The sequence below is a fragment of the Pseudomonas sp. S4_EA_1b genome, from assembly GCF_016307435.1.
In the GTDB taxonomy this organism is placed as follows: Bacteria; Pseudomonadota; Gammaproteobacteria; order Pseudomonadales; family Pseudomonadaceae; genus Aquipseudomonas; species Aquipseudomonas rhodesiae.
This window is the reverse complement of the sequence record NZ_JAEILC010000088.1, coordinates 1-42,902: the sequence shown is the minus strand read 5'-3', so window position 1 is coordinate 42,902 and position 42,902 is coordinate 1. Positions and strand designations below refer to the sequence as shown.

Annotated in this window: 38 protein-coding genes and 2 pseudogenes; 20 read left to right on the top strand and 20 right to left on the bottom strand. The window is 60.5% G+C overall.

The features are described 5' to 3' along the window. Window positions 1-87 precede the first annotated feature (87 nt). Window positions 88-255: a hypothetical protein gene (locus YA0848_RS24715; protein WP_158248578.1), complete on the bottom strand. Its 168-nt coding sequence runs from the start codon at window positions 253-255 to the stop codon at window positions 88-90. A gap of 8 nt (window positions 256-263) precedes the next feature. Here YA0848_RS24715 and YA0848_RS24710 point away from each other — a divergent pair, with 8 nt between their 5' ends. Next, entirely contained in the window at window positions 264-1,472 is a 1,209-nt protein-coding gene (locus YA0848_RS24710) for an MFS transporter (protein ID WP_232925179.1), read from the top strand. 114 nt (window positions 1,473-1,586) lie between these two features. Here YA0848_RS24710 and YA0848_RS24705 read toward each other — a convergent pair whose 3' ends face one another. Then, on the bottom strand, window positions 1,587-2,111 hold the full coding sequence (locus YA0848_RS24705; protein ID WP_034097596.1) for a hypothetical protein: 525 nt from the start codon (window positions 2,109-2,111) through the stop codon (window positions 1,587-1,589). A gap of 26 nt (window positions 2,112-2,137) precedes the next feature. Next, the gene (locus tag YA0848_RS24700) at window positions 2,138-3,154 is read right to left on the bottom strand and encodes an AraC family transcriptional regulator (protein ID WP_198712464.1); all 1,017 of its coding nucleotides are present in this window, start codon (window positions 3,152-3,154) and stop codon (window positions 2,138-2,140) included. Between the two features lie 168 nt (window positions 3,155-3,322). On the opposite strand from YA0848_RS24700, the gene efeU reads away from it, so the two are divergent. The 4 genes from efeU to efeO (YA0848_RS24680) are packed head-to-tail and all read left to right on the top strand — an operon-like array spanning window position 3,323 to window position 7,546. Beyond that, window positions 3,323-4,168: an iron uptake transporter permease EfeU gene (gene efeU / locus YA0848_RS24695; RefSeq protein WP_047882426.1), complete on the top strand. Its 846-nt coding sequence runs from the start codon at window positions 3,323-3,325 to the stop codon at window positions 4,166-4,168. A 10-nt stretch (window positions 4,169-4,178) separates the two neighbouring features. Beyond that, window positions 4,179-5,381: an iron uptake system protein EfeO gene (efeO, locus tag YA0848_RS24690; protein ID WP_034097592.1), complete on the top strand. Its 1,203-nt coding sequence runs from the start codon at window positions 4,179-4,181 to the stop codon at window positions 5,379-5,381. 13 nt (window positions 5,382-5,394) lie between these two features. Then, entirely contained in the window at window positions 5,395-6,699 is a 1,305-nt protein-coding gene (gene efeB, locus YA0848_RS24685; RefSeq protein ID WP_047882441.1) for an iron uptake transporter deferrochelatase/peroxidase subunit, read from the top strand. A 28-nt stretch (window positions 6,700-6,727) separates the two neighbouring features. Continuing rightward, window positions 6,728-7,546: an iron uptake system protein EfeO gene (gene efeO, locus YA0848_RS24680; protein WP_169903905.1), complete on the top strand. Its 819-nt coding sequence runs from the start codon at window positions 6,728-6,730 to the stop codon at window positions 7,544-7,546. A 10-nt stretch (window positions 7,547-7,556) separates the two neighbouring features. Here efeO (YA0848_RS24680) and YA0848_RS24675 read toward each other — a convergent pair whose 3' ends face one another. Further along, a complete protein-coding gene (locus YA0848_RS24675; RefSeq protein ID WP_198712463.1) occupies window positions 7,557-11,189 on the bottom strand; it encodes a hypothetical protein in 3,633 nt (1,210 codons plus the stop codon). A gap of 114 nt (window positions 11,190-11,303) precedes the next feature. After that, window positions 11,304-12,647, bottom strand: a complete 1,344-nt coding sequence (pssA, locus tag YA0848_RS24670; protein ID WP_034097586.1) for a CDP-diacylglycerol--serine O-phosphatidyltransferase — start codon at window positions 12,645-12,647, stop codon at window positions 11,304-11,306. Window positions 12,648-12,772: 125 nt separating this feature from the next. On the opposite strand from pssA, the gene YA0848_RS24665 reads away from it, so the two are divergent. Then, entirely contained in the window at window positions 12,773-13,336 is a 564-nt protein-coding gene (locus tag YA0848_RS24665; RefSeq protein ID WP_034097585.1) for a TetR/AcrR family transcriptional regulator, read from the top strand. A gap of 54 nt (window positions 13,337-13,390) precedes the next feature. Further along, window positions 13,391-13,870 (top strand): nuclear transport factor 2 family protein, encoded by a 480-nt coding sequence (locus YA0848_RS24660; RefSeq protein WP_169903903.1) that lies wholly within the window; start codon window positions 13,391-13,393, stop codon window positions 13,868-13,870. Between the two features lie 61 nt (window positions 13,871-13,931). Here the strand turns inward: YA0848_RS24660 and YA0848_RS24655 are convergent, their stop codons facing one another. Further along, window positions 13,932-15,089, bottom strand: a complete 1,158-nt coding sequence (locus YA0848_RS24655; protein ID WP_047882428.1) for a PQQ-dependent sugar dehydrogenase — start codon at window positions 15,087-15,089, stop codon at window positions 13,932-13,934. Between the two features lie 11 nt (window positions 15,090-15,100). After that, window positions 15,101-15,415 carry a hypothetical protein gene (locus YA0848_RS24650; protein WP_034113545.1) on the bottom strand — a complete coding sequence of 105 codons (315 nt, stop codon included), beginning with the start codon at window positions 15,413-15,415 and terminating at the stop codon, window positions 15,101-15,103. A 184-nt stretch (window positions 15,416-15,599) separates the two neighbouring features. On the opposite strand from YA0848_RS24650, the gene ku reads away from it, so the two are divergent. Continuing rightward, window positions 15,600-16,439, top strand: coding sequence for a non-homologous end joining protein Ku (gene ku / locus YA0848_RS24645; protein WP_034097581.1), 840 nt, complete (start codon window positions 15,600-15,602; stop codon window positions 16,437-16,439). Between the two features lie 23 nt (window positions 16,440-16,462). Next, window positions 16,463-18,949 (top strand): DNA ligase D, encoded by a 2,487-nt coding sequence (gene ligD, locus YA0848_RS24640; RefSeq protein ID WP_198712462.1) that lies wholly within the window; start codon window positions 16,463-16,465, stop codon window positions 18,947-18,949. 15 nt (window positions 18,950-18,964) lie between these two features. Here ligD and lpxO read toward each other — a convergent pair whose 3' ends face one another. Together lpxO and YA0848_RS24630 are read right to left on the bottom strand one after the other, a co-directional pair. Further along, window positions 18,965-19,864, bottom strand: a complete 900-nt coding sequence (gene lpxO / locus YA0848_RS24635; RefSeq protein WP_169903901.1) for a lipid A hydroxylase LpxO — start codon at window positions 19,862-19,864, stop codon at window positions 18,965-18,967. Between the two features lie 232 nt (window positions 19,865-20,096). Then, on the bottom strand, window positions 20,097-21,440 hold the full coding sequence (locus YA0848_RS24630) for a Wzz/FepE/Etk N-terminal domain-containing protein (protein ID WP_034097575.1): 1,344 nt from the start codon (window positions 21,438-21,440) through the stop codon (window positions 20,097-20,099). Between the two features lie 347 nt (window positions 21,441-21,787). On the opposite strand from YA0848_RS24630, the gene YA0848_RS24625 reads away from it, so the two are divergent. From YA0848_RS24625 to YA0848_RS24610, 4 genes are all read left to right on the top strand, one after another. After that, complete coding sequence (locus tag YA0848_RS24625) at window positions 21,788-22,177, top strand: TIGR03067 domain-containing protein (RefSeq protein ID WP_034097573.1); 390 nt, start codon at window positions 21,788-21,790, stop codon at window positions 22,175-22,177. A 175-nt stretch (window positions 22,178-22,352) separates the two neighbouring features. Next, entirely contained in the window at window positions 22,353-23,591 is a 1,239-nt protein-coding gene (locus YA0848_RS24620) for an MFS transporter (protein ID WP_034113537.1), read from the top strand. Between the two features lie 142 nt (window positions 23,592-23,733). Next, on the top strand, window positions 23,734-25,320 hold the full coding sequence (locus YA0848_RS24615) for an ABC-F family ATPase (protein WP_080758731.1): 1,587 nt from the start codon (window positions 23,734-23,736) through the stop codon (window positions 25,318-25,320). A 265-nt stretch (window positions 25,321-25,585) separates the two neighbouring features. Continuing rightward, window positions 25,586-26,761 carry an MFS transporter gene (locus tag YA0848_RS24610; protein WP_034097435.1) on the top strand — a complete coding sequence of 392 codons (1,176 nt, stop codon included), beginning with the start codon at window positions 25,586-25,588 and terminating at the stop codon, window positions 26,759-26,761. Here YA0848_RS24610 and YA0848_RS24605 read toward each other — a convergent pair. Together YA0848_RS24605 and YA0848_RS24600 are read right to left on the bottom strand one after the other, a co-directional pair. Continuing rightward, entirely contained in the window at window positions 26,755-27,792 is a 1,038-nt protein-coding gene (locus tag YA0848_RS24605; RefSeq protein WP_034097433.1) for an alpha/beta hydrolase family protein, read from the bottom strand. The two genes, YA0848_RS24610 and YA0848_RS24605, sit on opposite strands and share 7 nt — an antisense overlap. Before the next feature lie 209 nt (window positions 27,793-28,001). Next, complete coding sequence (locus tag YA0848_RS24600; protein ID WP_034097432.1) at window positions 28,002-28,613, bottom strand: FMN-dependent NADH-azoreductase; 612 nt, start codon at window positions 28,611-28,613, stop codon at window positions 28,002-28,004. A gap of 125 nt (window positions 28,614-28,738) precedes the next feature. Between YA0848_RS24600 and YA0848_RS24595 the strand changes: the two genes are divergently transcribed. Together YA0848_RS24595 and YA0848_RS24590 are read left to right on the top strand one after the other, a co-directional pair. Continuing rightward, on the top strand, window positions 28,739-29,647 hold the full coding sequence (locus YA0848_RS24595; RefSeq protein WP_034113533.1) for a LysR substrate-binding domain-containing protein: 909 nt from the start codon (window positions 28,739-28,741) through the stop codon (window positions 29,645-29,647). Further along, on the top strand, window positions 29,644-30,000 hold the full coding sequence (locus tag YA0848_RS24590; RefSeq protein WP_169903900.1) for an MmcQ/YjbR family DNA-binding protein: 357 nt from the start codon (window positions 29,644-29,646) through the stop codon (window positions 29,998-30,000). Before YA0848_RS24595 ends, YA0848_RS24590 begins: the two co-directional genes overlap by 4 nt. Here YA0848_RS24590 and YA0848_RS24585 read toward each other — a convergent pair. Beyond that, the gene (locus YA0848_RS24585) at window positions 29,989-30,372 is read right to left on the bottom strand and encodes a DUF1294 domain-containing protein (RefSeq protein WP_169867872.1); all 384 of its coding nucleotides are present in this window, start codon (window positions 30,370-30,372) and stop codon (window positions 29,989-29,991) included. The two genes, YA0848_RS24590 and YA0848_RS24585, sit on opposite strands and share 12 nt — an antisense overlap. Further along, window positions 30,369-31,199, bottom strand: a complete 831-nt coding sequence (locus tag YA0848_RS24580) for an undecaprenyl-diphosphate phosphatase (protein WP_034097425.1) — start codon at window positions 31,197-31,199, stop codon at window positions 30,369-30,371. The genes YA0848_RS24585 and YA0848_RS24580 overlap by 4 nt, the downstream gene beginning before the upstream one ends. A 229-nt stretch (window positions 31,200-31,428) precedes the next feature. Here YA0848_RS24580 and YA0848_RS36745 point away from each other — a divergent pair. From YA0848_RS36745 to YA0848_RS24565, 4 genes and pseudogenes are all read left to right on the top strand, one after another. After that, window positions 31,429-32,208: pseudogene (locus YA0848_RS36745) on the top strand (cache domain-containing protein); the annotation flags it as partial. 120 nt (window positions 32,209-32,328) lie between these two features. Beyond that, window positions 32,329-33,063 (top strand): methyl-accepting chemotaxis protein, encoded by a 735-nt coding sequence (locus YA0848_RS36740; protein ID WP_371264001.1) that lies wholly within the window; start codon window positions 32,329-32,331, stop codon window positions 33,061-33,063. Window positions 33,064-33,178: 115 nt separating this feature from the next. Further along, entirely contained in the window at window positions 33,179-33,742 is a 564-nt protein-coding gene (pnuC, locus tag YA0848_RS24570; RefSeq protein WP_169903898.1) for a nicotinamide riboside transporter PnuC, read from the top strand. Further along, window positions 33,739-34,269, top strand: a complete 531-nt coding sequence (locus YA0848_RS24565; RefSeq protein WP_034097420.1) for an AAA family ATPase — start codon at window positions 33,739-33,741, stop codon at window positions 34,267-34,269. The genes pnuC and YA0848_RS24565 overlap by 4 nt, the downstream gene beginning before the upstream one ends. 32 nt (window positions 34,270-34,301) lie before the next feature. Here the strand turns inward: YA0848_RS24565 and ggt are convergent, their stop codons facing one another. Beyond that, entirely contained in the window at window positions 34,302-36,026 is a 1,725-nt protein-coding gene (ggt, locus tag YA0848_RS24560; RefSeq protein ID WP_198712461.1) for a gamma-glutamyltransferase, read from the bottom strand. A gap of 205 nt (window positions 36,027-36,231) precedes the next feature. On the opposite strand from ggt, the gene YA0848_RS24555 reads away from it, so the two are divergent. Then, window positions 36,232-37,377, top strand: a complete 1,146-nt coding sequence (locus tag YA0848_RS24555) for a MalY/PatB family protein (protein ID WP_034097416.1) — start codon at window positions 36,232-36,234, stop codon at window positions 37,375-37,377. Between the two features lie 21 nt (window positions 37,378-37,398). On the opposite strand, the gene YA0848_RS24550 is transcribed toward YA0848_RS24555, so the two are convergent. The 6 genes and pseudogenes from YA0848_RS24550 to YA0848_RS24525 all read right to left on the bottom strand — a co-directional run bounded on the left by YA0848_RS24550 (window position 37,399) and on the right by YA0848_RS24525 (window position 42,426). Then, window positions 37,399-38,325 carry a FecR domain-containing protein gene (locus tag YA0848_RS24550; RefSeq protein WP_169867875.1) on the bottom strand — a complete coding sequence of 309 codons (927 nt, stop codon included), beginning with the start codon at window positions 38,323-38,325 and terminating at the stop codon, window positions 37,399-37,401. After that, window positions 38,322-38,840, bottom strand: a complete 519-nt coding sequence (locus tag YA0848_RS24545; RefSeq protein WP_034097412.1) for a sigma-70 family RNA polymerase sigma factor — start codon at window positions 38,838-38,840, stop codon at window positions 38,322-38,324. Before YA0848_RS24545 ends, YA0848_RS24550 begins: the two co-directional genes overlap by 4 nt. A gap of 92 nt (window positions 38,841-38,932) precedes the next feature. Next, window positions 38,933-39,169: pseudogene (locus YA0848_RS36735) on the bottom strand (hypothetical protein); the annotation flags it as partial. A gap of 31 nt (window positions 39,170-39,200) precedes the next feature. Then, window positions 39,201-39,830, bottom strand: coding sequence for a hypothetical protein (locus YA0848_RS24535; protein ID WP_034097409.1), 630 nt, complete (start codon window positions 39,828-39,830; stop codon window positions 39,201-39,203). 86 nt (window positions 39,831-39,916) lie between these two features. Beyond that, window positions 39,917-41,362: a mechanosensitive ion channel family protein gene (locus YA0848_RS24530; RefSeq protein WP_034097406.1), complete on the bottom strand. Its 1,446-nt coding sequence runs from the start codon at window positions 41,360-41,362 to the stop codon at window positions 39,917-39,919. 203 nt (window positions 41,363-41,565) lie between these two features. Further along, complete coding sequence (locus YA0848_RS24525; protein WP_169903896.1) at window positions 41,566-42,426, bottom strand: pirin family protein; 861 nt, start codon at window positions 42,424-42,426, stop codon at window positions 41,566-41,568. Window positions 42,427-42,902: the final 476 nt, after the last annotated feature.

Sequence of the window (42,902 nt, the reverse complement as noted above, 5' to 3'; positions counted from 1 at the left end):
GGAGAAAGATGTTGTGAGTTAATTCCTAGTGCCTGGCCATTACTACATTCCATGCACTATTTCATACAAAATCGTGACTCGCTTTCCTCAAGATTTTGATGCTGACCACTTACTAAACTGCTGCTGGAAAGAGATCGCATCGGTAAACTCCTGCCGCAGGAAGACCTCGTGAACGCTCATCATTCTATCCGGACAGCCAAAGCCGCCTGTTTTTTTAAAATTACGAAACATCAGCATTAAAATAAAAAAGAGCATGGAACGCCTTGAAAAACAACAACCCATATTACACGCTGTCAATATTTATGAATCTGGATGTCCAGAGAGGCTTATTTGTACTCTATCTTTTGCAACTCGGTATAACCCAAGGACAAATAGGCATTCTTCAGTCTTTTTTATTCTTTTCTTGTGTAGCCTTGGAAATACCATCCGGTCTACTTGCAGATCGCTACGGACGTAAACACTCTCTAACACTTGGTTTTTTGGGATTATTTATAAGCGGCATTGGGTTTTTATTGTTCTCCGATTTTATTCCTTTCGCGTTTATCTTTTGCCTCTTCGGCGCCAGTATTGCTATGGGCTCCGGTGCGGACAGAGCGTTGTTATATGACAATCTACTGGCCGAAAATAGAACAGAGGAATACCCGAGGATAATATCCCGCGCCCGTGCTATCGGTGCAGTTTCATTAGGCTTATCCATGCTTCTTGGCGGCGCCTTGCAAGAGGCTATGTCGTGGAACAGCGTTTATATATTTTTTGCGATATCCAAACTTATCGGAGCCATCATGGTTTCATTCATGACCGAAAAAAATCCTCTTTCCACCTCCCTCAATCCCAGTGCAAAAAGTAGGGTGCCCAATAGGGAAGCAGAAGGCGTTTTCAATTCACTGGTATGCTTTTTCCGCTCAAAAAACGGCGCTTTCCTTATACCCTTGTTCATTGGGTTCGCTTTATTTGAGCTTTCAACCGTACCTTTATTTATCTACGGCCAACCTTTTTTCTCGCTGCAAGGCTTAGATGTCACTTTGATTGCTGGAATATATGCTGCAGTAGAAGCCATATCGGCTGTAGTGTTTATAGTTGCGGGTTATGTTTGCTCAAGATTTTCTCTCGGCATTGTTGCATTCACCACAACATTTATTATCACCCTATTTCTTTTAATCTTATCAATGGACATTGGCGTGAATGCCTCAGCAGCAAGTTTCCTCCTGATAATGTCGCTCCCCGCCATCTATGAGACGTCATATGAAACATATATTCACGACAATGTCGATTCCCGCATCCGAGCCTCATGCCTGTCCGCTGCAAATCTAGTCAACTCGGTTATTATCGGCGCCTCCTACACTGTCTTCGGAGGATTAGTTGATAGATACGGCTTTTCGTCGACTTTGGTTCTTGTTGCAGTCTTCTGCCTTATTGGCTTATTGGGTGTTATCACGACGCTACTGTTAGGCGCACAAAAAAGCCGTCAATAAAGCTAGAAGCCTGAGCTTTATATTTCAGAAACTTACCAAACAATATTTAACAGTGATGTAGACCAGCGGGGACATGTAGTTTTAAACGTTTCTCTACCCCCAGCCCCATCTTTGCTACTTGAATGCCCTGATCTGTTGATCTACGTGGGCACGCATCGGAATATTAACCTTCGACGCGGCCCTGTCGGCGATCTCCACGACTGTCCACCCATAGGGTTGCGACACGTAATAGGTCAACTCGCCATCACTGTTGAAGAGTTCATGACGTCCTTGGGTGTCGGGCGCCAGCCGTGCCTCGTGCATAAGCGGTATCAGCGCCTTGATTCGTTCGGGGTCGGTGATATCGAAATTGATGCTCAGTTGCTTGAGCCGGTCAGCCTCGTCGAAATAGGCCGCTACGGTATGGATCGGTACATCCTTTAAAAGATACGGACGGGACGGTTCGCGCGCGCGGTAGTAAGGCATAGGCACCGGATAGGAGAGGTTGTGTTCCAACTCCACCGAGGGGAAGTGGCGATGCAGGATGTCCATGACCTGCTGGCGCGGCATGCCCAGCGTGAAATCACCGATCCCCAACTGCGCCCAACTGTTCAACGGGAAAAGCGCGCAGCAAATCAACCATAACCATGACGTGCGCATTACCTATCTCCTTGTACGCCTGAAGTTCAGCCAATATCGTTAAGAATCAAACTCCGATAATGCCCCGGATTCGACCCAGACCACTTACGAAACGCCTTATAAAAAGAACTCACATCCGCAAAGCCCAGCCGCACGGCGATTTCGGCAAAGCTGATCTGCGGTTCGGCCAGCCAGACAATTGCCAATTCCTTGCGCACGCTGTCTTTGAGGCCCTGGTATGTCTGCCCCTCCTCGGCCAGGCGACGACGCAAGGTGGATGCGGAGATGCACAGACTGGCGGCCAGGGCTTCGGTTTCCGGCCAGGTGTCTGGGGGCAGTTGGCGCAGGTCGTGTTTGATACGGGTGGCCAGGCTCTCGGGGTCGCGGTATTTGACCAGGATGTTCGCGGGAGCGTGGGCGAGGAAGCGCTGAAGCTCCTGGGGGCTGCGTTTGATCGGCAGGTCCAGGCAGTCGGCGGAGAAGATTATGCGCGTGCGTGGCCGATCGAAGCGCAGGTTGTCGGAGAACATCACGCGGTAGTCGTCGCAGAAATCCGGCGGCGGGCAACGCAGTTCGATGGCCAAGATCGGAATGCGGCGCCCGGCCAGCCAACAGGCGACGCCGTGCACGATCATCCAGTAGGTGAAATAGGTGAACGCCCGACGCGGCTCAGCCTCGGGCTCCAGCAGGACAATTTCCGCCAGGCTTTGTTGGCGCACCAGCTGCGCGGGTAGATGCTCCAGCATCAACGAGAGAAACCCCAGGCCGGTTTCCAGGCCGGCAGCCAATGTGGGTTGCGCCATGCAGGCGCGGCACAAAAACGCCAGGCTGCCTGACTTGAGCTTGCGCGGGTCCATACCGAAGAACTCGTCGTCCGAGCGCCTGGCCAGCAGCCGCCACAGCCGTGCATAGGTGGTGGCCGACACCCGTGCATCGGGCTGCGCCAGCAGCGCTGGGTCGATGCCAACCTTGGTCAGCACCTGTGCACTGGCCGCTCCGGGGGGGCAGCTTTGCAGCAGCGCTTCGCGCACAAGGTGCAGGGAGATGGTGTCTTTTTCGGACATGGGGCTTCAGGCGATCCGACAGCTGTTGAGGTGGCCTGCATCATAAGGGTCGCGAGGATTCGTCACCACCGTTCAGCGAGCGTTCAGCTAATGTCAATATTTGCTGTTTAGCAATGAGTATCATTATGTTACAACTTAGCTTCCTATCTAGTTACCTTGTGGTGCCCGATGCTTGTCCCTTTTCTCATCATGCTGCGCGAAGGCATCGAAGCAGCGTTGATCGTTGGCATCATCGCCAGTTACCTGCAGCAGACCGGTCGGGGTCAATGGATGCCGGCGGTGTGGATCGGGGTTTTCCTCGCTGCGGCCCTGGCACTGCTGGTGGGCGGTGGTCTGGAATTGATGAGCGCCGAGTTTCCGCAGAAACAACAGGAGCTGTTTGAAGGCATCGTCGGCCTGGTCGCCGTGGGCATTCTCAGCTCCATGGTGTTCTGGATGCGCAAGGTGGCCCGCTCCATCAAGCATTCGTTGCATGCCTCCCTCGATCAGGCGCTCACCGGCTCGAAACACCAGGTCACCGCGCTGATCCTCATGGTGTTTTTCGCCGTGGCCCGTGAAGGTTTGGAGACGGTGTTTTTCCTGCTGGCGGTGTTCCAGCAGAGCGAAGGCCCTGGCGCGCCGATCGGTGCACTGCTCGGGCTGGTGCTGGCGATCATTGTGGGTTTCCTGATTTACACCGGCAGCATGCGCCTGAACCTGGCAGCGTTTTTCCGCTGGACCGGGCTGTTTATCCTGGTGGTCGCCGCTGGCATCCTCGCCAACTCGGTGCAGGCCCTGCATGAAGCCGGGGTGTGGAATCACCTGCAAACCGTGCTGTTCGATTTCAGCACTGTCTTGCCGATGGACAGCCCGCTGGGCTCGGTGCTCGCCGGCATGTTCGGTTATCAGGAAGCACCCACCGTGAGCACCCTGGGTGCCTATCTGATTTACCTGGTGGTGGCGTTGGTGATGTTCTTCCTGCCCGCCGCCGCGGCCAAACCGGTCGCCGCGCCCTCTTCCGTTTCCAGCCAGTAAGGACCGTCTCTTGACCAACCCAACGCCTCAACCCGCCTCGCCACCCCGAGCCCTGCGCTGGGCGGTGGCCGGCTCGGTGGTCGTGATGATCGCCGCCGGCGGCCTGTTCTACTACGCTTCGCAACTGGCCGCCGCCAAGCGCCAGACCCACAGCAATGAAATTGCGGTGACCATCCATGCCCACGCCTGCGAACCCAATGCGCTGACCGTGCCCGCCGGGCCGGCGAGTTTTCGGATCATCAACCGTTCCGACCGGGCAGTAGAATGGGAAATCCTCGACGGCGTGCTGGTGGTCGAGGAGCGCGAGAACATCGCCCCCGGCTTGAGCCAGGTGATCAATGCCAACCTGCAACCCGGTGACTACGCGATTACCTGCGGCCTGCTGAGCAATCCACGCGGCACTCTGCATGTAACGCCAACCGCCGAATCCGAAGCCCAGGCCAAAGCCAAGCCGTCGATGGTGGCCTTTATCGGCCCGTTGTCGGAGTTCCGGGTGTACTTGAGTAGCCAGGGCAGCGCGCTGATCAAGGCCGTGACCGCACTGCAACAGGCCATCGACGCCGGCGACCTGACGCAGGCACAGGCGTTGTATGCCACCGCTCGCGTGGCCTATCAGGGTTTGGCCCCGGCCGCACAACGCCTGGCTGAACTCGACAACGCAATCAATGCGCGGGCCGATTATTTCGAAAAACGCGAACAAGACCCGGCCTTCAGCGGCTTCCACCGCATTGAGTACAGCCTGTTCCAGCAACGCAGCCTCGACGGCCTGGCGCCGGTCGCGCAGCGCCTGCTCAGTGACGTCACAACCCTCAAGCAGCAATTGCTGGCCCAGTCGCTGCCGCCCGAGCAATTGGTCGGCATCGTGGTGCGCAACCTCAACAGCCTGGCGGATGTACGTGCGCTCAGTGGTGAGGAGGAACGCTACAGCCATCTGGACCTGAATGGCTTCGCCGCCAACCTGGCCGCCGCTCACAAGGTGGTCGAGCTGATGCGTCCACTGCTGGAAAAATCCGCCGCCGACCTGCTGCCCAAGGTCGATAACGCCCTCGGCGCATTCGACAGCCAGTTGGACAGTTTGAAAGTCGACGGCCAGTACCGCCGCTACGACAGCGTCACCGACGGTCAGCGCAAGCAGATCGCTGACAAGGCCAAGGCTCTGGCCGCCGTACTCGATGGAATCGACCCCGCCCTCGGCCTTTCCGGCCTGCAGTGAAGACAACCGCCCCATGAGTGATTCAGAACAGCTTAACCTTCAGCGTCGCCGTGTCCTGCTGGGCATGGCCGCCACTGGCGCGGCGATTGCCGGCAGCAGCTTGACCTGCCCGGCCATGGCCGCCGCTGCGGAACAAGTCACCACCGCGCCGCGCAGTGACAAGACCCAGGACCACCACGATTTTTACGGCCAGCATCAGACAGGCATCGTCACCCCGCGCCCGGCCTGCGGCATGCTGGTGGCCTTCGATGTATTGGCCAGCGATCGCCAGGACCTGGAGCGCCTTTTCCGCACCCTGAACGAGCGTATCCATTTCCTGATGAGCGGTGGCCCGGTGGCCCAAGTCGACCCGAAATTGCCACCCACCGATTCCGGGATTCTGGGCCCGGTGGTGACGCCGGATAACCTGACCATCACTGTGTCGGTGGGTGAATCGCTGTTCGACGAACGCTTCGGCCTCGCCGCCGCCAAGCCCAAACGTCTGATCCGTATGGTGGGGTTTCCCAACGATGCGTTGGAGCCGGCGCAGTGCCATGGCGACCTCAGCCTGCAATTCAGCTCCAACACGCCGGACACCAATATCCACGCCCTGCGCGACATCGTGAAGAACTTGCCGGACTTGCTGCTGGTGCGCTGGAAACAGGAAGGCAGCGTGCCGCCCCAGGCCCCTGCCCGTCCCGGCGAGCCGGCGCAGAGCGCGCGTAACTTCCTGGGTTTCCGGGATGGTTCGGCCAACCCCGACTCCAATAACGACCAAGCCATGAACCAGATCGTGTGGGTGCAGCCCGGTAGCGATGAACCGGCCTGGGCCGCCCATGGCAGTTACCAGGCGGTGCGCATCATCCGCAACTTCGTCGAACGCTGGGACCGCACGCCCCTGCAGGAACAAGAAAGCATCATCGGCCGCATCAAAACCACCGGCGCCCCCATGGACGGCCACAAAGAAACCCAGGTGCCCGACTACAGCAAAGACCCGGAAGGCAAGCTGACCAAGCTCGATGCCCATATCCGCCTGGCCAACCCGCGCACCCCGCAGACCCAGGCCAACCTGATCCTGCGCCGGCCCTTCAACTATTCCAACGGCGTCAATAAGAACGGTCAGTTGGACATGGGGCTGTTATTCATCTGCTATCAGGCCGACCTGGAAAAAGGCTTTATCAGCGTACAAACCCGACTCAACGGCGAACCCCTGGAGGAATACCTCAAGCCGGTCGGCGGCGGGTATTTCTTCACCTTGCCGGGGGTCAGCGGGCCCCAGGATTTCCTCGGCCGCACGCTGCTGGCCGCCACGCACCCACACACCTCTGCCAATACCTGAAACCCACCCCCACAGCGGAAACTGTCCCATGAAGAAGTCGACTCTCGCGTTGTCGTTGTTGCTGACCCTCTCGCCCCTGGCCGCCTTCGCCGCCACCGCACCGCTGGACCTGGTCGGGCCGGTGTCGGACTACAAGATTTATGTCACCGAAGAGATCGGTGAACTGGTGACCCAAACCCAGGCCTTTACCGACGCGATCAACAAAGGCGACCTGGCCACCGCCAAGAAGCTCTATGCGCCTACCCGCGTGCACTACGAGTCCATCGAGCCGATTGCCGAGTTGTTCAGCGACCTCGACGCCTCCATCGACTCCCGCGTCGACGACCACGAAAAAGGCGTAACCGCCGAAGACTTCACCGGCTTCCACCGCATCGAGCACGCGTTATTCTCGCAGAACTCGACTCAGGGCCTGGAGACGCTGACCGCCAAGCTCAACACCGACGTCAATGACCTCAAGACCCGCGTGGACGGCCTGACCTTCCCGCCGGAAAAAGTCGTCGGCGGTGCCGCCGCGCTGTTGGAGGAAGTCGCCGCCACCAAGATCTCCGGCGAAGAAGATCGCTACAGCCACACCGACCTGTATGACTTCCAGGGCAATATCGACGGCGCGAAAAAAATCGTCGACCTGTTCCGCGGCCAGATCGAGAAGCAGGACAAGGCCTTCCTGGCCAAAGTCGATAAAAACTTCACCACCGTGGACAAGGTGCTGGCCAAGTACAAAACCAAAGACGGCGGCTTCGAGACCTACGACAAGGTCAAGGACAGCGACCGTAAAGCGCTGGTGGGTCCGGTCAACACCCTCGCTGAAGACCTGTCCATGCTGCGCGGCAAGCTGGGCCTGAACTGAGGATCAGCACTCACGGGGTGGCATCGGCGATAAACCCGCTCAGGGGCGTGCCAACCGGCCGCCCATTGAGCGGGTCCAAGGCGTACCAGTGACCACCGTAGCGCACGCTTTGAATCTCGGCCCCTCGGTAGACGCCTGTGCGGCTCCCCACGGGCGACTGACCGCCGGGCTCCTGCCGGTCGATCTGCCCGGCCGCGATGATCAGGTAACTGCGCAGTTTTTCTTCGGCCGTCAGCAAGTGCGGAGCGACTTTGCCCGAATTCATCGTTCCTTGCAGGATCAGCTTAGGCACGTTAAATAAGCCTTTGGTCGCCGCCCGGATCATCTGCGGGTAGCCATCCAGCGGATTCAGCGCGGCATTGGCGAACAGCCCCGAATGCTTGAGAAAATCAAATGCGCGATCACTGAAGGTGGCCGCCGGTTTGACCCTGGCTGTTGTCGACACCATGGGGCTTACCGTGGCCGTCAAACGCCTGGCAATCCCCTTCAAAGGCTTGAATGCCAGGGCTTTGGCTGAGCGAATCAACCCCCGCGCCGGGCCCGCTGCACCAATGGCCACCCCGACGGTGTCCACGGCCAGGTTGGCCAAGCCGCTGCCGATATTGCCTGCTTTGAATTCCTGATAGGCACCGACAAAGGGCACGAAACCCAGCAAAAAATTGTGCGCACGGGTGCGTGCTTCGCGACGGCGTTCCAACGGCACTTGTTCGGTCGCCCTTTGCAGCAAGGCCTCTGGAGACTCGTAGAAATTCCCCTGCGCGATTGCCTCCACGATGCGCGCGGTTTTGCGCGAACCGTAAGTATTCGGCACATAGTTCTGCGGGGTGTAGCTGGCTGGTAAAGCGCTGGCGGCGAACGGCGTGCCCAGTTGCTCGATGATCATGGCCGGCGAAGCGACGTCCGACCTCGGTGCCGTCCCTAAGGTATAGGCGTCGGCATCGAACGGGACCGGCGTGCCACGGTTGACTGGCAAGTACACATGACCGTGCGGGGCGGGAAAGCGCTCGTGCTTGATCAGCCCCCCCAGTATCAGATCCTGCGGCAAGTCGGTGCGTCGCACGACATTGCCGTTGGCAAACAGCTCGTAATACGTGACTTGGTTGTTGTGCTCCAGGCGCATCACCGTGCCTTGGCGACCGCGCTGTGCCAGCCTGCTGCTCGCCGTTTCGCGGGCTTGGGTGGTGCCGGTTTCCCCGCGTAAGGTGAACAGCTCGACAGTGCCGAGTTCCAGCGCTTGTCGATCCGCCAGCGGCAACTCGGCAAGCATCAACTTCAAGCGGGTGGCATAGGCGTTCTGCAACGCGTGCCGATGCCGGTCGACCGCGCTGTTGAGCAGCCCATCCAATGCGGGCAAGCGCCGAATACGTTGATCCAACTGAGCGCGCGCCTCAGGGGAAGCCTGCGGGGCCTGGCCCTGCTGATAAGGGGTGCTGCCGCTACGGTAAGTACCACGTAAATCGCTGCTCAGCGCCCACTTGCCCGGTGTCAGATCGCCGGTTATGTACGCCTCGATGATCGGACGCGTCCTGGGTTCGCCCGACGCCATGTTGCGACGCTCCGAAGCCTCGGCGATGTGTACGGTCATGGCCTCCAGACCCGCCGGGGTAGTGTCCGGAAAGACCCGCAGCAGCTCTTTAATGGCCAGCGTCCTGCGGGTAGGCAGCTCGGCGCTCGCGTCGGTGAAGGCAAGGCTGGCCTCTTCGCGCTGTTTGAAGAACGCTTCGGAGGCGGTCTGGATATCCGTACGAGAATATTCTCCATCGCTGCGCAAACGGACGACCCCATTGAGCACGCCCCAATCGGCCATGATTTTCAACGCCGACAATTGCATCAACTCGGCCTGGGCATCGCTGGTAGGGCCCAGCGTGGTGAGGTGGGTGACCTGCTCTTCATTCATCGCCCGGGACGTGCCGGGTGCATGTTGATCGGCCATCGCACAGCCCAGACGCAACTCCATCCAGGCCGGCGTACCGATGTGCACCGTGCCCGGCACATCTTTGACCAGAAATTCCGGTGCTGCCTGGGCCAAGCCCAGGTGTGCCGCCAGCACGGCCAACTTGGGGTCGACGCCCTTGTGCGCGATCAGATGCTGTTCGATGTCGCGGCGCACGGCACTGAATGTGCGCCCCATGTTCGCCGGCTGGTACACCGAATACCCGGCCACATGCCCAGGCTTGTCCGTAGCGTCGATACCGGCGTGCAACTTGATCGCCGCCGCCACCAACTGTTGGCACACCGTTTTGGGCAATTCGTAGCCTGCGCCGCTCGCGCCAAACCAATTCAGCGCTCTGGCCAATTGCGCGCCAAACGCCAACGCCTCGGGGCTTTCAAGCAGCGCGGTCAAATGGGCCTGGGGGTCGGTGTGCAGTGCCTGTGGAGTGCTGTGCGCCAGTGCACTGAAGCCTCTGGCGCTGCTGCCGCCCAAGCGGGCTTGCGCCAGATCGGTCAGGGTGAGGCGATCTTCGGGCGTCAGGGTGCCGGGGGCCCACTCGCGGCGCATCAGACCGTTGTAATCGCCCAGTGGCGGTGCCGGCGGCAAGTACGTACGCAACCACTGGATGACATTGCGGGCTTCGCCGGCGGTTGCCATCGAGCCCAGCCCCAGGTATTCGACCAGTTGGCGCACGTCATAGCGGGGAGTGGAATAAACCGCACCGCCCAAGGGCTCGCTGAGCCCGACCAGCGCCTGGCGCTCTGCCTCCAGGGCGGGGTGCTGTTCGACATAACGGGTGAGATCGACCCAGCCGCCCACTGGGCTCAGACGCTCCAGCCTGCCCTCGGTTATCCGAAACGGCTTGCCGGGCCAGTCAAAGCCTTCGCGTTCGAGCAGCGCCGTCATACTCGGTTGCGCCACCAGGCGCTGCAGACGCTCGCGCGCGGCCTGGCTGGCTTCGCCCAAGGTTAACGCCGGGCTCACTTCGCAGGGGTGTTCGGACCAATTCATGGGCGTGGCGTCGGGCCAATCTCCCAGGGCCGCCTCCAGTGTGTCCGCCAAGTAGCGACGCTGCTCGATCTGACCGATCACCCGCCAAGCGCTGTCCACATCGCCGACGTGAAAGCCATGGCGGGTCTTCGCTTGCTCGACCACCGCCAACGGCACCCACTCGTCGTCCTCACCCATAAAGGTCAGGCCTTTATCGCCGGGGTCCAGCAGGTGCAACAGCGGGCGCAGGCTGGCCGAGGCCTCTAACCACCCCGACGCGTCGGTGTAGGTAAACCTGACGGCACTGCGCACACCCTCGCGGGTGACGAAGCCTTCGATAAAGTCGTGATGCAGGGTCAGCGTGGCGGTTTCTAGCCCCTGGTCGTTGAGCCAGGTTTGCAACGGCGGTTGGTTCAGCAGGTGCCGGTACAACGCCAGCAAAGGGGTCAGCGTGCTGCCCTCAGGCACCTCGACCATGCCGTGGCCGCTTTGCGTGGCTGACGTGAGGCGTTGTTCCAGCAGCGTGTCGGCAGCCGCCACGCCGTTACTGCTGGGGACCGGTTTGCGGGTCCAGGGATAACTGAGTGCGGCGCTTGAATCAGTGGTTGAGCGTCGAGCCCGCGACAGCGTGGGGGAAGGCGTTGAAGCGGATGGACGATCCGCCATGGGAACAACGCTACTGGGCACCTCATAAAAAGTACCTGAGGCGATCTTCGACATATCCACGCTCGCTCTGAAAACAGTGAGGGGCTATGTAAGAACAGCGTCGGGCGCCTGGATGTAAGCCTGATCCGACGACCGCCCGATGGAGCATTTCCGTTAGTTTCAGGCGACTTACAAAATCCGATACAGCAGACGCTCAATCCGCACCCGGCTCACACGGCGCAGGAATTTGCCGACCGCTGCCGGATAATCCGGCAGCGTCTGCAATTGCGTGTAAGCCTCGATCCGCGTGGTGTGCTGAAAAATCTGCTCCAGTTCAGCCTGGCGCGGCGCGAGCCATTGGCCCTGGGGATCGTCGATCAGCAGCGCGTTTTCCAAGTCGAGCCGGAACGCCCGGGGGTTGAGGTTGTTGCCCGTCAGCAAGGTGTAACGCTCGTCGATCCACATACCTTTGAGGTGGTAGGTGTTGTCGCCGTCGCGCCACAGGTGCAGATTTAACTGGCCGCTGTCGATGTTGCGCTGATGGCGCTTGGCAAAGCGGCGCAGGCTGATTTCATACAGGTATGGCAGCGCCGCGATCACCTTGAATGGCTCGCTGGGCGGAATGTAGAAATCGTTGGCGGTCTTGTCGCCAACAATGATGTCGATCTTCACCCCACGGGCCAGGGCACGGTTGATTTCCCGGGTGACGGGCAGTGGCAGGTTGAAGTACGGCGTGCAGATAGTCAGTTGCTGCTGGGCGCTGGCGATCAGTTCCAGGATCACCCGGCTCAACGGGTTGTTCTTGCCGACGCCCAGCAACGGGCTGACCGACAACTGGCCATTGGGCAACTGCCCCGCCGTGGTGTCGTAGGTGGCGTGCTTGAGGCGGCTGCGCAGGTCGCCGATGTCGTTGCGCAGGCTGCGGGTAGTCGGCGGGTTCGGCAGGTCCAGGCGATGCACGGCCTTGGACGCCACCAGTCCATGTTCCACCAGATGCTGCATGGAATCGGCCAGCGCTTGGCTGTGGATCAGGTGGTAGCGGTCGAAGCGGTATTTGTCGAATTTGTGCAGGTACACGTTGTTCAGACTGGCACCGCTGTAGAGCACCGTGTCATCGATCACGAAGCCTTTGAGGTGCAGCACACCGAACAGCTCGCGGGTCTGCACTGGCACACCGTATACCGGCACCTCAGTGCTGTGACGCTGAGTCATTTCCTGGTACCAGGCGCTGTTGCCCGGCTGCTTGCCGGCGCCGATCAGCCCGCGCTGGGCACGCAGCCAGTCGACCACCACCACGATCTCAAGCTCCGGCCTTGCGGCTTTGGCGGCGTGCAAGGCGTCGTAGATCTCCTGCCCTGCTTCGTCCTGCTGCAAGTACAGCGCAACGATGTAGATACGCCGCGTGGCCTGGGGGATTTTCTCCAGCAGGCAACGGCGAAACGCCGCAGCGCCGGACAGCACCTCAATCGCCTCGGGAGTGAGTGGAAAACCGCGCAGTTTGGGCAACAGGGAGCGTTTGAAGAACGACGGCATAAGGCTCGCAAAGGGTCGAATCCGAAGAGGTCCCGAGCTTACACCATGAAGATGCTCAGGTCTCGCTGTGACAGATGGAAAAAAATTAATTGACCAAGGAGAATGATCGTTCTACTGTTTGCCCCATGAACGAAATCATCAGTAATGAAACCCGCGACATTATCCTCGACGTCACCGAGAAGTTGATCTATCGCCATGGCATTGCCGCCACCGGCATGGACTTTCTGGTAAAAACCGCCGGCGTCTCGAGAAAAAGTATTTATCGCTACTTCGCCAATAAAGACGAATTGGTGATCGCCGCGCTGCAACGCCGCGATGCGCGCTGGCTCCAATGGCTGCGCAGCGAAGTGGAGCGCCAGGCCGACAGCGGCGAGCGCCTGCTGGCGCTGTTCAGCGCGCTCAAGGCCTGGTTTGGCTCTGAGGACTTTCGCGGCTGCGCCTTTATCAACACCAGCGGCGAGACTGGCGACCCGCACAACCCCGTCCGCCTGCTGGCCAAAGCTCATAAACAGAAACTGTTCGAGTACGTACTCGAACTGTGTCAAGCACATGGCACCCCCGACCCCGAGCGGCAGGCCGCGCACCTGCTGATCCTGATCGATGGCGCCATTACCGTTGCCCTGGTAATGGGCGATTCAACGGCTGCCGATAATGCGCAATGCATGGCGCGAACGTTATTGGGACTGTGAACGCACAGGCTGAGCAACTTTCGATAAACCTTAATGAGTTAAAGGAGTCGCAGCATGTCATCTACAGAACAACCGCGCCCGCCCCTGCCGCCGTTTACCCGCGAGTCGGCGATCGAGAAAGTGCGCCTGGCCGAAGACGGCTGGAACTCCCGGGACGCAGAACGCGTTTCCCTGGCCTACACCCTGGACACCCAATGGCGCAACCGCGCCGAGTTCGCTCACAACCGCGAAGAAGCCAAAGGTTTCCTGACACGCAAATGGGCCAAGGAACTGGACTATCGGCTGATCAAGGAATTATGGGCGTTTACCGATAACCGCATCGCCGTGCGTTACGCCTATGAGTGGCAGGACGATTCCGGTAATTGGTTCCGCTCTTATGGCAACGAGAACTGGGAGTTCGACGAGAACGGCTTGATGGCCCATCGGTTTGCCTGCATCAACGACATGCCGATCAAGGAAAGCGAGCGCAAGTTCCACTGGCCGCTGGGTCGCCGGCCGGATGAGCATCCGGGCCTGTCGGCGCTGGGCCTGTAAACCTCACCCGCGTAAAGAAGTGGGAGTGGGCTAGCCCGCTCCCACTGGCGGCTCAGCCTTGTCAGTCCGGTTTCAGCCCCACACGGTACAACACGCCCTTTTCCTCATCCGTCAGCACGTACAGATAGCCATCCGGTCCCTGCCGCACATCGCGAATCCGCGCTTTCAAGCCGCCGAGCAAGCGCTCCTCATGCACCACCTTATCGCCCTCGAACTGCAAGCGAATCAGCTCCTGACTGGCCAGTGCACCAATAAATACGTTGTGCTGCCACGGTTTGAAGCGATCGGCGTCGTAGAACGCCATGCCGCTGATACCCGGTGATTTTTCCCATACATGGCGCGGCGCGACGGTGCCTTCGACAGTCTTGCCTTTGGCTTCGGGAATCGGCGTCAGCGAATAGTTGATGCCATGGGTTGCCAGTGGCCAACCGTAGTTCTTGCCGCGTTCGATGACATTGATCTCATCGCCGCCACGGGGGCCGTGCTCGTTTTCCCACAGCGTGCCGCTCCACGGATTCAGCGCCAGGCCTTGAGGGTTGCGCTGGCCGTAGGACCAGATCTCCGGCCGTACGCCTTCCTGACCGACGAACGGGTTGTCGTCCGGCACACGGCCATCCGGATAGATGCGCACGACCTTGCCTTGCAATTTGTCCAGATCCTGGGCGGTGGGTCGGTCGTTGTTTTCGCCGAGGGTCACGAACAGGTAGCCGTCAAGGTCAAACGCCAGGCGCGAACCGAAGTGGTTACCGGTGGAGAGCTTGGGTTCCTGGCGCAGGATCACCTGAAAGTTGGTCAGGCCACTCAGGTCGGCGGCCAAACGTCCGCGCCCGACCGCCGTGCCGGCTGTCCCGCCCTTGCCGCCGCCTTCGGCGTAAGACAAATACACCATGCGGTCTTGCTTGAAGTCCGGGGACAGCACCACATCCAGCAGACCGCCCTGCCCCTTGGCCCACACCTGCGGCACACCGCTTAACGGCGCCGACAGCTTGCCGTCGGCGCTGACGACCCGCAGGTGCCCCGGCCGCTCGGTTACCAGAAAGCCTTGCTGGTCCGGCAGGAATGCCACCGCCCACGGGTGATCCAGCCCTTGGGCTATCGGCGTGGCCGTGATACTGCCTTGTTCACTGGGGAACTGTTGAGCCCCGGCGGCATGCGCCGCAATCGAGGGCAACAGGGTCGATGCGCACAGCGCAGCCAGCAGGGTTTTGCGTAGCAACATAAGACAGGTCCTTACCGGCGATTGCCGTTGGCATCATACGTGGGGGCTTTGGTTTCAGTGGCCGGGCGGCTGGGGGCGGCCTGGCGCTGCGGATAACGGTTGCCGATGCCGCCGTTTTCCAGCGTCGGCGTACGCGGGGTCGGCACAGTCTGAATACCCCGCGTCGCCGGGGCATTGGGCTGGGTGCCCTGCATGCTGTTGGGGTTGGCCCGGTGAATCGGGCTGTTGTTGCTATTGCTTCGCCCGGGCAGGTCTTGCGCCTGGGCCAGGGGTATCAGGGCCAGGCCCAACACCAGCAATGCGAGATAACGCCTGCAACTGATCATGAGCAAACCTCTCTGAAACGAGCTGTACGTGCTTTCGATGGCACGCTACGCCCTGGGTTCGCCTTTGGTAAGTAAATTGTTTCTGATGAGGTGTAACACGATCTGTCCACGTATCCGCCCGGGGAAACTTTTCGCGCCGCCGCCGAGTCACCAGAACACTGCTTCTTCTCAAGGAATCGCACTTATGCCACGGGCAATCTGGAAAGGCGCAATCAGTTTCGGCTTGGTTCATATCCCGGTGTCGCTGGTCTCGGCCACGTCCCATCAGGGCGTGGACTTCGACTGGTTGGACAAGCGCAGCATGGACCCGGTGGGCTACAAGCGCATCAACAAAACCACAGGCAAGGAAGTCACCAAAGAGAACATCGTCAAGGGTGTGGCCTATGAGAAAGGCCGCTATGTGGTGCTCAGCGAAGACGAGATCCGCTCTGCCCACCCCAAGTCGACCCAGACCATCGAGATCATCGCCTTCGTTGCCAGCGAGCAGATCCCCCTACAAAACATCGACACGCCGTACTTTCTGGCGCCGGACAAACGCGGCGGCAAGGTCTATGCCCTGCTGCGCGAAACCCTGAAAAAAACCGGCAAGGTGGCCCTGGCCAATGTAGTGCTGCACACCAAACAACACCTGGCAGCATTGATGCCCCTGGAATCGGCGCTGGTGCTGGTGATGCTGCGATGGCCCGCCGAGGTGCGCGGCCTGGATGAGCTGGAGCTGGGCAGCGAGGTGACCAAACCCAGCCTGGCCAAGGGCGAGCTGGACATGGCCAAACGCCTGGTGGAAGACATGAGCGCTGACTGGCAGCCCGAGGAATACCGCGACAGCTTTCAGGAAAAGATCATGGCTCTGGTGGAGAAAAAAGCCAAAGCCGGCAAGATCGAGGACGTGGAATCCCAGGAAGGCGAGGACGAGCGCAAGTCTGCAGACGTGATCGACCTGACCGAACTGCTCAAACGCAGCCTGGCCGGTAAGCCTGCGGGGAAAAAACCGGCGGCGAAAAAGTCTTCGAAAAAAGCCTCTTGAACCTGCCATAGGATGGAGCCCCCATGGCCAAACCGTTGAGTGAATACAACCGCAAACGTGACTTCCAGATCACCGCCGAACCGTCGGGCAGTGCGCCGGCCGGAAAAAAAGCCAAGGCATCGGCGCTGTCGTTTGTGATCCAGAAGCACGACGCACGCCACCTTCACTATGATTTCCGCTTGGAGCTGGACGGCGTGCTCAAGAGCTGGGCGGTGCCTAAAGGCCCGAGTCTGGACCCGAGCCAGAAGCGCCTCGCGGTGCATGTTGAAGACCACCCGCTGAGCTATGGCAGCTTCGAAGGCAGCATCCCGGCAGGCCAGTACGGCGCCGGGGACGTAATCGTGTGGGACCGCGGCGTCTGGCAACCTCACGATGACCCGCATCAGGCGTATGCCGCCGGCAAACTCAAGTTCACCCTGGTCGGCGAAAAACTCAGCGGCGATTGGACGCTGGTGCGCACCCGCCTCAAAGGCAGCGGCGACAAAGAGCAATGGCTGCTGATCAAGGAGAAAGACGCCCAGGCCCGCCCCGCCACCGAGTTCGACATCGTGCAGGCCCAGCCCGACAGCGTGCTCAGCGACGCCTCAGTGGGCCAACCGCCGCCAGAGAAACGCAAAGCCAAAGCTCGTAGCAAAAAAGCGGCCTCCGCCAGCGCCCTTCCCGAGCAGTTCACCCCGCAATTGGCCACGCTGGTGGAGCGCGCGCCCGAAGGCGATTGGCAGTATGAAATCAAGTTCGATGGCTACCGCATTCTGGCGCGTATCCGCGACGGCGAGGTGCGCCTGTTTACCCGCAACGGCCATGACTGGACCGAGCGCCTGCCGCGTCAGGCCAAGGCGCTGCAAGCTCTTAAGCTCAAGGACAGCTGGTTGGATGGCGAGGTCGTCAGCCTCAATAGTGACGGGCTGCCGGATTTCCAGGCTTTGCAGAACGCTTTCGATATCGGCCGCAGCCTCGATATCGTCTATTACCTGTTCGACGCGCCCTTCCTCAATGGCCAGGATCAGCGCGAAGTTCCGGTGGAACAGCGCCGCGCATCCCTAAAGGCCGCGCTGCGCGGTAGCCGAAGCAAGCTGCTGCGCTTCTCCGAGGCCTTCGCTGCCAACCACCGGGATATCTTCGAAAGTGCTTGCGACTTGGCGTTGGAAGGCGTGATCGGCAAACGCCTGGGCAGCCCCTATGTATCGCGGCGCAGCAACGATTGGGTCAAACTCAAATGCCGCTTGCGCCAGGAATTCGTGATTGTTGGCTACACCCGCCCTCAAGGCTCGCGTAGCGGGTTCGGCGCGTTGCTGCTGGCGGTCAACGAGGATAGCGGATTGGTGTATGCCGGCCGCGTGGGCACAGGGTTCGATCAGGCCGCGTTGAAGACCATCTACGGGCAGTTGAAACCCCTGGAGCGCAACACATCGCCGCTGCAAAAGCCGTTGACCAGCGCCCAGGCGCGCGGCGTGCATTGGGTGGAACCGACACTGGTCGGTGAAGTGCAGTTTGCCGAATGGACCCGCGAAGGCGTGGTCCGCCAGGCCGCTTTTGTGGGGATGCGCACCGATAAGCCAGCCGAGCAGATCGTGCATGAGGTGCCGCGCAAAGCCCAATTCGCAACACCCGCGAAGAACCCAGTCGGGGTCAAAATCAGCCACCCCGACCGCGTCATCGACCCCCAGAGCGGCACGCAGAAACAACAACTGGCGCAGTTCTACGAGAGCATCAGCCCGTGGATTCTGCCCTTTCTGCAGCGACGCCCGGTATCGCTGCTCAGGGCACCGGAGGGCGTCGACGGCGAACAGTTCTTCCAGAAACACGCTGAGCGCCTGGCTATCCCCCACATTACGCAGCTGGACCCGGCGCTGGACCCAGGTCACGCGCGACTGATGGAAATCGACAGCGTGCAGGCGCTGGTAGGCGCCGTGCAGATGGGAACCATCGAGTTGCATACCTGGGGCGCCACCTCGGACAAAATCGAAACCCCGGACTTGTTTGTGCTCGACCTCGACCCGGACCCTGCATTGCCGTGGAAAACCATGGTGGAAGCGGCTCAACTGACGTTGTCCGTACTGGATGAGCTGGGACTGGATGCCTTCGTTAAAACCAGCGGTGGCAAAGGGCTGCACCTGGTGGTGCCATTGGCGCGACGCGACGGATGGGACACGGTCAAGGCATTTGCCAAGGCCCTGGCGCAGTTCATGACCCAGCAACTGCCCGAACGCTTTACGGCCACCTCCGGGCCGAGAAACCGGGTGGGCAAGATCTTTATCGATTACCTGCGCAACGCCCGAGGCGCCAGCACCGTGGCGGCCTACTCCGTGCGGGCACGGCCAGGGCTGCCGGTGTCGGTACCGATCAGTCGCGAGGAATTGAAAGGCTTGCGCGGCGCGCAACAGTGGACAGTCGCCAATCTGTTGCAACGGGTGCAGGGGTTGAAGGCTGATCCCTGGGCGGGCTATGCCAACCGGCAGAAAATCACTCGCAAGATGTGGGACAAGTTGGGCGCCCGCCCACCGCAGTGAAGGGCGCCCGGCGGGTCAGATCAGGATGAAGATCAGCGCCAGCACTGCGAAAATGGCCCACTTTTCCAGGTAGTAACGCGTACGGTTGCGCTTTTTCAGTTCTTTGCCGCGTAGGCGGATCTTGTACAGCCGTGTGAAAGCGCGGTTCAAGCCGCCGGTCTTGTCACCTGCATCGTTGGGCGAGCCCGCCGCCGCCATCACGTTACGGCTGAACCAACGGTTGAAAGCCGCAGCCCAGCGATATTTCATCGGCCTTTCAATGTCGCAGAACAAGATGATGCGGTTGTGCTGCGTGGTGTTCTCGGCGTAATGGATATAGGTCTCGTCGAACATCACCGGCTCACCGTCGCGCCAGTAATAGGCCTCGCCATCCACATTGATGTAGCAGCCCGGATCGTTTGGCGTGTCCAGCCCCAAGTGATAGCGGTAAGACCCGGCATATGGATCACGGTGGCGCACCAGCTTGGAGCCTGGTGGCAGCTCGGCGAACATTGCCGCTTTGATCGAACCGATGCTTTGTACCAATTGAGTGGTGCGCGGGCACAGTTTCATCGCCGAAGGGTGACTGTCGCCGTACCACTTCAGGTAGAAGCGCTTCCAGCCCGACTTGAAGAAGGAGTTGAAACCGACGTCGTTGTATTGGTCCGAGCGCTTGATTTCCCCGGCTTGCAGCAGGTTCAGGGCCTCCTCACGGATTTCCTGCCAATGTTCCTGCAAGGGGCTCAGGTCGGGAAAGTCACTGGTCGCCAGGTAAGGCCGGCCGGGCAATTTGGAGAACAGATACAGAAAGCAGTTGATCGGCGCCAGAAAGGTCGAATGGTCGCTGAGCTGGCGGCTCAGCTTGTGTCGCACCCGGCCACGCAGGTGTACATACGCGATGGAGGCAACGTAAAGAACAACAATGATGAGTTTCAAGGGATTTCGTCACACGTCAGAAGAGAACAGGCTGCTCCTGCGGGCCCACGACGGCCGAGGATGATAAGCAGCACCTGAAATCACAATTCACATAGTCGGNNGTTCATGCCCATCGGCCGTTATTTAGCCACAATATGTAACCAAAGGTTAACTAAGAATTGTGAAAAGCTGTCGAGTGACGGGTTTTGAGGGGGGCGGGCTTGCCGTAGGACAAGCCCTTGCGGGGTGGGCGTTACAGCGGCAGTTCGTCGTCTTTGCGCTCACGACGGGCGAAGCGGCCATCGTCCAGCGCCGAGTAAGCCACCGCAGGGCGCGGTGCCAACATAAAGTGCCGGAACAGCGCAATCAGCAAGCCCAGTACCAGGCCGCCTACCAGGCTCAAGGCAATCACCAGGGCCTTTTTCGGCTTGATCGGCGCCAGCGGTTCCTGGGCGCGACGGTCGATGGTAACCAGTTTGAGATTGCTCATATCGATATTCAGCCCGCGCAACCGCGCGACTTCCGCACGCAGCGGCTCTACATCCTGTAGGAAGATATCCTCGTTGCCACGCTTGCGCAGCACTTCGACTTCGCGGTTCGCTTCCAGCATCTGCAGCTCTTTACCGATCTCGGCCACCCGTGGGTTGGTGAAGTCGTCACTGGTGCGTTGCTGCAAGGCCACGCGTTCGGCCTCAAGGGCTTCGGTGCCGAGGAAATACAGCGGAATTTTCTGGTTGTTGACCTCGGTGCGCATTACCTGGCCTGAGCCACCTCGGCCGGCATCGGCCATCGAGGAAGGCGTGGTCGGGGTACGAATGCCCATCGATTTAGCGATGGCAATCGCCTCGGCCAGTTCGGCCAGGCGGTTGGTGCGCTCCATTTTCATCTGCAGGCGTAAAGCACTGAGCTCATCCTGCAATTGCGCGCGCTTGAGCCGGTCGGCTTCCAGCAGCTTGGCAATCTTGGACTCTTTATCGGTTTCGTAATTGGCGCGCGCCGCGTCAATCTTGCCTTTGAGTTCGTTGAGGCGGTTATTGACGATCACTTTGAGGTCAGCGCCCACCTGATCACGCTCAGCGGCGATGGCGTAGTCCACGAAACCGTTGAGGATCGCTACGCCGTCGATGTCGGCCGGGTATTGGAGTTCCAGGCGGATGTAACTGCTTAACGAGTCAGATTTTTTCGGGTCCGGCAGAATCAGGTTGACCGAGTTGCGGTTGAAGTCTTCAAAACTCTGCTCAAGGCTTTGCCCCGGCTTTTGGAACGCCGCGAACAGTTGTTCATGAGATTTGAAGAACCCCAGCCGCGCCTCGTAAGAGTCCAGTTGAGCCCCCACCTTGGACAACGCATCGGCCGGTGGCAGCTTATATACTTCGGAGCGGTTGAGTGCATCCAGCTCGTTGATGGCCGCCGGGCGCAGTACGCTGCTCACTTCATAGGTCTTGGGCGCCAGAAATGCATACCCTGCTCCCAATACACCCGCCAGAATCGTGCAACCCACTACCAGCTTTTTTTGCCGCCAAATCGAGTGAAACAGTTCAAACAGGTCAATTTCGTCAGAAGAGGGAGACGCGTTAAGCGGGGAAGTTCGATTCAAAATGCAAGCCACCTTAAAATTGACACTAAAAAGCCATCACCGAAGTTCCGGATAACCCGGCAGCGCATCAGGGACAACGCCCTGAAACCTGGAGAACAGGCCCACCAATGGCGATCTGACCACTCAGTTTGGGGAAAAATCCCGCGCTATATAATTTCATTTCCGTTTCAACTAAATGAACATTCGCTCAACCGATACAGCCAACTGCCACATTGTTGTCACAAGAGTAGTCAAAAGAACGTTAAATAGCTGCTATCGCGAGAAAAATTCTTTGCTGCGCGTCTTGAGCGCGGAACGTCCTACATACCAGCACCCTCTTCTAGTACCTCACTTAAAAGGACTTATCGATGCAATATGCCGCTGACCCGGATCTTCACGCCCTGCAAGGGGCCTGGGAACAAATCTCGCTGGAAGACAACGGTGTGCTTGACCCTGTCGATGCACACACTGCGCCAGGTGCCATCACCACGATTGCCGGCAACGGTTTTGAAGTGAGGACCACCGAGGGCAATGTTTTGCTGGCTGGCCGGTTTTTCCTGGACAGTCGCACCGAGCCCAAGAGCATTACCTGGATCGACTCCATCGGTGAGGATGCCGGCAAGGCACTGCCTGCCAGCTATCGCCTTGAAGGAGACACCTTTGTGTTTATTGCAGCCGACGAACATATGCCCAGGCCCACCGTGTTCAAGACGGGGCCTGGACAGACCATGCGTACCTTCGTGCGGCGCCATTCTTAACGTGGCGTGGTTGGATGGTCTATAGGGTGAAACCTGCCAACGCCAGTGAATCCCTTAGCCTGCCCTTTGAAGCAGCGGCATCGTCCCTGTTCAATGCGAAACTAATCGCCGGGGCCCCAGGTCATTAACGCAATGAGCCCTCAGTCGTTGAGTGCCCCCTCCCGAAGAAACTGCCGTGGCTGATCATTCCGACTTGCGTAATACCCTGAGCCTGGACAGCCTGAACTTCTTCCTCGCGGATGTGCGTGACGGCCTTGGTCCCTACCTGGCGATTTATCTGCTGGCGGTGCACAAATGGGACCCGGCCAGCATCGGTGTGGTGATGACCCTCGCCGGCATCGCCGCCCTGCTCACTCAAGGCCCGGCGGGGGCGCTGATCGATCGCACCCGCAGCAAGCGCGCGGTAATCGCCGTGGCCGCGCTGTTGGTGACCGGCAGTTGCGTGCTATTGCCCTTCGTCAGTTCGTTCAGCCTGGTGGCGTTGACTCAGGCTGCCAGCGCGGTCGCGGCCTCGGTATTTGCACCAGGGATCTCGGCGATTTCCTTGGGAATCACCGGCCCCCGCGCCTTCACCCGCCGTACCGGGCGCAACGAAACCTTTAATCATGCCGGCAACGCCGTGGCCGCGCTGTTGGCCGGGGGCCTGGCTTACCTGTTCGGGCCAGTGGTGGTGTTCTACCTTATGGCGTTTATGGCGCTGGCCAGTATCGTCGCGGTCAGTTGCGTGTCGGCTGCGGCCATCGATCATGAGGTCGCCCGTGGCTTCGACCCCGCCCATCACCACGATCACGAGCAGCCGTCCGGCATCAAGGTGTTGCTGAGCAATCGGCCGCTGCTGCTGTTCGCCATTTGCTGCGCCCTCTTCCACCTGGCCAATGCCGCGATGCTGCCACTGGTCAGCCAGAAGCTCTCACAGATCAATCTGCACATGGCCACACCGCTGACCTCGGCCTGTATCGTCGCCGCGCAGGTGGTGATGGTGCCGATGGCCTGGCTGGTAGGTAGCAAGGCCGATGTATGGGGACGCAAACCGTTGTTGATCCTGGGTTTTGTGATCCTGCCGCTGCGCGGTGTGCTGTATACCCTGTCCAACGACCCCTATTGGCTGGTGGCGGTGCAAATGCTCGACGGCATTGGCGCGGGGATTTTCGGTGCGCTGTTCCCGGTTATCGTCAAAGACCTCACCCAAGGCACCGGGCGCTTCAATGTGAGCCTGGGCGCGCTGTCTACCGTATTTGGCCTGGGCGCGGCGCTAAGCAATAGCCTGGCCGGTTTCGTCGTGCAACAGGCCGGCTACAACGCAGCGTTTCTGACCCTGGCGGGCGTGGCGGCCGTCGCGCTGGCGCTGTTATGGCTGGCGATGCCCGAGACTCTGGAAAAACCATCGTTCGAGCGCCATACAACTGTCGCCTGACATATGCGACAATGCGCGCCAAATTCCAACACACATCCCCCATTTTCTGCTCAGCGACCGGGTTTCGCGCCTTGATGTCGCTGTTGACGCATGCCTGGCGGCATCCGCTGCCACGCGCGCAACCCATTGATAGGTAAAGTAATTGATCTCCACAGCTAACATCACCATGCAGTTCGGCGCCAAGCCGCTCTTTGAGAACGTCTCGGTCAAGTTCGGCGCCGGCAACCGTTATGGTCTGATCGGTGCGAACGGGTGCGGCAAGTCGACCTTCATGAAAATCCTCGGCGGCGATCTCGACCCGTCCGGTGGCCAGGTCATGCTGGAGCCGAACGTACGTTTGGGTAAATTGCGCCAGGACCAGTTCGCCTACGAAGAATTCACCGTGCTCGACACCGTGATCATGGGCCACGAGGAGCTGTGGAAGGTCAAGGCCGAACGCGACCGTATTTACTCGCTGCCTGAAATGAGCGAAGAAGACGGCATGGCCGTGGCCGAGCTGGAAACCGAATTCGCCGAGATGGACGGCTACACCGCCGAATCCCGCGCCGGTGAGCTGCTGCTGGGCCTGGGTATTCCCCTGGAGCAGCATTTCGGCCCGATGAGCGAAGTGTCCCCTGGCTGGAAACTGCGCGTGCTGCTGGCCCAGGCATTGTTCTCCGATCCTGAAGTGCTGCTGCTCGACGAACCGACCAACCACCTGGACATCAACACTATCCGCTGGCTGGAAAACATCCTGACCCAGCGCTCCAGCCTGATGATCATCATCTCTCACGACCGTCACTTCCTGAACAGCGTGTGCACCCACATGGCTGACCTGGACTACGGCGAGCTGCGCCTGTTCCCGGGCAACTACGACGAGTACATGACCGTGGCGACCCAGTCCCGCGAGCAACTGCTGTCGGACAACGCCAAGAAGAAAGCGCAGATCTCCGAACTGCAATCCTTCGTCAGCCGTTTCTCGGCGAACGCCTCGAAAGCCAAGCAGGCCACCTCCCGCGCCAAGGCGATCGACAAGATCCAACTGGCCGAAGTCAAGCCTTCGAGCCGTGTGAGCCCGTTCATCCGTTTCGAACAGACCAAAAAGCTGCACCGTCAGGCAGTCATCGTCGAGCACATGGCCAAAGGTTTCGACGGCAAGCCATTGTTCAAGGACTTCAGCTTCCAGATCGAAGCCGGCGAGCGCGTGGCGATCATCGGCCCGAACGGTATCGGTAAGACCACCCTGCTGCGCACCCTGGTCAACGAACTGACGCCGGATGCCGGCAGCATCAAGTGGACCGACGCCGCAGAATTGGGCTACTACGCCCAGGACCACGCTCACGACTTCGAAGACGACGTCACGCTGTTTGACTGGATGGGTCAGTGGACCCAAGGCGAGCAGATGATCCGTGGCACCCTGGGTCGCATGCTGTTCTCCAACGATGAAATCCAGAAGTCGGTCAAAGTGATCTCCGGCGGTGAGCAAGGCCGCATGCTGTTCGGCAAGCTGATCCTGCAAAAGCCGAACGTGCTGATCATGGACGAACCGACCAACCACTTGGACATGGAATCCATCGAGGCGCTGAACCTGGCGCTGGAGAACTATCCGGGCACGCTGATTTTCGTCAGTCACGACCGTGAGTTCGTGTCGTCCCTGGCCACTCGCATCATCGAGTTGAGCGCCAACGGCGTGATCGACTTCAGCGGCACCTATGATGACTACCTGCGCAGCCAAGGCGTGGTGTTCTAACAGTAGCGATCTGAAACTGTGGGGAACAGGCTCGTTGTGGCGAGCGGGCTTGCCCCGCGTTGGGCTGCGCAGCGGCCCCGAAAACGAACACCGCGTTCTGCCTGACAGAATGCGGTGTTTTTTATTAGGGCTGCTGCGCAGCCCAACGCGGGGCAAGCCCGCTCGCCACAGTAGGCCGGTTTCTCAGCCAAAGTAGTTAGCCTGCTTCCTTTTCCCTCAAGCCCTTGCCATGATGGGCGCACCGCCCGCCCGCGAACGAGTCCCCATGCCTGCCGCCGCGCCCTCGTCCTTGTCGATCACCCTGCAGATCGTCTCCATCGTCTTCTACACCTTTATCGCGTTTATCTGCATCGGCCTGCCGATCGCGGTGATTCCAGGCTTTGTGCATGAGCAACTGGGTTTCAGCGCGGTGGTGGCCGGGGTGACCATCGGTTCGCAGTACCTGGCGACCCTGCTCAGTCGGCCCATGGCCGGGCGCATGTCGGATACCGTGGGCACCAAGCGCGCCATCGTGCTGGGGCTGACGGGCATCCTCATCAGTGGCGTGCTGACGTTCTTTGCGACGCTTTTGCAGAGCATGCCCAACTTGAGCCTCGGGGTTCTGATTCTCGCGCGGTTGCTGCTGGGAGTGGCCCAGGGGCTGATCGGCGTGGGCACCATCAGTTGGTGCATGGGCGCGGTCGGCGCCGAACACACCGCGCGCTCGATCTCCTGGAACGGCATCGCCTCCTACGGCGCCATCGCCATCGGCGCCCCCTTGGGGGTGGTGATGGTGGCCGACTATGGCTACAACATTCTCGGCCTGGCACTGGCGGTGTTGGCGGCGTTGGGGTTGGTGCTGATCCGCAACAAACCGTCGGTGCCAGTGGTGCGGGGCGAGCGCTTGCCCTTTTGGGCGGTGTTCCGGCGCATTGCGCCGTTCGGCACCAGCTTGTGCCTGGCGTCCATCGGCTATGGCACCCTCACCACGTTTATCACCCTGTACTACCTCAATCGTGGCTGGGCCGGCGCGGCGTATTGCCTGACGGTGTTTGGGGTGTGCTTTATCCTGGCGCGGCTAGTGTTTATCTCGGCCATCAGCCGGTTTGGCGGCTTTCGCGCGGCGATTGCCTGCATGAGCATCGAGACCCTCGGGCTGACCCTGCTGTGGCTGGCGCCCAGCACCACAGTAGCGCTGATCGGTGCTGGGCTGACCGGTTTCGGCTTGTCGCTGGTCTACCCGGCGCTGGGCGTGGAGGCGATCAAACAAGTGCCCAACAGCAGTCGCGGCGCGGGTTTGAGTGCGTATGCGGTGTTCTTCGACCTGGCGCTGGCGATTGCCGGACCGCTGATGGGTTTTGTCGCGTTGAACCTGGGTTACGGCTGGATCTTCCTGTGCGCGGCGCTGCTGTCGGTCGCGGCACTGGGCCTGACCGTGTTGCTCAAGCGCCGCGCTTATTGATCTGCGGTCTGTAAGCCTGCGCGGCTGGGCTCGCCGAGGGTGTGACTGAAAAAGCGCCCGGCCTCGGAAACCAAGTCGCGGTGAATGCCTTCACGGTCCACCCCATCGGCGTCGGTGCACACCGCCGGCATTGCCGCCAACTGGTCGCTGTCGCACGGCGCCATAAACACGAAGTGCCCTGCCCCGGCCAGCAGTTTGAAGTCCGGCGGTTCCGGCAGTTTGCGCGCCAGGGCCGCGGCGTTCTTGTCCACCGCGACCAGTTTGTCGCCGTCGCCGCTGTAGAGCAGCACTGGCACATGCACATCCGCCAAGGTGTGACGGCCGAACATCAGGCTCAGGGGCGCCATTAGCATCAACGCGTGAATACGTGGATCGGCCTGGGGCTGCAGATCGTCGCGATCCACCACCAGCTCACCTTTGGTGGTGCAGGCGTCGCGGTCTTCAGGACGCTCCTGGCAATAGCGGCGCAGGCGATCGAAATCCGGTTTAGCGCCGGCCAGAATCAGTGCGGTCTCGCCGCCCGCCGAATAACCGATCACACCGATCTGGTCGACATCCACGAACGGCGACAGCATCGGATCGCCCAGTGTGGCGGTGATCGCCTCGGAAATCTGGATCGGCCGACCATACAGGTTGCTTACGGTGCCCAGGCGGCTGTGATCTTTGTAGTTGTCGCCGGGGTGAAGCACCGCCACCACCACAAACCCTTTGCGCGCCAGGGACGTGGCCAGGTCATGCAGAGCCAGCGGCGTGCCGGTGTTGCCGTGGGACAGCATCAGCATCGGGAAACGCCCGATGGCGATTTTGGCGTCTTCGGTGGCAGCGATGTGGTACGCGCCCACCTGGGTACTGTGCTCAAGACCGGTGGAGGGGTAGAACGCGATAGCCTTCATCGGCTGAAGATCCAGCGGGTCGAGAAAACTCATGCGATGAAAACCCACGCTCCAATGAGGGTGCGGTGCGGGGGCAGCGTGCACTGAAATCAGGCTGCCGAGCAGGGAAAGAACCATCACAGCACAAAGACGCATCATGGGGCTGTCCACCTTTGCTGCGTGAGAACCGACATATCGATTAAAAGTCCGGAGTACTGACCCCACGCTTGCACAACCTGGGCCACATTAAAAGGACAGCGCACACACGAAAAAACTCCGTACTCCGCTCGCGTTCAGGCCAGCAGAATACAGAGTTTAGGCGCCCGGTTTCGGATTGAAACCGGGGCGAGGCGAAATTTACACAAGCCTTACGCGGCGGCGAACAATTGTTCGTTGATCAGTACGTTGGCGTCGCTCAGGGCCTTGCTGCGCATTTCGTCACCGTAGGCCAAGCCCTCGGCGCGCACGAATTCGATGTCAGTGATACCCAGGAAACCAAACAGCAAGGTCAAATAGCCTTCGTGAGCCGCGCCCGACGCTTGCCCGGCATGCAGGCCGCCGGCGGTGGACACGATGATGACTTTCTTGTTGCCGCACAGGCCTTCAGGGCCCGCTTCGGTGTAGCGGAAGGTCTGACCGGCTACCGCGATGCGGTCGATCCAGGCTTTCAATTGAGTCGGGATGGTGAAGTTATACATTGGCGCGCCGATCACCAGCGCGTCGGCGGCAAGGAATTCCGCCAGGGACGAAGCGCTCAGTTCGGCCTCATGCTTTTGCGTGGCATCGCGCAGTTCGGCGGCGGTGCCCAAGGCTCCCAGGGTGGCGCCGGAGAAATGGTTGATACCTTCGCTGGCCAGGTCGCGGTAAGTCACTTGCACGCCTGGCTCAGCGGCTTGCCATGCTTTGACCACTGCGGCGCTGAGGGCGCGGGAAGCCGAGTTGTCACCGAGGATGCTGGAATCGATATGCAACAGTTTCATGGCAAAGCTCCAAAGAGGATCAGGGAATGTCGATCAGATGGTGCTAAGGCTACCCATGAAACCAATAGTCGATAAGACAGCTGAAATGCGATAGTTTGTCCCACTGACAGGACAATAGGCCCAGCATGCAAGATCTCAACGACCTCTATTACTTCGCCAAAGTCGTCGAAGCCGGCGGCTTTGCCGCAGCCGGGCGGCAGCTGGGCATTCCCAAGTCGCGCCTGTCACGGCGCATTGCCGAGCTGGAAGAGCGCCTCGGCGCGCGCCTGCTGCAACGCACCACGCGGCAACTGACCCTCACTGCCGTGGGCGAACGCTACCTGCGCCACTGCCAGGCCATGCTGTTGGAGGCGGAGATGGCCGATGAGGCCGTGGCCAGCATGTCCAGCGAACCCCGTGGGCGTCTGCGGGTCAGTTGCCCGGTGGGGTTGGCGCAGAACATCCTGCCCGACCTGGTCGCGGGTTTTCTCGCCGCCCATCCCCAAGTGCAGTTGGAAATGACCCTGGTCAACCGCCGCGTCGACCTAGTGGCCGAAGGCATCGACGTGGCCTTGCGCGTGCGCGAGCTGGGCGATGAAGACCCGTTGCTGGTAACCAAGCGCCTGCGCGCGGCGCAGACGGTGCTGGTGGCGAGCCCGAATTTCCTGCAAGGGCGCTCGATCGCCAGCCTCGACGACCTCAAGCAACTGCCGATCCTCGGAGCACTGGAGGCCGACCGCATGGTGCATCAACGCCTGCTCGATCCCCAGGGCCATGCGCATGATCTGGTGATGGAGGCGCGCCTGGGTATCGATGACTTCATCGTGCGCAAGGCCTGCGCGATCATGGGCTTGGGCTTTACTGTATTGCCGATGATGTACTGCGAAGAGGAATTGGCCAGTGGCCGGCTGGTGCAACTGCTGCCGGAGTGGTCATTGCCGGGTGGCTGGCTGCAGGCGGTTTACCCGCATCGCCGTGGCGTGCTGCCGGCGATTCGCGCATGGATCGACTACCTGGAAGAAGGCTTCAAAAGCTGTGGAGATCGCCTGCTATGAGCATGACCGAAGCGCAAGTCGCACACTTCTGCCTGGGCCTGCCCGGGGCGCGGGAAGATTACAAATGGGGTGGCGTACGGGTGTTTTCGATTGCCGGCAACAAGATGTTCGCCCTGCAGAACCTGCGCGGCGACTCGCTGGCCTTCAAGGTGGACCCGGACCTGTTTCTCGGGCATGTCGACCGCCCGGGCATTCGCCCCGCGCCGTACCTGGCGCGCGCCCACTGGATCATCATGAACACGCCCTACCCGCTGGGCGCCGATGAGCTGCGCGGCTTATTGCAACGTTCCCACCAATTGGTGGTGAGCAAGTTGCCCAAGCGCACGCAGATCGGGTTGAAGCTAGAGGATTGAACCCAGCGTGCCGCCCAGGAACATCTGGTCGAGCCAGAACACCTGGTGCAACAGCACGATCACCCAGAACAGCACCTGATACGACACCTTGCGCGTCTTGTGCCGGAACACCTGCTGGGCAATCAACGCCCCCGGCCAACCGCCCGCCAGCTCGACCGCATGCAGGACGTTTTCCGGGGTGCGCCAGCTATCGGTGCGGGCCTTGCGTTTGTCGTTCCAGTACAAGAAAAACGCCACCACGCTGACCACGGCATAGGCCGCCAGCGGCAGCACGGTGTCGCCGCGATACCACAGCAAGCCCGACCCCAGCAGCGGTGCCGCGCACAACAGCACGAAAATCAGGGCCTTGAGGCGTGGATGTTGGATCGTCATGCCTTGGCGGCCACCCAGTCGATCCAGCCGAACTGCCAGGTCGCCAGGATCAACAGGCCGAAGGCGATCCGATACCAGGCAAACACTGCGTAGCTGTGGCTGGCAATGAACTTGAGCAGGCCCTTGACCGCAATCATGGCGAAAATGAACGAGGTGACGAAGCCGATGGCGAACACCGGCAGGTCCGCCGGCTGGAACAGGTCGCGGTACTTGTAGCCCGAGTACACCGCCGCGCCCACCATGGTCGGCATGGCCAGGAAGAATGAAAACTCGGTAGCGGTCTTGCGCGACAGACCGAACAACAGGCCGCCGATGATAGTGGCGCCAGAGCGCGAGGTGCCGGGAATCATCGCCAGGCACTGGGCGAAGCCCACCTTCAGTGCATCCTTCCAGGTGATGTCATCGACCGTTTCGGCATGCACCTGATGCTGGCGGCGCTCGGCCCACAGCATGATCACACCGCCCACCACCAGCGCCGCGGCCACGGTGATCGGGTTGAACAAATAGTGATGAATCGCGTCGGCAAAAATCACCCCCAGCACCACCGCCGGCAAGAAGGCAATCAGCAGATTGGCCGTAAACCGCCGCGCCTTGGGCTGGGTGGGCAAACCAGTGACCACCTGGAAGATCTTGCCGCGAAACTCCCACACCACCGCAAGAATGGCGCCCAGTTGAATAATGATATTGAACGCGTTGAAACGGTCGCCGCTGAAATCCAGCAAATCGGCCACGATGATTTGGTGCCCGGTGCTGGATATCGGCAGGAACTCGGTGAGCCCCTCGACGACGCCCAAGATGAGTGCCTGTATGGCGGTCCAAAAATCCATGCTTCCCCCAAAGGTCATGCTTGGCGCATGCCTGGTTAGTCTTTTAATAGTTCACTGACGACGAGCGCGCTGAAGGCCCGGCGTTGACTATGGTCAATGCCGATCTGCAAAAATTCTGTGAAAAATCAGGCAGTACTCAGGTTTTTCGATTTCAGGCCGAAAGCCTATCAGACAAGGCGTAAAAGTCGATCAAACGCCACAATTATAAAAAGCCCGGAGTGACAGGACGATGAACAGTTTGCGCAATATGTCGATCAGCCGGCGGCTGTGGCTGATTCTGATAGTCGCCGTGCTGATGCTGTTGGCTTTGGGTTTGCTGATGCTCAAGCAGATTCATGACGACCTTTACCAAGCCAAACGTCTGCAAACCCAGCATGTGGTACAGACCGCCAGCGGCATTCTGACGTTCTACCACGGCCTGGAAACCACCGGCGCCATGACCCGCGAAGCCGCGCAGAAACAGGCCCTCAGCGCCGTGCGTGGGCTGCGCTACGACCATGACGACTACTTCTGGATCAACGACCTCACCCCTGTAATGGTCATGCACCCGGCAAACCCCAAGCTAGATGGCCAAAACCTCTCGGCCATCCGCGACCCCGACGGTTTCGCCATTTTCAACGAATTCGTGGTCCTGGCTAAGGCCAAAGGTGCCGGCATCGTTAACTACCGCTGGCCCAAGCCTGGCGCCGAAGCCCCGGTGGCCAAGACCTCGTATATCCAATTGTTCGAACCCTGGGGCTGGATTATCGGCTCTGGCGTGTATGTGGACGACGTCCAGGCCGAGTTCAACGGCCAGGTGTGGAAAGCCTCGGTGATCGGCCTGGTGATCGCGTTGGTCATGGCCCTGCTGGTAACGTTGATCGCCCGCAGCATCGTGCAGCCGTTGCAAGCCGCGGTAAACGCCATGGGCAATATCGCCAGCGGCGAAAGCGACCTGACCCGCAGCCTCGATACCCACGGGCGCGATGAAGTCACCCAGCTGTCCCGGCATTTCAACAGTTTTACCGCCAAGTTGCGCCAGGTGGTCAGCCAACTGCAGGTGTGTGCCAACGCCCTGGGCCAGTCCTCTCAGGAGTTGGGCAATAACGCCAGCCAGGCCCACGACCGCAGCCAGCAGCAATCGCAGCAAATGGAACTGGTGGCCACCGCCATCAATGAAGTCACCTATGGCGTGCAGGACGTGGCCAAGAACGCCGAACACGCCGCCAGCGAAATGCGCGACGCCCAGGCCCAGGCCCAGCAAGGCCAGGTCAATATCGACGGCAGCCTGCAACGGATCGATCAGCTTTCCACCACCATCAGCCAGGCGGTGGACGTTATCCGTACTCTGTCCAGCGAAAGCACCCAGATCGGCGGCGTGCTGGAGGTGATCCGCTCTATCGCAGACCAGACCAACCTGCTGGCGCTCAACGCTGCGATTGAAGCCGCACGGGCCGGCGAACAAGGCCGGGGCTTCGCCGTGGTGGCCGACGAGGTGCGCCTGCTGGCCCAGCGCACACAGAAATCCACCGCCGAAATCCAAGTGATGATCGAGCGCCTGCAAGGTCACTCCGAAGCGGCAGTCAAGGTTATCAGCGACAGCCACACTGCATCCCAAGCGACCATCGAGCAAGCCGGTCTGGCCGGCGAAAGCCTGAACGCGATCGGCCAGGCCCTGCGCAATCTCAATGGCCTCAACGCCTCGATTGCCAGCGCCACCCTGCAACAGTCCCATGTGGTGGAAGACATCAACCAGAACGTCACCCAGGCGGCCGGCCTGTCCCACAGCACCGCGTTGGCGGCGGAACAATCGAGCCTGGCCAGCACCCAACTGCGCAGCTTGAGCGAACAATTGGAAGGCTTGCTGCGTCAGTTCAAGGTCTAGCGCTACCCCGCTGTGGGAGGGGCTGGTTCCCTCCCCCGGCGGCCTCTGTGTGTTTTGTAGATTGCACACCTCTGGGTACAATCCCCGCCCTCTTCCACTCTCCCAAGGAACCACCATGTCCGGGCTTGAACTGTTCGCCGCCGCGTTGGGGGTGATCGCTGTCTGGCTGACGGTCAAGCAGAACCCCTGGTGCTGGCCCATCGGCCTGGTGATGGTGCTGCTCTATACCTGGGTGTTCTACGACGTGAAACTGTATTCCGACATGCTGCTGCAAGTGGTCTACGCCGCCCTGCAAGTGTATGGCTGGTGGCAATGGACTCGCGCCGGCGAGATCAAGCAAGGGCGCCAGGTCACCCGCCTGGGCGTGCCGGCCATCAGTGCCAGCCTGTCGCTGGGTGCGCTCGGCAGCCTGCTGTTGGGCGCGGCGATGGCGCACTGGACCGACGCCGCGCAACCCTGGCTCGACGCCGCGCTCACCGGCTTCAGCCTGGTGGCGCAGGTATGGATGGCGCAGAAACGCGTGCAATGCTGGCCGTTGTGGATCGCTGTGGACGTGATTTTCGTCGGGCTGTTCCTCTACAAAGGCTTATACCTCACCGCCGCACTCTATGCGCTGTTCACTGTGATTGCCGTGCAAGGCTGGCGCGAGTGGCGCGCCGACCCGGCGTTGCGCACATGAAAGTGGTGGTTTTGGCCGGCCCGGAATCCAGCGGTAAAAGCTGGCTGGCGGCGCAGTTGCAGGCGCAGTTCGGCGGCTTGATGGTCGGCGAATACGTGCGGTATTTCATTGATCATCACCAACGCGACACCTGCCTGGCGGACATCCCGGCCATCGCCCGCGGCCAACTGGCCTGGGAAGACGCCGCCCGCGCCGAGCAGCCCGACCTGCTGATCCTCGACACCCACCTGCTGACCAACCGGCTATGGAGCCAGACCCTGTTCGGCGACTGTCCTGCCTGGCTTGAAGATGAGCTGCTGGCCCGTCACTACGACCTGCATCTGCTGCTGTCGCCCGACGATGTGGAATGGACCGCCGACGGCCAGCGCTGCCAGCCGCACTTGGCCGACCGCCAAGCGTTTTTCCGGGCGGGCCTGGACTGGCTGCAACAGCACCGACAGTCAAAAGTGGTGATCGGAGGCGATTGGGAGGAACGCCGGCAAGCGGCGTTCGCGGCGGTGGGAAAACTGCTCACCCAGCCTCTGTAACCGCGAACGCGCCGACAGAGGCTGGGCGTGGATCAGTAGCCCAAGGACAACCCGGTATTACGACGTGGGTCATTGGCCCCGTAGAAGCGGTTGTTGCCCACCGGTTTGCCGCCCAGCGACGGCGCCCCTACCAGGATCGCGGCCAGATGGTTGGCGTCCTGCGGCCCGGCGAACTTATGGCCCCAGCTCTCCAGAATCTTCTGGGTATCCGGACTCACCGCAAAGGTTTCCAGGTTGGTGGTCTCTGGCATCCACTGCTGATGGAAACGCGGCGCGTCCACCGCTTCCTGAATGTTCATCTTGTAGTCGATCACGTTAAGGATCGTCAGCGACGTCGCGGTGATGATGCGGCTGCCGCCCGGCGTACCCACCACCATCACGGCCTTGCCGTCCTTGGTCACGATGGTGGGGCTCATGGATGACAGCGGCGCCTTGCCGGGTGCGATGGCGTTGGCTTCGCCTTGCACCAGGCCGTACATGTTCGGCACGCCGACCTTGACGGTGAAGTCGTCCATTTCGTCATTGAGGATGACCCCGGTCTTGCTCGCCATCACGCCGGCACCGAACCAGTCGTTGAGGGTGTAGGTCACGGATACCGCATTGCCCCACTTGTCGACGATCGAATAGTGAGTGGTGTTGTTGCCCTCATGGGGCGCCACGCCAGGCTTGATCGCCTGGGAGTCGCCGGCCTTTTGCGGCTCGATGGCAGCGCGCAGCTTAGCTGCGTAGTCCTTGTCCAGCAGGTGGTCGATAGGGTTTTGTACGAAATCCGGATCGCCCAGGTAGCTGTTGCGGTCCACGTAAGCGTGACGCATCGCTTCGATCTGGTAGTGCAGGCCTTGGGCCGAGTGATAGCCCAGATCGGCCATCGGGTAGCCTTCGAGGATGTTCATGATCTGGCAGATCACCACGCCACCGGAGCTGGGTGGCGGCGCCGAGACCACATGGTAGCCGCGATAGTCGCATTCGATGGGCGCCAGCTCGCGGGTCTTGTACTTGTCCAGGTCGGCCTGGGTGATGATGCCCTTGCCAGCCTGGCTGGAATCCACCAATGCCTTGGCAACCCAGCCTTTATAGAAGCCGTCACTGCCCTTGGCGGAAATTTCCTTGAGGGTTTTGGCCAGGTCTTTCTGCACTAATTTCTGGCCGACCTGCAGCGGCTGGCCGTTGTGCAGGAAGATGCCGCGCATGTCCTTGTCTTTTTCGAACTCGCCGGTGGCGGTGTGCAACAGGTCGATATCGCCCTGCTCCAGGGCGAAGCCGTTTTCCGCCAGCTTGATTGCCGGAGCAATCACCTGGGCACGCTTGAGGGTCCCGTATTTGCTCAGTGCCAACTCCATGCCGGATACCGTACCGGGCACGCCGACCGCCAAATGGCCTTTGGCGCTCAGGCCTTCGACGACGTTGCCGTCCTTGTCCAGGTACATATCCGCAGTGGCGGCCAGCGGAGCTTTTTCGCGGAAATCGAGGAAGGTCTTGCGGCCGTCCGCCAACTGCACGGTCATGAAACCGCCGCCGCCCAAGTTGCCTGCCGCCGGGTAAACCACCGCCAGCGCGTAGCCCACGGCTACCGCCGCGTCCACTGCGTTGCCTCCGGCTTTAAGCACGTCAACGCCCACGTGGGTGGCCAAATGCTGGGCCGTGACCACCATGCCGTTTTCCCCGGCCACCGGGGCCTGGGACGCTGCGTGCACGCCGCTGACCGTCAACACCAGGGCAGTGGTAATCAATGTGCGGCTTAAAGGTTGGTATTTCATCCATGGCTACTCGGGTTGTTGAGATGCACCAAAATAGCCCGACTCAGATCCAAGCCCCAGCGCGGTGGCGTTTTTATTACAGAACTTGTCGGTCACGGGACGAAGCCATCAATATGCCTGTATTCAGGACCTGTCAGCACCGCTACTGGCATCTGGCATTTATCCCGTTAGAATCAGCCCCCCTGCCCTTTGAGACGAGCCGCCCATGAGCTTTGATTTCGACACGATCCACTCCCGCCTCGGCACCGGTAGCACCAAGTGGAGCCGTTACCCGGCAGACGTGTTGCCGATGTGGATCGCCGACATGGACATCGCCGCGCCGCCGGCGGTGCTGCAAGCCCTGCGCGAGCGTCTCGACCAGCAGATCCTCGGCTACAGCGTGGCCGGCCCGCAGGTGCGCCAAGCCATCGTCGACGATTTGTGGGCCAAGTACGCCTGGCGTGTGCTGCCCGAAGAACTGCTGTTCCTGCCCGGCGTCGAACCTGGCTTCAATATGGCGCTGCATGCCTTTGTGCAACCCGGCCAAGCGGTGGTGCTGCAAACCCCCAACTACCGGCCGATTCGCTTGGCGCCGGGGCACTGGAACCTGCCGCGCATCGAAGTGCCGTTTGAGTTCATCAATGGTGAATACCTGACACCTCTGCCCGCCATGCATCAGGCACTGAACGGCGCCGGCGCGCTGCTGCTGAGCAACCCGCACAATCCCATCGGCAAAGTATTCCCCCGCGAAGAACTGCTGGCCGTGGCCAACGCCTGCCTGGACAACGGCGCGCTGATCATCAGCGACGAAATCCATGCCGAACTGTGCTTCGATGGCCGCCGCCATATCCCCACCGCCAGCCTCAGCCCGCAGATCGCCCAGCGCACCATCACCCTGATGTCGGCGAGCAAGGCCTACAACGTGGCGGGCCTGAAGACCTGCTTTGCGGTGATCCAGAACGCCGAGATCCGCGAGCGTTTCAACAACGCGCGCTGCGGTATGGTCGACAGCGTCAGCCCACTGGGCCTGGAGGCCACCCGTGCCGCCTACAGCCAATGCGGCGAGTGGCTCGACGCGCTGGTCAAGTACCTGCAAGCCAACCGTGATTACCTGCTCAATGCCGTGCAAACCCGATTGCCCGGCGTGGTGATGCATGCGCCCCAAGGCACGTTCCTGGCCTGGCTCGATTGCACGGCATTGGGGCTGGACGATCCGCAGCAGTTCTTTCTGGAACAGGCCAAGGTCGGCTTGAGCGCGGGGATCGAGTTCGGCGACGACAGCCAGCAATTCGTGCGCCTGAACTTCGGTTGCCCGCGGGCGATGTTGGAGGAAGGCTTGCAGCGCATGGAGCGGGCGTTGCGCGAGCGTTAACCGACTGAGCCGGGGCGGCTCTCAGCTGAGGCGCCGACCTGGGGTGAGTGTCACCCAATAACGGGTGCGGGCATGTACCTCCAACCCTAACGTCGAGGCCAGCAGGTTGAGGATGCGATCGGTGTCCTCCAACCGAAAGCTGCCGGTGACCCGCAGCGCTTCCAGGCTCGGGTCCCAGCGCAGCACGCCAGGACGGTAGCGTTCCAGTTCCCGCAAAAAATCCCCCAGCGCCTGGTTCTGCGCGGTCAGTACTCCGTCGCGCCAGCCCAATTGCAGCACGTCGAACGGCACCCAGGCGCCGAGCCCAGTGGCTTGCAAGGGCGCTTGCTGGCCGCCTTGCAACGTCGCCAATTGCCCGTTCAGGTCACGTACCTGCACCGCCCCCTTGAGCACCGAGACGCGGCAACCGGCCGCCAGTTGCCGAACGCACACCTGGGCCTGGCCGACCCGCAGTTGGCCATAACGCGTGTTTACGGTGATCGCCGAGGGGCCTGGCACATCAAGCGCCAGTTCACCGTCGACCAGAGTGATTTGCCGCTGCGCCAGGTCCATGTCCACCGCTGTGGCAGTGTTGAGCTGCAAGTTGGCGCCATCGGCCAACGACAGGTGTTTGCGCTCGCCGGTGGCGGTATGCAGGTCTGCGCGCCAGGTTTCGAGCGGCAGCTGACGGCTGATCAGCCAGGCAGTCGGCACCAGCGCCGCCACCCCCAGCGCACGCTTGAGCACCGCGCGCCGCCCCGGTTGCGGGCGATCCAGACTGGCCATCGCCAGCGCCTGGGGCAAACCGTTGAAGCGCTGGCGCAAGGTCTGGGCTTTTTGCCAGGTCTGCTCATGCTGAGGATGGCTGTCGCGCCAGTGCTGCAACGCGACGTGATCGCGCTCAGTGGCCGCGCCGGACTCCAGCAACGCCAACCACTGCGCCGCCGCGCGCGCGACGTCGCGACTCATAGGTCCACCAGCAGGCAATGCTCATACGCCTGGGCCATGTAACGCTTGACCGTGCGCTCAGACACCTCAAGCCGCTCGGCAATCTCGCGATACCCCAGGCCTTCCAGCTGGCTCCAAAGAAACGCGCGACGCACCAGCACCGGCAAGCCGTCGAGCAACTCATCCAGGGCTTGCAGGGTTTCCAGCAGCAGCCAACGCTGCTCTGGCGACGGCACACAGGCTTCGGGCAAGGTGGCCAAGGCATTCAGATAGGCCTGTTCCAGGCTGCGGCGCTGATGGAAATTCACCAGCAAACGCTTGCCCACCGTCACAAGATAAGCACGCGGTTCCTGCATCTGCGCAATGGGCTGGGCACTGGCCAATACCCGCAGGAACGTATCCTGGCTCAAGTCCGCCGCATCCCAGGCATTGCCCAAGCGCCGCCGCAGCCAGTTTTCCAACCAACTGCGATGATCGCGATACAAGCTCGACAGCGTCAGTTCAGCGGCTTGCGTAGGGACAACAGCATCATTCATGGCAAACAACCTGCGCAGCGCGAGTGAGTCTCAAATGAGATTCATTCTATTTAATATCGCGCCGTACTACCACGATCTTTTCAACATTACATTCAGCGCATCGATGCCTTTTGCCGCAGCAAGCCGATAAATAACCCCAGTTCTCGGCTGACGGAATCACCTTTGCGCATCAGTACGCCAAACGGCGCCAGACGCACAGTCAGGTCCACCGGCAGCGACTTGCGACGAGTCAAGCGGCCTTGCTCAAGCAATTGGATCGCTTGATCACTGGTGTCACCCATGATGCGGATGCGCAGTTGCCGGCCGAGCATTTTGATCTGCTGGATGGCGGGCTGTTCGTGAACCTGCAGTAAAAAGCCTTTACCGCGGCGCGCCAACCTCCTTGATGACGAAGGTGGTTGGCACGATGTTGGCAACCGACAGGGTAAATTCGCGGTTGTTCTTCATAAAGGTCCAGACTGGTGAATTCTCTCGACTGTCGAGGGTTTCCTTGTGTAAGGCGGCGTCCGGCAAAGCCAACATGAAATCGACCTCAGCGTAAGAGCCGATCGAATACCCCTCCATTTTTATGCTGACACCCAGGCGCTCATCGGTCCACACACCTGCGCGGGTCATAGTCTTGGTGAGTGTCTTGAACGGGGTGGGGATGGCGCTGACCTTCTCGTTCAGATCCGCGAGTTGTTTCTCAAGGCGCTGATAATCGGCCTTCGGCACGTATAGCCGGTTGACTTGGTCGACGGGTAAATAGTGCGTGTCCACCTCGCTCTTCTTTATGTAATCCGTGGCAAGGCTGGCAAGCGGCAGATACGACGCCGCCAGATCCTTCCGAGGGATGTACTGCGCTGTCAGATCCTTTTGGGAATAAAAGGAATCGGCCGGGCCAAATCTAAGCCCGAAGAATGTGGCGACAGTGACGGCCGCTCCTGACAGTGCGATAGCTGCACCGATGATCACCGGCCAAGAGTAAGTTGTGGGGGTAGTTTGATTCATGGGTAATGCGTTCCTTATCAAAGCGGCTGAGCCTTCGCGGAAGGCTCGTCATGCCACAAAATTGCCGGCGTCATGCCTGGCGACGATCACAGGCCGCGCGTGCGCAACCACTGCAAAAAGCCTTTCTTCACTGGCACCACCGGGGCTTCCTGGGTCAGAGCCTGGGCGGCGTGTACGCGGAAATCCAGCAGGGTTTTCATGGCGTCGCCAATGTCGTGGCGCGCATCCAGGCACGGCGTCAGGTATTCCTTCTCGATGCGGTACAGGGTGCAGAAGGTCTTGGCGGTGAAATCCGCCAGGGTCGCCTCGTCGGACAGGATGCCCGCCTCGCCGATTACCTCGCCAGGGCCCATACGCCCGGCTTCGAACTTATGCCCGCCTTTGGTGAGCATCACCGAGACCACGCCGGATTCGACGATAAACAAATGATCGCTGACCTCGCCCGCCGGCAGGATCATCTCGCCGGCGCGATAGGTGCTCAGGGTCATGTTTTGGCTGAAGGTTTCCTTCTCTTCCTGGCGCAAGGTGGAGAAAATCGTCGAACTGTCCAACAGCGCCCGTGCCCGTGAGGTCACCACCGGCGTGGCGCTCTCGGTGGCCGACAACAGACTCACCCCAGCCGCTTGCAGATGACGGAATGCCAAGTCATACAGTTGGTTGCGTACTTCGCGTTTGAGTGGCATGGCCGGCACGAACCCGCTGATCTCGTACTCCACCCCGCCACTGGCGGACGTTTTGAATGCCACGCTGGGTGCCGGCTTGGCCAGCAACGGCCGGCAGCCTTGCATGGCGCGCTCCAACGCTTCGATCACCGTTTGCGGGCGCGCATGGGGGCTGACTTGCAGGCTGACGGCCAAACCGAACATATCCGCCGGACGGGAAAAATTGATGATCTTAGCCTTGGCCGCCAGGGAATTGGGGATCACCGCCATGCTGCCCTGGGAGGTTTGCAGACGTGTGGCGCGCCAGTCGATATCGGTGACGCGGCCTTCGGTGCCGTCGATGGAGATCCAGTCATCCAGTTGGTAAGGCTTGGTGGTGTTGAGCACGATTCCGGAAAATACATCGCTCAAGGTGCTTTGCAGCGCCAGGCCGACAATGATCGCCACCGCGCCGGAGGTGGCGAGCACGCCTTTGACCGGCAGGTCGAGCACATAGGCCATGGCGGCGATGATCGCGATCAGGAAAATCACCGCGCCCATCAAATCCTGCAACAGCCGCCCGGTATGGCCGACCCGCTGCATCATCAAGGTGCCGAGCAATACCGTGAGCGTACGCGCCGCGAACAACCACCAACCGATCTGTAACGCCGTGGCGGCCAGGTGCAGCGCGGTGTTGTCGGCATAAGGCGCCAACTGCATGGGGTTCATGCCGTCGTTAAACAATACGGCGCTGAACACCGCGAAAATCAGCAGCCGCGCCGCCAACTTCCAGTTGTCCAGGTTGGGGGAAATAAGTCGCCACACGGCGATGTCAATCAGGATCAGCGCCAAGGCGCACAGCATCGGGTGATCAGCGATAAACGAGGGCATCCAGGCGACTCCAGGGCGAATGACGGGAAGATCGCATGAAATGAGATTGTCGGAAACAAATTGTATCGGGATGGAATGGGGCTGCTACGCAGACCAGCGCAGGGCAAGCCTGCCCACCACAAAAAGCGCGCAAAAAACCGCATCTGTGCTGAGCGAGCTTGCCTCGCGCTAGGCCGGTTTATTCACCACAAAATTTGGGGCGCTCACATCCGCCCGAATTTGCCGGATTGGAAATCCGCAAACGCTTGGTGGATCTCCTGCTCGGTATTCATCACAAACGGCCCATGCCCAACGATGGGCTCATCAATCGGCTCGCCGCTGAGCAGCAACACCTTGGCGTCGTCGTTGGACTCCAATGTCACCTGGCGGCCATCGCGTTCGAACAGCGCCAATTGCCCTTGGCGCGCGATTTCCTGCCCATTGATCAGCAGCGTGCCGCGCAGGATCACCAGGGCGGTATTACGCCCTGCATGCAAGTCCAGGGTGACCGGTTTGCCCGGATTAAGGCGCAGATCCCACACATCAATAGGCGTAAAAGTGCGCGCCGGGCCGCTGGCACCGGCGAATTCACCGGCAATCAGGCGCAGCTGTCCGGCGTCGTTGGCCAGGGGCAGTACCGGGATATCGGCGTCGACAATTGTCTGATAGCCCGCCTCGGCCATTTTGTCCTTGGCCGGCAGGTTGACCCACAGTTGCACCATCTCCAGCGCGCCGCCACGGCGGGCAAAGGCTGGGGAATGGAATTCCTCATGCAGGATACCCTTGGCCGCCGTCATCCATTGCACGTCGCCCGGGCCGATGGTGCCGCCGGCGCCGGTGGAATCACGGTGCTCGACTTCGCCGTCGTAAACGATGGTTACGGTTTCAAAACCGCGATGGGGGTGCTGGCCGACACCGCAACGCTGTTCGGTCGGCGTGAATTCGGCCGGGCCGGCGTGGTCCAGCAGCAGGAACGGGCTGATGTGTTTGCCTAGCGAGTCGTAGGAAAACAGCGTGCGCACTGGAAAACCGTCCCCCACCCAATGACCGCGAGGACTGGTATAGATGCCGATTAACTTTTTCATGATGTACCTCCAAAGTGGGTACACCATAAGGCCGGCGAAGCGTAAGCACTAGACGGCAAACCTGGCCTGGATTGTCCTATGTATAGGACAGTTCAACAGGCAGGCGCGCGCACCGCCAACTCCGACCAGCCAAATACTTGATATATCACCAGCGCCCACACCTCGCGCAGCGCCATCAGCGTCACGCCTCTGGACACAATGCGCTGCGGGCGCAGGCGCATGCTGTTGCGTCAGGTATAGGTGGAGCCGACGACCAGCCCAGCCCCTTGATCAACGGCCCACCGCCCATCGGCGCCACTTAGATCGCATGGAGCATGCCGATTATGGTCAGTGCCAGATTGTCGAAACGTCCCACATAACCGCCGGATAAGCTCTACTCCCCCGCCCTGCAAACCGCTGCAAAGTCCCTCGCCTGATCACACAATGCGAGGGATTGCATATGGTTTGTTTCGTGAAGGCCCTGCTCGACAGGGCTG

Bases quoted from the DNA above. Each gene is read 5' to 3' on its own strand.
- YA0848_RS24715 (WP_158248578.1), bottom strand. From the start codon at position 255: ATGCTCTTTTTTATTTTAATGCTGATGTTTCGTAATTTTAAAAAAACA.
- YA0848_RS24705 (WP_034097596.1), bottom strand. From the start codon at position 2,111: ATGCGCACGTCATGGTTATGGTTGATTTGCTGCGCGCTTTTCCCGTTG.
- YA0848_RS24700 (WP_198712464.1), bottom strand. From the start codon at position 3,154: ATGTCCGAAAAAGACACCATCTCCCTGCACCTTGTGCGCGAAGCGCTG.
- efeU (WP_047882426.1), top strand. From the start codon at position 3,323: ATGCTTGTCCCTTTTCTCATCATGCTGCGCGAAGGCATCGAAGCAGCG.
- efeB (WP_047882441.1), top strand. From the start codon at position 5,395: ATGAGTGATTCAGAACAGCTTAACCTTCAGCGTCGCCGTGTCCTGCTG.
- efeO (WP_169903905.1), top strand. From the start codon at position 6,728: ATGAAGAAGTCGACTCTCGCGTTGTCGTTGTTGCTGACCCTCTCGCCC.
- YA0848_RS24675 (WP_198712463.1), bottom strand. From the start codon at position 11,189: ATGTCGAAGATCGCCTCAGGTACTTTTTATGAGGTGCCCAGTAGCGTT.
- pssA (WP_034097586.1), bottom strand. From the start codon at position 12,647: ATGCCGTCGTTCTTCAAACGCTCCCTGTTGCCCAAACTGCGCGGTTTT.
- YA0848_RS24665 (WP_034097585.1), top strand. From the start codon at position 12,773: ATGAACGAAATCATCAGTAATGAAACCCGCGACATTATCCTCGACGTC.
- YA0848_RS24660 (WP_169903903.1), top strand. From the start codon at position 13,391: ATGTCATCTACAGAACAACCGCGCCCGCCCCTGCCGCCGTTTACCCGC.
- YA0848_RS24655 (WP_047882428.1), bottom strand. From the start codon at position 15,089: ATGTTGCTACGCAAAACCCTGCTGGCTGCGCTGTGCGCATCGACCCTG.
- YA0848_RS24650 (WP_034113545.1), bottom strand. From the start codon at position 15,415: ATGATCAGTTGCAGGCGTTATCTCGCATTGCTGGTGTTGGGCCTGGCC.
- ku (WP_034097581.1), top strand. From the start codon at position 15,600: ATGCCACGGGCAATCTGGAAAGGCGCAATCAGTTTCGGCTTGGTTCAT.
- ligD (WP_198712462.1), top strand. From the start codon at position 16,463: ATGGCCAAACCGTTGAGTGAATACAACCGCAAACGTGACTTCCAGATC.
- YA0848_RS24625 (WP_034097573.1), top strand. From the start codon at position 21,788: ATGCAATATGCCGCTGACCCGGATCTTCACGCCCTGCAAGGGGCCTGG.
- YA0848_RS24610 (WP_034097435.1), top strand. From the start codon at position 25,586: ATGCCTGCCGCCGCGCCCTCGTCCTTGTCGATCACCCTGCAGATCGTC.
- YA0848_RS24605 (WP_034097433.1), bottom strand. From the start codon at position 27,792: ATGATGCGTCTTTGTGCTGTGATGGTTCTTTCCCTGCTCGGCAGCCTG.
- YA0848_RS24600 (WP_034097432.1), bottom strand. From the start codon at position 28,613: ATGAAACTGTTGCATATCGATTCCAGCATCCTCGGTGACAACTCGGCT.
- YA0848_RS24595 (WP_034113533.1), top strand. From the start codon at position 28,739: ATGCAAGATCTCAACGACCTCTATTACTTCGCCAAAGTCGTCGAAGCC.
- YA0848_RS24590 (WP_169903900.1), top strand. From the start codon at position 29,644: ATGAGCATGACCGAAGCGCAAGTCGCACACTTCTGCCTGGGCCTGCCC.
- YA0848_RS24585 (WP_169867872.1), bottom strand. From the start codon at position 30,372: ATGACGATCCAACATCCACGCCTCAAGGCCCTGATTTTCGTGCTGTTG.
- YA0848_RS24580 (WP_034097425.1), bottom strand. From the start codon at position 31,199: ATGGATTTTTGGACCGCCATACAGGCACTCATCTTGGGCGTCGTCGAG.
- YA0848_RS36740 (WP_371264001.1), top strand. From the start codon at position 32,329: ATGGAACTGGTGGCCACCGCCATCAATGAAGTCACCTATGGCGTGCAG.
- pnuC (WP_169903898.1), top strand. From the start codon at position 33,179: ATGTCCGGGCTTGAACTGTTCGCCGCCGCGTTGGGGGTGATCGCTGTC.
- YA0848_RS24565 (WP_034097420.1), top strand. From the start codon at position 33,739: ATGAAAGTGGTGGTTTTGGCCGGCCCGGAATCCAGCGGTAAAAGCTGG.
- ggt (WP_198712461.1), bottom strand. From the start codon at position 36,026: ATGAAATACCAACCTTTAAGCCGCACATTGATTACCACTGCCCTGGTG.
- YA0848_RS24555 (WP_034097416.1), top strand. From the start codon at position 36,232: ATGAGCTTTGATTTCGACACGATCCACTCCCGCCTCGGCACCGGTAGC.
- YA0848_RS24550 (WP_169867875.1), bottom strand. From the start codon at position 38,325: ATGAGTCGCGACGTCGCGCGCGCGGCGGCGCAGTGGTTGGCGTTGCTG.
- YA0848_RS24545 (WP_034097412.1), bottom strand. From the start codon at position 38,840: ATGAATGATGCTGTTGTCCCTACGCAAGCCGCTGAACTGACGCTGTCG.
- YA0848_RS24535 (WP_034097409.1), bottom strand. From the start codon at position 39,830: ATGAATCAAACTACCCCCACAACTTACTCTTGGCCGGTGATCATCGGT.
- YA0848_RS24530 (WP_034097406.1), bottom strand. From the start codon at position 41,362: ATGCCCTCGTTTATCGCTGATCACCCGATGCTGTGCGCCTTGGCGCTG.
- YA0848_RS24525 (WP_169903896.1), bottom strand. From the start codon at position 42,426: ATGAAAAAGTTAATCGGCATCTATACCAGTCCTCGCGGTCATTGGGTG.